Here is a 57,671-nt window from a genome sequence, read left to right on the forward strand (position 1 = left end):
GCGGTCGCTGTAGGAGACCACGCCATTGGCGTCGGTGGACTTGTAAATGGTCATGGCCACAGCCGAGGTGGAGGCCATGAAAAGACCACAGAAAAACAGCAGGCGCGCGAGCATGGGCAAGAGTCTGTCGAATAAGGCCTGGGAGGAGCCTAGCAGCTGAGATGGACCAGCGTAGTCGGCAGATGTTTCAAATGATCGTCCCCACGCGGAGCGTGGGAATGCAGCCCGGGATGCACCGCGTTCCCTACGATGCGGACGCGGAGCGTCCGGTGAGGCATTCCCACGCGGAGCGTGGGAACGATCAGAGCGGTGTGGTGAATGGGATGGCCCCTTCGCGGGCAAGCCTCGCTCCTACAAGGTTAGTGTCGTCCGCAATGAGCGCGACACCTGTAGGAGCGAGGCTTGCCCGCGAAGGCGGACTGTCAGGCTACGACGATCAGGCGCCCGGTACGAAATGCTTCTGCGCCGCGTCACGAACAAACGGGTTGAATGTGATATCCACACCCAACTGCGCCGCAGCGGACAAGTTCACCAACGCATCCAGCGAAAACTTGTCGATCTTGCCGCTCAATACATCATTAAGCCGCGGCTGGGTTATTTTCAGGCGTTTGGCCGCCTCCTTTTGGGAAAGCTCCCAGCCTCGAATGACGCTGCACAACTCCATCATCAACTTGGAGCGCAGACGCATATTCGCGGCTTCCTGAGGCGTATCTTCCAGCGCATCCCAGATACTGGCGAACCGCTGGGTCGGGTTTTGATGATCCGTCATGACGTTAATTGATTTCCTGCAATCTGGCGCGAGCCAGTTCGATATCGCGCGTCTCGGTTTTACGGGTGGTTTTGTGCAAGGCATGTAGCACATAGATGGCCTCTGGCCGGTTAACCACATAAAACACTCGAAACGCCCCTGATTCCTCGGTGATCCTGATTTCGTTTACGCCCCGCCCTACGGTTTTCATCGGCCGCCAGTCGAAGGGTTCTTCCCCCTGCTGCAAGAGATCCAACTGAAAACCGGCGGCTCTTCGCGCATCGAGCGGAAACGATTTCAAATCCTTTAACGCGCTCCCGATAAACACCACGTCCTTGTGTCTTGGCATCGACTTCTCCTGTTGTTGACAAGGAAAAGGGTAATCGACGCCATCGAGGCACGTAGGGCGGGGTTGTTTCAAGGCATGGCTGATAAGGATCGGTATGGAACAGGCTATATCGAAACCGATATAAATCAAGGCGAGAATTATGGATATCTGACGTGTGGGCTATGCGCTTTTTTTTGCGGGGATTGTTTTGGCCCCTTCGCGGGCAAGCCTCGCTCCTACAAGGTTTGTGTCATCCGCAATGAGCGCGACACCTGTAGGAGCGAGGCTTGCCCGCGAAGGCGGATTGTCAGGCGACGACGATCACGCGCCCGGTACGAAATGCTTCTGCGCCGTACCACGGGCAATCAGACGGGAGATGTAGTCGAGCTTCTGTGCGTCTTTATCGACGAAGCGGAAGGTCAGTTGCAGCCAGTCGCTGTCGGGCTTTTGCTCGTGGGCGACGATGGCGTGCAGGTAGCCGTTGAGGCGCGCGGTTTCAGCGTTGTCGCCCTGCTCCAGGTCGAGCACGGCGCTTTCGAGCACTTGCGGCAGGATGTCGGTGCGTTTCACTACCAGCAGCGCTTCCTTGAGGCTCAAGGCCTTGATCACGCAGGGCTGGGTGCCACTCGACAGGCGCAACTGGCCTTGGCCACGGCCACCCGCCGGTGCTGCCGAAGCGGCACCAGGCGCCTTGACCGGCGGGCTGTTGAGCAACCCACGGGATGGCGCAGCGGCGGGTGCCGGGGCGGCAGCGACAGGTTTGGCGAACGGGTTGACCGGGGCAGCGGCTGGCGCGGCCACGGCAGCCTTGCCGCCAGTGAGTGCGCTCAGGGAATCGTTGCCGAACGCCGAGTTCATTTTGGTCGGGGCGCTGTTCATCAAGGTGTCGAGCTTGCCGACCTTGTTCAGCGCCTGTTTGACCTTGGTCAGCAGTTGCTCGTTGGTGAACGGCTTGCTGACGTAGCCGGAAACCCCGGCCTGGATGGCCTGGACCACATTTTCCTTGTCGCCACGGCTGGTCACCATCACGAACGGCATGGTCTTGAGGTTGTCCTGCTCGCGGCACCAGGTCAGCAGTTCCAGGCCGGACATTTCCGGCATTTCCCAGTCACACAGAACCAGGTCGAACGCTTCGCGCGCCAGAATCGCCTGAGCCTTCTTGCCGTTGACCGCGTCTTCGATCCGGATACCCGGGAAGTAGTTGCGCAGGCACTTCTTCACCAGGTCACGAATGAACGACGCATCGTCCACGACCAACACACTGACCTTACTCATCCACAACCCCTTAAAAAAATCCCGGCAAGCATACCGCTTTGCTGATGGCACATTGCCTTAAATCTTCAGTCACGCCGGGACTTTTCGTTCGCGGGTGCTGCTTCCACATTCAAAAACCACAAACAAAAACGCCCGGCCAAAAGGCCGGGCGCTTTTCTCAGGCAATCTTACTTATCGTCAGCTTTGCCCGGAACATTAGCGGTTTCGCCACTTGTGCCTTCAACTTCTTCTTTCATGCGCTTGAGGCCAAGGTGCCGCACGTCGGTGCCGCGCACCAGGTAAATCACCAGCTCCGAGATGTTGCGCGCGTGGTCGCCGATACGCTCCAGGGAACGCAGCACCCAAATGATGCTCAAGACCCGCGAGATAGAGCGCGGGTCTTCCATCATGTAGGTCGCCAGCTCACGCAGCGCAGTCTTGTATTCGCGGTCGATGATCTTGTCGTACTGCGCCACCGACAACGCCAGGTCGGCGTCGAAACGGGCAAACGCGTCCAGTGCATCGCGAACCATGTTGCGCACTTGGTCGCCGATGTGGCGAACCTCGACGTAACCCCGTGGGGCCTCGCCTTCTTCGCACAACTGGATGGCGCGACGGGCGATCTTGGTCGCTTCGTCACCGATGCGCTCCAGGTCGATCACCGATTTGGAAATACTGATGATCAACCGCAAGTCGGACGCCGCCGGCTGACGACGGGCGAGAATGCGCAGGCATTCTTCGTCGATGTTGCGTTCCATCTGGTTGATCTGGTCGTCGATCTCACGCACTTGCTGGGCCAGGCCGGAGTCGGCCTCGATCAGCGCGGTCACCGCGTCGTTGACCTGCTTCTCCACCAGCCCGCCCATGGCCAGGAGGTGGCTGCGCACTTCCTCCAGCTCAGCGTTGAACTGTGCAGAGATGTGGTGGGTTAAGCCTTCCTTCGAAATCATCTTTTGCTCCGCGATAGCTGTGAGCTGCAAGCTACAAGCTGCAAGCTGTGTTGTGTCGTACTCGGACCGCTTTTACTTGCCGCTTGAAGCTTGCGGCTTGCAGCTATTCCTAGCCATACCGGCCGGTAATGTAATCTTCGGTCTGCTTCTTCGCCGGATTGGTGAACAAGGTGTCGGTGTCGCCGAACTCCACCAGTTTGCCCATGTACATGAACGCCGTGTAGTCGGAAACCCGCGCAGCCTGTTGCATGTTGTGGGTCACGATGACAATGGTGAACTTGGATTTCAGTTCGTAGATCAGCTCTTCGACTTTCAGCGTGGAGATCGGGTCGAGGGCCGAGCACGGTTCGTCGAGCAGCAGCACTTCCGGCTCCACGGCGATGGTGCGGGCGATCACCAGACGTTGCTGCTGACCACCGGACAGGCCGAGTGCCGACTCGTGCAGGCGATCTTTGACCTCATCCCACAGCGCCGCGCCTTTCAACGCCCACTCGACGGCTTCATCAAGAATGCGTTTCTTGTTGATGCCCTGGATGCGCAGGCCGTAAACCACGTTTTCGTAGATGGTTTTCGGGAACGGGTTCGGCTTCTGGAACACCATGCCCACACGGCGACGCAGCTCGGCCACGTCTTCGCCCTTGCGGTAGATGTTGTTGCCATAGAGGTTGATCGCGCCTTCGACGCGGCAGCCGTCCACCAGGTCGTTCATGCGGTTGAAGGTGCGCAGCAGCGTGGACTTGCCGCAGCCGGACGGGCCGATGAAGGCGGTCACGCGCTGTTTCGGGATGTTCATGCTGACATCGAACAGCGCTTGTTTGTCGCCGTAGAACAGGCTCAGGCCCGGCACTTCGATGGCCACGGTTTCCTGCGCAAGGCTCAGGCTCTGTTTGTCGCGGCCCAGAGCGGACATGTTGATGCCGTGGGTATGTGTTTCGTGCTGCATGGTCTCACTCCGTTCGTAGCTGCAAGCTTTTAGCTGCAAGCTGCAAGTTTGAGCAAAAGCGGCGTGTAGCTTGCCGCTTGTGGCTAATGGCTTTAGCTATCCAACGCTTTGTATTTTTCGCGCAGGTGGTTGCGGATGTAGACCGCCGACAGGTTCAACGTCGCGATCACCAGCACCAGCAACAGTGCCGTGGCGTACACCAGCGGTCGTGCGGCTTCGACGTTCGGGCTCTGGAAGCCGACGTCATAAATATGGAAGCCCAAGTGCATGATCTTCTGGTCAAGGTGCAAGTACGGGTAGTTGCCGTCCACCGGCAGCGACGGCGCCAGTTTCACCACACCTACCAGCATCAGCGGCGCCACTTCACCAGCGGCGCGGGCCACGGCGAGGATCATGCCGGTCATCATCGCCGGGCTGGCCATCGGCAGCACGATCTTCCACAAGGTTTCAGCCTTGGTCGCGCCGAGGGCCAACGAGCCTTCACGCACGGTGCGAGGAATCCGCGCCAGGCCCTCTTCGGTGGCCACGATCACCACCGGCACCGCCAGCAATGCCAGGGTCAGCGAAGCCCAGAGCAGGCCTGGCGTACCGAAGGTCGGTGCCGGCAAGGCTTCGGGGAAGAAGATCCGGTCCAGCGAACCGCCAAGTACGTACACGAAGAAGCCCAGGCCGAACACCCCGTAAACGATGGCCGGGACGCCCGCCAGGTTGTTCACGGCGATGCGGATAATCCGCGTCAGCGTGTTCTGCTTGGCGTATTCACGCAGGTACACCGCCGCCAGCACGCCGAACGGGGTCACGATCATCGCCATGATCAGGGTCATCATCACGGTGCCGAAGATCGCCGGGAAGATCCCGCCTTCGGTGTTCGCTTCGCGCGGGTCGTCGGACAGGAATTCCCAGACCTTGCCAAAGTAGAAGCCGATCTTGGTAAAGGTGCCCATGGCGTTCGGCTGGTAGGCGTGAACCACTTTGCCGATGCCGATTTCGAGCTCTTTGCCGTTGGCGTCGCGAGCGGTGAGGCTGTCGCGGTTGAACTGGGCGTGCAAGTCGCTCAGGCGCGCTTCGATGTCCTGGTAACGGGCGTTCAGCTCAGCCTTTTCGGCGTCCATGTCCGCTTGCGCGGTAGCGTCCAGTTTGCCGGCCAGTTCCAGCTTGCGACCGTGCAGACGGATACGTTCCAGACCGGCGTTGATCGCGCCGATGTCGGATTTCTCCAGGGTCTTGAGCTGTGCCGCAAGCTTGTTGACGCGATCGACACGGGCCTGCAACTCCGGCCACGCGGCCTCGCCCTCGGCGATCACCTTGCCGTCCTGTTTGACGTTGACCAGGTAACCGTAGAAGTTGCCCCACTCGCGACGCTCGATGGCCATCAGCTCGGGTGGCGTCTTCTGGTTGGTCAGCCACTCGCCGACGATCCAGGTGAAGTCGTTGCCGTTCAAGTCACGGTTGCCGACCTTGATCAGCTCGCGGGTCATGAACTCCGGGCCCACATCGGGCACCGGCAGGCCAGCGCTTTTCAGGCGCTCGCGGGGCACTTCTTCTTTCTGCACCACTTCGCCGATCACCAGGTGATTGGCCTGGCCCGGGACGTCGTAGCTGGCGTGGATCAGGTCCGCCGGCCAGAAGTGACCGAGGCCGCGCACGGCAATCACGGCCAGCAAGCCAATGGTCATGATGACCGCGATGGACACCGCGCCACCGCTGATCCAGACGCCGGGGGCGCCGCTCTTGAACCATCCATTCAGGGAGTTCTGTTTCACAGACTTCTACCTTTCTTAAAGCGACGAGTATTTCTTGCGCAGACGCTGACGAATCAGCTCGGCGAGGGTGTTCATGACGAAGGTGAACAACAGCAGTACCAGCGCCGAGAGGAACAGCACGCGGTAGTGGCTGCCGCCGACTTCCGACTCCGGCATTTCCACCGCAACGTTGGCCGCCAGGGTGCGCAGGCCTTCGAACAGGTTCATTTCCATGACCGGGGTGTTACCGGTGGCCATCAGCACGATCATCGTTTCACCGACCGCGCGGCCCATGCCGATCATCAGTGCCGAGAAAATGCCCGGGCTGGCGGTGAGGATCACCACGCGGGTCATGGTCTGCCACGGCGTGGCGCCGAGGGCCAGGGAACCGAGGGTCAGGCCGCGAGGCACGCTGAACACGGCGTCTTCGGCGATGGAGTAGATGTTCGGGATCACCGCGAAACCCATGGCCAGGCCGACTACCAGGGCGTTGCGCTGGTCGTAGGTGATGCCCAGGTCGTGGGAGATCCACATGCGCATGTCGCCGCCGAAGAACCAGGTTTCCATGTACGGGCTCATGTACAGCGACAACCAGCCCACAAACAGGATCACCGGGATCAGGATCGCGCTTTCCCAGCCGTCCGGCACTTTCAGGCGGATCGACTCAGGCAGGCGACTGAAGACGAAACCGGCCACCAGGATGCCAATCGGCAGGAGCATCAATAGGCTGAAGATGCCCGGCAAATGCCCTTCCACATAAGGTGCGAGGAACAGGCCGGCGAAGAAACCGAGGATCACCGTCGGCATCGCTTCCATCAGTTCGATCACTGGCTTGACCTTGCGGCGCAAGCTCGGGGCCATGAAGTAGGCGGTGTAGATCGCGGCAGCGACGGCCAGCGGTGCGGCCAGCAACATGGCGTAGAACGCGGCCTTCAAGGTACCGAAGGTCAGCGGCGACAAACTCATCTTCGGTTCGAAGTCAGTGTTGGCTGCAGTCGATTGCCAGACGTATTTAGGTTCGTCGTAGTTCTCGTACCAGACCTTGCTCCACAGGGCGCTCCAGGAAACCTCCGGGTGCGGGTTGTCGAGCAGCAGCGGTTGAATCTTGCCGCCTGCTTCGACGATCAGGCGGTTAGCCCGTGGCGACAGACCGAAGATCCCTTGGCCATCGACCACCTGATCGACCAGCAAGGTGCGGTGCGCGGTGCTGTGGAACACACCAAGCTTGCCGGAGGCGTCGAGGGCAACAAAACCTTTGCGACGTTCTTCGGCGCTGATTTCAACGATCGGCGTGGTGCCCATCTGGAAGGTGCGGATCTGCTTCAGGCGCAGTTCGCCATCCGGGTCGCGAGCCATAAACCACTGGGCCAGGCCACCCTTGGAGTCACCGAGAATCAGCGAAATACCGCCCACCAATTGGGTGCTGGCCGTGATTTGCGCTTCGCCGTCTTCAAGCAATTTGTAGCGACCGTTAAGGCTCTTGTCGCGCAGGCTGAACACATCGGCCTGGGCGCGCCCGTTAATCACGTACAACCACTGTTGGCGCGGGTCGACGAAGATGTTCTTCACCGGCTCGGTCATTTGCGGCAGATCGATACGCTTCTGCTCGTTGGTGACTTCACCGGTCATCATGTTTTCTTCGCTGGTCAGCGACAGCACATTGAGTTGCGAACCGGTGGAGCCAACCAGCATCAGCGTGGTGTCGGTGGCGTTGAGGCTGACGTGCTCCAGCGCACCGCCCGCTTCGTTCAACGCAATCGGGGTTTCGCCGTACGGGTACTCGACGGCTGGTGAGATGGTCTTCTTGCCGTCGGGGTAACTGACTTTATAGGTGTGACGGAACACCAGCACCTGACCATTGGACAGACCGACCGCCACCAGCGGATGGCCAGGCTGGTCTTCGCCAATCGAGGTCACGGTGGTACCGGCCGGGATTGGCAGATCGACGCGCCGCAGTTCGGCGCCACTGTCGATATCGAAGAAAAGAGCCTGGCCCTTGTCGGAAACCCGCATGGCGACCTGGTTCTGTTCTTCCAGAGAGATCATCAGCGGCTTGCCGGCGTCTTGCATCCAGGCAGGCGTGATGGCGTCCTTGGCCGTCAGATCAGCCCCCTGAAACAGGGGAAAGACGACGTAACCAAGGAAGAAGAAGATCAGCGTGATCGCACCGAGGACGGCGAGACCGCCAATGAGCACGTACCAGCGGGTCAGGCGATCTTTGAGCGCGCGGATGCGACGCTTGCGTTGCAGTTCAGGCGTATTGAAGTCAATTCGCTTGGGGGGATTGTTAGTCATGGTGGAATTGGCCAGATCATTCATGCGCACACCCTAGCGATCCTGTATGACAGAAAGATGACAATGCAGTGACGCAACAAATCCGCCGCCAGCGGGAACTGGCAGAGGACCGGAAATTTGGGAGCCGGTATTGACCGGCATTTGTAGGAGCGAGGCTTGCCCGCGAAGGGGTCGTTACATTCAACATCAATGTTGACTGACCCACCGCTTTCGCGAGCAAGCTTCGCTCCTACAGGTCCAGGTTTACCCCGGACCTAGGGTTTTACTTTTTTGCGACTTCAGCGCCGCCTTCCGCCAGACCCAGGTCAGCCAGTGCTTTTGCAGCAACCTTGGCCGGCAGTGGGATGTAGCCGTCTTTCACTACAACTTCCTGGCCCTGTTTGGACAGAACCAGTTTCACGAACTCGGCTTCCAGCGGGGCCAGAGGCTTGTTCGGGGCTTTGTTGACATACACGTAGAGGAAACGCGACAACGGGTATTTGCCGTTCAGGGCGTTTTCTTCGCTGTCTTCGATGAATTCAGTGCTGCCCTTCTTCGACAGAGCCACGGTTTTCACGCTAGCGGTTTTGTAGCCGATGCCCGAGTAACCGATGCCGTTCAGCGAGGAGCTGATCGACTGCACGACCGAAGCCGAACCTGGTTGTTCGTTGACGTTTGGCTTGTAGTCGCCTTTGCACAGGGCTTCTTCTTTGAAGTAGCCGTAGGTGCCGGACACCGAGTTACGACCGAACAGCTGAACCGGCTTGTTGGCCAGGTCGCCGGTCACACCCAGGTCGCCCCAGGTTTTAACGTCGGCTTTAGCGCCGCACAGACGAGTGGACGAGAAGATCGCGTCGACTTGTTCCATGGTCAGGTGCTGGATCGGGTTGTCTTTGTGTACGAAAACAGCCAGGGCGTCCACGGCAACCGGGATAGCGGTTGGCTTGTAGCCGTACTTCTGCTCGAAGGCCGCCAGTTCGGTGTCCTTCATCTTGCGGCTCATCGGGCCCAGGTTAGAGGTGCCTTCAGTCAGCGCAGGTGGCGCAGTGGCGGAGCCAGCGGCCTGAATCTGGATGTTTACGTTCGGGTATTCTTTTTTGTAGTTCTCAGCCCACAGGGTCATGAGGTTGGCCAGGGTATCGGAGCCGACGCTGGACAGGTTGCCCGATACACCAGTGGTCTTGGTGTAGCTCGGGATCGCAGGGTCAACAGCGGCGAACGCGTTGGCAGTCGCAACGCCAGCAGCGACAAAAGTCATTGCCGCCATCAAACGCTTCAGTTTCATGCCTTACTCCTAGCAGATAGGGTGTGTTAAGTCGGGGCCAAGTATCAGCAGGCCGTGTGAACACTCTATGGCTGAAATATGACAATTGGATGAAAGGCCAGCATGTCGTGACAGATCGTTCCCACGCTCTGCGTGGGAATGCATCCTGGGACGCTCTGCGTCCGCTGTGAGATGTGACGCGGAGCGTCACGGAATGCATTCCCACGCAGAGCGTGGGAACGATCGGTTGCTGGCTTAACGCCCCTCCTTCCAAAGATACGCACCCACCAAAATCCCGACCCCACAAATAATCGCCACGTAATAGGCCGGCCCCATCGGGCTCTCCTTGAGCAGCAACGTCACAACCATCGGCGTCAGTCCACCAAAAATCGCGTAGGCCAGGTTGTAGGAGAACGACAGCCCGCTGAAGCGCACCACTGCAGGGAAGGCCTTGACCATCACGTACGGCACGGCGCCGATGGTGCCGACGAGCAGGCCGGTCACGGCGTACATCGGGAACAGCCAGTCCGGGTGGTTGAACAGGCTGTGGTAGAAGGTCCACGAACTGATCAGCAACGCGGCGCTGCCGAACACGAACACCCGGCCGGCGCCGAAGCGGTCGGCCAGTGCGCCGGAGGCCACGCAACCCAGGCTCAGGAACACGATGGCCAGGCTGTTGGCCTGTAATGCGGTGGTCGGCGAGAAGTGGTAGACGGTCTGCAGCACGGTCGGGGTCATCAGGATGACGACGATGATGCCGGCGGACAGCAACCAGGTCAGCAGCATGGAAATCAGAATCGCCCCGCGATGGTCGCGCAGCACCGCGCGCAGCGGCACTTCTTCGGCCAGGGCCTTGCGCAGTTGCAGCTCGGCGAACACCGGGGTTTCGTGCAACCAGCGGCGCAGGTAGACCGAGAACAGGCCGAACACGCCGCCCAGCAGGAACGGGATCCGCCAGGCATAATCCGCGACTTCCACCGGGGTGTAAATACTGTTGATCGCCGTGGCCACCAACGAACCCAAGAGGATACCGGCCGTCAGGCCGCAGGTCAGGGTGCCGCAGGCGTAGCCGATGTGCCGCTGGGGCACGTGTTCGGAAACGAAGACCCAGGCCCCGGGCACTTCCCCGCCAATCGCCGCGCCCTGGATCACGCGCATCAGCAACAACAGGATCGGCGCCCACAGGCCGATCTGCGCATAGGTTGGCAGCAGACCCATGATCAGCGTCGGCACGGCCATCATGAAAATGCTCAGGGTGAACATTTTCTTGCGCCCCAGCAGGTCACCGAAGTGCGCCATGACGATGCCGCCCAACGGCCGTGCCAGGTAGCCGGCGGCGAAGATGCCGAAGGTCTGCATCAGGCGCAGCCACTCGGGCATGTCGGCCGGAAAGAACAGTTTGCCGACCACCGTGGCGAAGAACACGAAGATGATGAAGTCGTAAAACTCCAGCGCGCCGCCCAAGGCGGACAGCGACAAGGTCTTGTAATCATTGCGGGACAACGGACGTGCGGATTGCGTCGGCTGCGCAGTGCTCGAGGGCGCTGTGGTCATGGCAAGGGCTTCTCTTATAGTCGGATCTGCAACCCCAACAACGCTGGCGGAGGCTTGGGCAGGTCCGGCACGATAGCAAATTGTTCGAAAAAGCACATAGAGGTGCGTATTTGACGGTCGAAATGAGAACCGGACGGTCGTCTCGGAGTCTACCGACCGATATACTCGCAACCTTGCACCTGCTTTTGTAAGGGGTTGCTGTGCGAAAACGCCTGCCAGGCTTCACAGGCGATTTCGCAGAGTTTCCCTTTAGGCGCCTTATGAAAAACGTGACGAACGTAGTATGTTCGGGGCTGAATCGTTTTTTCTGAGACGGCTATTCACCTTGAAGTACTAATGAAGAGTCACGGGTCAGAGGCACCCCCGGCATGATAGAGCTCGAACAAGAAGATCCGATCCCGCAAGGCGACCTGGCCCTGCAAATCACCGCGCTCCCGCGCGAAACCAACGGCTTTGGCGATATTTTCGGCGGCTGGCTGGTGGCGCAGATGGATTTGGCCGGCACCGCGATGGCCAGCAAGGTCGCCGGCGGCCGCGTGGCGACCGTTGCCATCGACCGCATGGCGTTCCTGGTGCCGGTGGCAGTGGGCGCGCAGCTTTCCTTCTATACCCAGGCGCTGGAAATCGGCCGCAGCTCGATCCAGATGATGGTCGAGGTCTGGAGCGACGATCCGCTGTCCAGCGAGTGGCGTAAGGTGACTGAAGCGGTGTTCGTGTTCGTCGCCATCGACGGCAGCGGTCGCACCCGTTCGGTTCCGCCCCGCGCACGTTAAACACGGCGCGGGTTTTGCGGTCCATTGCAGTCATTGATCCTGATTGAGAGTTGTCCCCATGAGCACGCCCAACGTTGAAGCCGTCAAACTGGATGAACTGAACTGCTGGCGCATCCGCCACGGTCAGGCCGAATTGCTGGTGGCCCAGCAAGGCGCGCACATCCTCAGTTACCAATTGGCCGGCCAACCGCCGCTGATCTGGCTCAACGACGAGGCCGTGTTCAAGACCGGCAAAAGCATCCGCGCCGGTGTGCCGATCTGCTGGCCGTGGTTCGGCAACTTCGATCGCAACCCGCCGAGCGTCAAGGCCATGCGCGTCAGCAACGAGCCGGCGGGCGCCCATGGTTTTGTCCGGGCGACGGATTGGGAGCTGGGTGGCATCGAAACCGAGGGCGAAAGCCTGAACGTGGAGTTCCTCCTGCCGTACCCCGAAGGTGGTTTCCCGGGCTGGCCGCATCAGGTGGACTTGACGTTGAGCATTCGTCTGGACGAGCAACTGCACATCAGCCTGACCAGCCACAACCGCGGTGCTGAGACCGTGTCGATCAGCCAGGCGCTGCACAGCTATTTCGCCGTCAGCGATGTGCGCAACGTGCAGGTTGAAGGGCTGGATGGCTTGAGTTACATCGATACGACGAAGGACTGGAGCACGGTCACTCAGGCCGGGGATCTGGCCTTTACGGGCGAGACAGACCGTATCTACCTGAATACCCCGTCGAAGCTGAGCCTTGTCGACGCGGCCTGGGAACGGCGCATCGAGCTGACCAGCAGCGGTTCGCGCACGGCGGTGATCTGGAACCCGTGGATCGATCGCGCGGCGGCGTTCAGCGACATGGCCGACGATGGCTGGCAGCGCATGTTGTGCATCGAGACCGCGAATGTGATGGATGACGTGGTGAACTTGGCGGCGGGTGCCAGTCATACCCTGGGTGTGAGCATCGGTAGCAAACCGCTTTAAAAGCTTCGCGGGCAAGCCTCGCTCCTACAGGGGATTGGTGCCGCCACAATTTTCGTGGTCGGACCTCGCCCCTGTAGGAGCGAGGCTTGCCCGCGAATCGATCTACCAAACGCTACAAATCTGATTCTTTCACCACCCGCACCTTCGCCGCATCCAGCGCATACGCCGCGTCAGCCAGGTCGTTGTTGACCTTCTCGATCTTGAGCGTGCCCGTCACCCACAGCGGTGTGTAGATATCGTCCAGCTTCAAGCCTTTCGGATAACGCACCAGCACCAACTGGTTAGGCGGCGGTGGCGGTACGTGGATGCAGGCGCCCGGGTACGGCACCAGGAAAAACAGCGTGCTGCGACCCTTGGCGTCGGACTCCAGCGGCACCGGGTAACCACCGATGCGGATGTTCTTGTCGTTCATCGACGGCACGGTTTTGGTCGAGTACATCACCGCCGGCAGGCCCTTGCTCTGCTTCATGCCACCCTTTGAGGTAAAGGTGCCATCGCCTTCGGGGGTGTTGTGGTCGATTTCGGGCATGGCCTCGAGGGCTTTCTGGTCCGACTTGGGCATCAGCTCCAGCCAGTCGGTTTCCGGCAGCTCGCCGGCATGGGCAAGGCCCGAGCCCAATAAAAGGATAGTCAGCAGAAGACGGCGCATGGAGGTGCTCGACATAAGAAAGGACGGTATGAATGGCGAGCATTCTAGCCCTCTCTGCCTGCGCAGCAGAGAGGGCTTTGTCGCATCAATCAGTTCTTTTTGATCAAGCCGTAGAGCACCAGCAACACCACGGCGCCAACCAGCGCACCGAGGAAGCCTGCGCCCTGGCCAGCCTGGTAGATGCCCAGAGCCTGGCCGCCATAAGTGGCCGCCAGCGAACCGCCGATACCGAGCAGGATGGTCATGATCCAACCCATGCTATCATCGCCCGGTTTCAGGAACCGAGCCAGCAGGCCGACGATCAAGCCGATAAAGATGGTTCCGATAATTCCCATGGCATTTCCCTCTGATTGGTTGGTTATGCCAAAGCCTAGACAGACTTTGGCATCCTGCCATCAGAGAACGGCGGACTCTGAAGGTTCCGCCGCTGCCACATGAAACTATTCGGCGATCAGCGCTTCGACCTTGAGGATCTGCGCCGCGAGGGTCTCGCGATCGGCGCAACGCAGGTTGGCGTGACCAACCTTGCGCCCGGCCTTGAACGCCTTGCCGTAGTGGTGCAAATGGCAGTCGTCGATGGCGATCACTTTCTCGACCGGCGGAACAACGCCGATGAAATTGAGCATCGCGCTCTCGCCAATCTTGGCTGTCGAACCCAACGGCAGACCGGCAACGGCCCGCAGGTGGTTTTCGAACTGGCTGCACTCGGCGCCTTCGGTGGTCCAGTGCCCGGAGTTGTGCACGCGCGGGGCGATTTCGTTGGCTTTGAGGCCACCGTCGACTTCAAAGAACTCGAACGCCATCACGCCGACGTAATTCAGCTGCTTGAGCACACGGCTGGAATAGTCTTGCGCCAGGGCTTGCAGCGGGTGATCGGTGCTGGCCACGGACAGCTTGAGGATGCCGCTGTCGTGGGTGTTGTGAACCAGCGGATAGAAGCGGGTTTCGCCATCGCGAGCACGCACGGCGATCAGCGAGACTTCGCCGGTGAACGGCACGAAGCCTTCCAGCAGGCAAGCGACGCTGCCCAGTTCGGCGAAGGTGCCGACCACGTCTTCCGGTTTGCGCAGGACTTTCTGGCCCTTGCCGTCGTAACCCAGCGTGCGGGTTTTCAACACGGCCGGCAGACCGATGGAAGCCACGGCAGCGTCCAGATCAGCTTGCGACTGGATGTCGGCGAACGCCGGGGTGGGAATCCCCAGGTCCTTGAACATGCTCTTCTCGAACCAGCGATCACGGGCGATGCGCAGGGCTTCGGCGCTCGGGTAGACCGGGACGAATTGCGAGAGGAAGGCCACGGTTTCGGCCGGGACGCTTTCGAACTCGAAGGTCACCAGATCGACTTCATCGGCCAGTTGGCGCAGGTGATCCTGATCGCCGTAATCGGCCCGCAGGTGTTCGCCCAACGCAGCCGCGCAAGCGTCCGGCGCCGGGTCGAGGAAAGCGAAGTTCATGCCCAGCGGAGTGCCCGCCAGCGCCAACATGCGGCCCAACTGGCCGCCACCGATTACACCGATTTTCATCGTCAACAACCTCAGGCGATGCGTGGGTCTGGATTGTCCAGGACGCTGTCTGTCTGCTCAGCACGGAAGGTTTTCAGCACCGCGTGGAACTGCGGGTGCTTGGCGCCGAGGATACTCGCCGACAGCAGGGCTGCGTTGATCGCGCCAGCCTTGCCGATGGCCAGGGTGGCGACCGGAATGCCCGCGGGCATCTGCACGATCGACAGCAGCGAGTCGACGCCGGACAGCATCGACGACTGCACCGGAACGCCCAGCACCGGCAGGTGGGTCTTGGCCGCACACATGCCTGGCAGGTGGGCCGCGCCACCGGCACCGGCGATGATCACCTCGATGCCACGCGCCTCGGCCTCTTCGGCGTACTGGAACAGCAGGTCCGGGGTGCGGTGGGCAGAGACCACTTTCACCTCGTAAGGGATGCCGAGCTTTTCCAGCATATCGGCGGTGTGGCTAAGGGTGGACCAATCGGACTTGGAGCCCATGATCACGCCAACCAGTGCACTCATCGTCGTGCCTCTTCTCTCTGGGCGCCCGCAGGCGCGTCAAAAACAACAAGCCACGCAGAAATGCGTGGCTTGATTGTACGAAAAATGGCCGGACGAACCGGCCGAAGGCCGCGCAGTATACCTCAATGAAGCAGATAAACAGCCCCCGGGACGACCATCTGTCATCCGGCGCAAAGTGCCGGTTTTATTGACTCGAAGGTCAGCGAAAAACAGCGTAAATCGATCGTTCCCACGCTCTGCGGGGCAACGCCTCCTGTGACGCTCTGCGTCACGCTTTTTGGGACGCGGAGCGTCCCAGGCTGCATTCCCACGCAGAGCGTGGGAACGATCATTGCCCGGTCGTGCCTTGCGCGGCGCCGCCTTCAAGCTTGCGCCACAACAACCGCACATTCGCCTTGCGCACCAGCGCGCAGCGGTACAAACGAATCTCCAGCGGCACATGCCATTGCGGGCCGCCGCACACCACCAGTTCACCGCGCGCCAGTTCGGCGCGCACGCTCAGTTGCGGCACCCAGGCAATGCCCAGGCCTTCCAGCGCCATGCTTTTCAGGCTGTCAGCCATGGCGGTCTCATAAATGGTGGTGAAACGTAGCGCCCGCTGGCGCAGCAACATGTTCACCGAACGACCAAGAAACGCGCCGGCGCTGTAGGCCAGCAGCGGCACACTGCCTTCGCCTTCCAGATCGAATAACGGTTTGCCCTCGGCATCAGCGGCGCACACCGGCAGCATCTCGGTATGGCCCAGGTGCAACGACGGGAAAATCTCCGGGTCCATCTGCATGGCCGCGTCCGGGTCGTAGAACGCCAGCATCAAGTCACAACCGCCCTCCCGAAGCGCATGCACCGCGTCGCCGACGTTGGTGGCCACCAGCCGCGTGGCAATGTTCAGGCCTTCATTACGCAACTGCGCAATCCAGCGCGGAAAGAACCCCAGCGCCAGCGAGTGAGCGGCCGCCACCTGCATCACCTCGCCCTGCCCGCCTTCCAGGTGATGCAGATGGCGCAGCACTTCGCCCAACTGCTCGACCACCGTCCGTGCGGTCACCAGGAACAATTGCCCCGCCGCCGTCAGCTCGACCGGCGTGCGCGAGCGGTTGACCAATTGCAGCCCCAACGCGGCTTCCAGGCTGCGGATCCGTCGGCTAAACGCAGGCTGGGTCACAAAACGGCGTTCCGCAGCCTGGGAAAAGCTGCGGGTGGCGGCCAGGGCACTAAAGTCCTCCAGCCATTTGCTTTCCAGATTCATCAGATCCTCCCGGACACGCACCAATTTAGGTCACACGCTCGCCGCACACGCGACGTCACACGGGCATTATGCCGAATGTGCATAGGCCAGCGCTTAACAGCATTGGCCCAAAAATCTCCACAAGCCTAGCATTCGCAGCGTTCCGGCACAGTCCGGGTCCATATTGAGATGATTTCTATCATGTCCTCCGCTGCATCTTTCCGCACAGAAAAAGACCTGCTTGGCGTACTCGAAGTACCTGCTCAAGCGTATTACGGCATCCAGACCCTGCGAGCGGTGAACAACTTCCGTCTCTCCGGCGTTCCGATTTCGCATTACCCGAAACTGGTGGTCGGCCTGGCGATGGTTAAACAAGCCGCCGCTGATGCCAACCGCGAGCTGGGTCACCTGAGCGAAGCCAAGCACGCTGCCATCAGCGAAGCCTGTGCACGACTGATCCGCGGCGATTTCCACGAAGAGTTCGTGGTGGACATGATTCAAGGCGGCGCTGGCACTTCGACCAACATGAATGCCAACGAAGTCATCGCCAACATCGCGCTGGAGGCCATGGGTCACCAGAAGGGCGAATACCAATACCTGCACCCGAACAACGACGTGAACATGGCGCAGTCGACCAACGACGCCTATCCGACCGCGATCCGCCTGGGTCTGCTGTTGGGTCACGACGCGCTGCTGGCCAGCCTCGACAGCCTGATCCAGGCGTTCGCTGCCAAAGGTGTTGAGTTCAGCCACGTATTGAAGATGGGCCGTACCCAACTGCAAGACGCCGTGCCGATGACCCTCGGCCAGGAATTCCGCGCGTTCGCCACCACGCTGGGCGAAGACCTGGCCCGTCTGAAGACGCTGGCCCCGGAACTGCTGACTGAAGTGAACCTGGGCGGCACCGCCATCGGCACCGGCATCAACGCTGACCCGCGTTACCAGCACCTGGCCGTGCAGCGCCTGGCCCTGATCAGCGGTCAACCGCTGGTGCCGGCCGCCGACCTGATCGAAGCCACTTCCGACATGGGCGCCTTCGTGCTGTTCTCCGGCATGCTCAAGCGCACCGCGGTCAAGCTGTCGAAGATCTGCAACGACCTGCGCCTGCTGTCCAGCGGCCCACGCACCGGCATCAACGAAATCAACCTGCCGGCACGTCAGCCAGGCAGCTCGATCATGCCTGGCAAGGTCAACCCGGTGATTCCGGAAGCGGTTAACCAGGTGGCGTTCCAGATCATCGGCAACGACCTGGCCCTGACCATCGCGGCCGAAGGCGGCCAGTTGCAACTGAACGTGATGGAGCCGCTGATCGCGTTCAAGATCTTCGACTCGATCCGCCTGCTGCAACGCGCCATGGACATGCTGCGCGAGCACTGCATCGTCGGCATCACCGCCAACGAAGAGCGCTGCCGCGAACTGGTCGAGCACTCGATTGGCCTGGTCACCGCGCTGAACCCGTACATCGGCTATGAAAACGCCACCCGCATCGCCCGTATCGCCCTCGAAAGCGGGCGCGGCGTGCTGGAACTGGTGCGCGAAGAAGGCTTGCTCGACGACGAAATGCTCGCCGACATCCTGCGCCCGGAAAACATGATTGCTCCGCGTCTGGTCCCGCTCAAGGCTTGATCAAACGCTGCACACGCTCACCAGGTCGAGGGACTAGACACCTCTCACCTTTTGAGGGCTTGGGGATTTGTTCCCCGAGCCCTTTTTTTTAACTGTTTACAGGCCCGACCGTACAGATCGTGCCTGGATCGACTTCTGTAGGAGCAAGGCTTGCCCGCGATGGCGCCCGCAAAATCGCCATCGCGGGCAAGCATGCTCCTGCAAGAGAAAGGACCTCGTTTCATCGCTTGCACCACAACCGTGCAGACGGGCGTCGCACTGATAGGTATAGTGCCGCCCCTCTTCGCGTGAGCGGTCGTCGGTAACGAGGCCCAAACCCATGCGAAACCCGAACTAATAACAACCCGCGATATGGAACCGGGACGAACCCTCGCCTCACCTGTCATGCCTTGCGCACGTCGGTGTAACGCGATGTTTCTGCCTCTCCAGCATTTGCTTAAACAAAAAACAGCGAGGAATAATCCATGCTCGAAGTCATCAACGACTTCCTCTCAGGGAAAGTACTGATCGTGCTCATTGTCGGGCTCGGTAGCTACTTCACGATCCGCTCGCGTTTCGTTCAATTGCGCCACTTCTTCCACATGTTTGCGGTATTCCGTGACAGCCTCAAAAGCAGCGCCGGGCAACTCAGTTCATTCCAGGCCCTGATGCTCAGCCTCGCCGGCCGCGTCGGTGCGGGCAACATCGCCGGTGTCGGCATCGCCGTGACCCTCGGCGGGCCAGGTGCGGTGTTCTGGATGTGGGTGACCGCGCTGGTCGGCATGTCCAGCAGCTTCTTCGAATGCTCCCTCGGCCAGCTCTATAAGCGCTGCGACTCCGACGGCACTTACCGTGGCGGCCCGTCCTATTACATCCAGCATGGCCTGCAGAAACGCTGGTTGGGGATGATCATGGCGTTCCTGCTGCTGATCACCTTCGGTTTCGCGTTCAACGGCCTGCAATCCCACGCCGTGACCCACTCGCTGAACAACGCGTTCGGCCTCGACACCACCTACACCGGCCTCGCGCTGGCGGTGCTGCTGGGCCTGGTGTTCATCGGAGGCATCAAGCGCATCGCCAAGGTTGCTGACCTGCTGGTGCCGGTGAAAACCCTGGTGTACATCGGCGTGACCCTTTACGTGATCGTGCTGCAATTCGACCACGTTCCAGCGATGCTCATGACCATCGTCAAAAGCGCCTTCGGTCTGGACCAGGCCTTCGGCGGCCTGATCGGCAGCGCCATCGTCATGGGCGTGAAGCGTGGCGTGTTCGCCAACGAAGCGGGCCTGGGCAGTGCGCCAAACGTGGCGGCGGTCGCTTCGGTCGAGCACCCGGTGGCACAAGGCGTGGTTCAGGCGTTCAGCGTGTTCCTCGACACCTTCGTGATCTGCACCTGCACCGCGTTGCTGATCCTGCTCTCGGGCTTCTACACCCCTGGCTTCGAAGGCGACGGCATTGCCCTGACCCAGAACTCCCTGGCGGCCGTGGTCGGAGACTGGGGCCGCAGCTTCATCTCCGTGGCCCTGTCGTTGTTCGTGTTCACCTCGATCCTCTACAACTACTACCTGGGCGAGAGCAACCTGCGCTTCATGATCGGTGAAAACCGCTGGGCGCTGATCGGCTACCGTGCCCTGGTATTGGTGTTGATCTTCTGGGGTGCCATCGAAAACCTCGGCACGGTGTTCGCCTTCGCCGACATCACCATGACCATGCTCGCGTTCGTGAACCTGATCGCGCTGTTCCTGCTGTTCAAGGTCGGCATGCGCATCCTGCGTGACTACGATGACCAGCGTGCCGCCGGCATCAAGACCCCGGTGTTCGATTCGAGCAAGTTCCCGGATCTGGACCTGGACCTGCAAGCCTGGCCAGCCAACCCGCCAGCCGCTGCGCCAAAAGCAGCCGTTGAGCCGCAAGGCGTACCCGCAGCGCAACGCTGATCGGTAAAAAACCGGGCGCCTCCCCTGCGCCCGACGTGACACAACGTACGGCCGGCGTCATGCTCGGTCGTATGTTGTTTTCGCTTTCGGAGAACCTCCATGAATGCCTCGACCTACCCTGCCGCCCAGCACGTCATGGTGCTCTACACCGGCGGCACCATCGGCATGCAAGCCAGCGCCCACGGCCTGGCCCCGGCATCCGGTTTCGAAGTGCGGATGCGCGACTACCTGCACAGCCAACCAGAGCTGGTGGTGCCACAGTGGCGCTTTCGCGAGATGAGCCCGCTGATCGACAGCGCCAACATGACCCCGGCCTATTGGCAGCAACTGCGCGAAGCGGTGGTCGATGCCGTGGATGTCCAGGGCTGCGACAGTGTGCTGATCCTGCACGGCACCGACACCCTCGCCTACAGCGCCGCCGCCATGAGCTTCCAGTTGCTCGACCTGCATGCCCGCGTGTGTTTCACCGGCTCGATGCTGCCGGCCGGCGTGACTGACAGCGATGCCTGGGAAAACCTCAGTGGCGCGCTGGTTGCCTTGGGCCATGGTCTGGCGCCGGGCGTGCACCTGTACTTCCACGGCGAACTGCTGGACCCGACCCGTTGCGCGAAGGTGCGCAGTTTCGGTCGTCATCCGTTCAAGCGGCTTGAGCGTCAGGGTGGCGGCGTGAAGGCGGCTTCTCTGCCGGCAGCGCTGACCTACAACCAACCCAAGCAATTGGCGAACGTCGCGGTACTGCCGCTGTTCCCCGGCATTGGTGCCGACGTGCTGAATGGCCTGCTCGACAGCGGCATTCAAGGCTTGGTGTTGGAGTGCTACGGCAGCGGTACCGGGCCAAGTGATAACCCTGAGTTTCTCGCCGCGCTGGAACGGGCGCGGGACAACGGCGTGGTGGTGGTGGCGGTGACGCAGTGCCATGAAGGCGGGGTCGAGCTGGATGTGTATGAGGCGGGCAGTCGCCTGCGCGGTGTCGGCGTGTTGTCGGGCGGCGGCATGACCCGAGAAGCGGCGTTCGGCAAGCTCCATGCGCTGCTCGGCGCCGACCTGGATAACGCCGACGTGCGACGCCTGGTCGAACTGGATCTGTGTGGCGAGTTGAGCTGATCCATCGCGATTTGTCGGCGCCTGCGAGGTGGCAGGCGCCGGCTAGCCGCGCGGCTTACTTCTTGACCTGATAATCCTGGCCCCACACACGCACCGTGGTGGACGTCTCGATCGGCCCTTCAAAGGTGAATTTCTGGCGTACCGCCGCTTTGGGCGGAACGGTGACCTCATCCGGGTTATCCAGGCTGGCGGTCAGCCCGTTGGCGTAACCGTCCTGATCGATCGCCAGCAAGGCGCCGGTCTGCTTGAGATTGATCAAGCGCAGTTGGCTGTCGCTGCTGTTCTTGAAGCCCAGGGTGACAATAAACGTGTCGCCGACGGCCTCGGTCTTCAGCACTTGAACATTGATGCGGTCCTTCATTTGTTCGCGAGAGGAAACGATCGCAGCGCCATCAACGCCTTGTGCCGATTGACGCCCATCGAGCACCCCTTCACTGACCCCGCCCAACAGGTTCTTGCCGGCCGAAATCGCCGACGAGACCGCCGCCTTGGCCGAATCCTTGATGCTGCTGCCGTCGGCCGGCTCGCCTTCGGCAAAGCACAGCGAGCTGAGCAACAGGCTGGAGGCCAGGAGGATGGAGCGCGATGGAGTGAATGTCATACCTAGTCCTTTATGGTTGTTTGCCACGCCACCCGAGGGTGAATGGCAGGCAGGTTGCACCAATCGGCTATCGGCGGCAAGCAGGCGCCCACCGGGGCGGCATGCAACTTGCTCCCTTCCGGCAGACCTCATGGACGGAAGCGAACATGCTGCACTCCCACCTCACCACGCTCAACGCGGTCTCCCTGGTGCTCAACGCCTTCAAGGCCCAAGGCCTGTCCAGCGAAGCGCTGCTCGCGGGCAGCGGCATCAGCGCGGCGGACCTGAGCCGGGCGGACACGCGCATCACCACCAACCAGGAGATGCAGGTTTGCGCCAACGCGGTCGCGCTCAAGCGCGACATTGGCCTGGAACTGGGCCGGCGGATGCACGTTTCGTCGTACGGCATGCTCGGTTATGCGCTGCTCACCAGTGCCACCTTCGGTGACGCTTTGCGCCTGGCGATCCGTTATCCGGCGCTGTTGGGAACACTTTTCGAGCTGAGCCTGGAAGACGATGGCGAGCGCATCTGGTTCGTCGCTGCCGATTACCGGGAAAGCCCGGCACTGGCGGTGTTCAATGCCGAGTTCTGCCTGGTGTCGCTGAAAGTCATTTGCGACGACCTGCTCGGCCATCCGCTGCCACTCTTGGCTGCACGCTTCGAACACGTGGCGCCGGACTATCAGGCGACTTACGCCGAACACTTCGACTGCCCACTGAGTTTCGAGGCGCGGGACAACGCGTTTGCCTTCGAGCGCAAGTGGCTCGACCAACCCCTGCCGCTGGCGGACGTCATCACCCATCAGGCCATGGCCGATCGCTGCCGCAAGCAGAACACCGAGTTCACCGGGCGCCAGGCGTGGCTGGGGCGGATTCGCCAGTTGCTGCGTGCGCAGTTGAATGCGGCGCCGGGGCTTGAAGGGTTGGCGGTGCAGATGAATTGCTCGGCGCGGACGTTGCGCCGGCACCTCAAGGATCTGGGCTGCAGTTATCAGGAACTGCTTGATGAGCTGCGGTTTGAACAGGCCAAGCAAATGCTTTGCGAGGACCAGTTGCCGATCTATCGGATTGCCGAAGCGTTGGGGTTCAGCGAAACCGCGAGTTTTCGCCATGCGTTTGTGCGCTGGAGTGGTGTGGCGCCCAGTCAGTTCCGGCCTTAGCACTGATCGCGCTGATCGTGCTGATCGTTCCCACGCTCCTGCGTGGGAACGCCTCTTGGGACGCTCCGCGTCCCGGTGACGCGGAGCGTCACGGGCTGCATTCCCACGCGGAGCGTGGGAACGATCAAGGGGTGCGCGCCCAACCCTGGGGCATTGTCGCGCCAATAAGGGGCGAATTTCGGTCAGATCTTTTGGCCATATCAATCCCCTTTTGGCCTTTCCTGCCGTTCTCCCAAACGCCGCGCGCCGCAAGACTGTGTTCAACCGAATCAGCCTGCGGAGAACAAGAAAATGCTGACGATCTACTCGGACGATCACCACCTGCACCACGGCCGTTGTGAATTGATGGACGGGCAGCTAATGCCCTGCTTCGAAATGCCGTCCCGTGCCGATCATGTTCTACAGCGCGTGCAAGACCGCGACCTCGGCCCAGTGGAAGCGCCGCAGGATTTCGGCCTGGTGCCGATCCAACGCATCCACGACCGCGACTACCTCGATTTCTTCAAAGGCGCCTGGGCACGCTGGACCGAGTTCAACACCGACGGCGACTTGCTGCCCTACACCTGGCCGGCCCGCACCCTGCGCCGGATCAAACCCGCCAGCCTGCACGGCCAGCTCGGTTATTACAGCTTCGACGGCGGCGCCCCGATCACCGCCGGCACCTGGCAAGCGGCATACAGCGCAGCCCAAGTGGTGTTGACCGCCCAAGCCGCCATTCAATCCGGCGCCCGCAGTGCTTTCGCGTTGTGCCGTCCACCGGGACACCACGCCGCCAGCGACTTGATGGGCGGTTATTGCTACCTCAACAACGCCGCCATCGCCGCCCAGGCCTTTATCGATCAGGGCCACCAGAAGGTCGCGATCCTCGACGTCGACTACCACCACGGCAACGGCACGCAATCGATTTTCTACGAGCGCAGCGACGTGCTGTTCACCTCGATCCACGGCCACCCGGAAGCTGAATTCCCGTTCTTCCTCGGCTACGAAGATGAGCTCGGCGAAGGCCCCGGCGAAGGTTTCAACTTTAACTACCCGTTGCCCGCCGGCTCCGGCTGGGACACCTGGAGCGCCGCGCTGGAGCAAGCCTGTAAGGAGATCGAGAAGTACGGCGCCGACATCGTCGTCGTGTCCCTGGGCGTGGACACCTTCAAGGACGACCCGATCTCCCAATTCAAGCTCGACAGCCCGGATTACCTGGCCATGGGTGAGCGCATCGCGAAGCTCGGCAAGCCGACGCTGTTCGTGATGGAAGGCGGCTACGCGGTAGAAGAAATCGGCATCAACGCCGTAAACGTTCTCGAAGGTTTTGAAAGCGCCCAATGAGGAATTAGAACAATGAACAGACTCAAGCGTTTTATCGCTCCAGCGCTGTGCGCGACGCTGCTCAGTGGCGCCGTGCACGCCGAAGAGCGAACGTTGCGCGTCTACAACTGGTTCGACTACATCACCCCCAAAGCCCTGGACGATTTCAAGGCGCAGAACCCCCAGACCAAACTGGTCTACGACATCTTCGACACCAACGAAGCGCTGGAGGCCAAGCTGCTGACCGGCAACTCCGGGTATGACGTGGTGGTGCCGTCCAACGTGTTCCTGGCCAAGCAGATCGAAGCCGGGGTGTTCCAGCCGCTGGACCGCAGCAAGCTGCCGAACTGGAACCACCTCGATCCCAAGCTGATGAAGCTGATCGAAGCCAACGACCCCGGCAACAAATTCGCCGTGCCCTACATGTACGGCACCATCCTGATCGGCTTCAACCCGGACAAGGTCAAAGCCGCGCTGGGTGCCGACGCGCCGGTGGACAGCTGGGACCTGATCTTCAAGGAAGAGAACATCAGCAAGCTCAAGCAGTGCGGCGTCGCCCTGCTCGACTCGCCGTCGGAGATTCTGCCGCTGGCCCTGCAACACCTCGGCCTGGACCCCAACAGCAAAAAGCCTGCGGACTACGACAAGGCTGAAGCGCTGCTGATGAAGATCCGGCCGTACGTCACCTACTTCCATTCCTCCAAGTACATGGCCGACATCGCCAACGGTGACATCTGCGTCGCAGTCGGTTATTCCGGCAGCTTCTCCCAGGCTGCCAACCGTGCCAAGGAAGCCAAGAATGGTGTGGTCGTCGATATGCGCCTGCCGAAAGAAGGCGCGCCGATCTGGTTCGACATGCTCGCGATCCCTAAAGGCGCGAAAAATACGGAAGACGCCTACACCTTCATCAACTACCTGCTGCAGCCGCAAGTGATTGCGCCGGTCAGCGATTTCGTCGGCTACCCGAACCCGAACAAGGACGCCACGGAGCTGGTCGACCCGGCCATCCGCAACAACCCGAACCTGTACCCGACCGAATCGGCGATGAGCACGCTCTACACCCTGCAACCGCTGCCGCGCGATGCCGAGCGCGCACGGACCCGGGCCTGGACCAAGATCAAGTCCGGGACCTGATAGTCGCCACATAAGACCCGCCCTCGCGCGGGTCTTTTTTGCCTGCGATAAATAATTACCACCTCAACCCGCGCCCCGTTCCCTACCGTCGTCGTTCCCGCTCCGGTCACAAGGAAACGACCATGACGCCGACGTCCACGCCCGACCGCCAAAACGCCGAAATACTGCTCCAGGAAAAAAATGCGCTGATCTCCCAGACCAATCAGGGGCCCGGCCTTCAAGAGGTCGGCGCCAAGCTGTTGCGCCATGCCTTGAACGAGCAGTACCCGGAACTGGCGATTGATCCGGACCGCACCTTGATCGTCACGCCGCAATGGCAAACCACCACCGACACGCAGACGCGTCTGGCGCCACACACCGAGACACTGACCGCCGCGTTACTGCGCCAGAGCCAGTCCTCGCAGGTCGCCAATTTCATCGAAGGCGAGCACTTCCTCACCCCCGCGCCATTGACCGAACCGGTGATGCAACTGGCCGTCAGCATCGAAGACATTGCCCTCGTGCTGAACAACTATGCGCCGCTGCTGTACATCGAATTCCAGCAGCAGCAACTCGACTACTGGAACACTTCGGTTAAGCACAAACCTCGCTGGCATGAACTGAGCGACACCCTGAGGAAGGCCTTGAACCTCCAGCACGTCAACGGCTGGACGGCTGAGCAGTGCGAGGTCGCCCGTGCCGTTTCCGCCCACCCGGACAAGGCTGAGCGTTCCCGAGCCAATACAGCGATCCCGGGCATTCAGGCCTGCCTCATCGATATCGACTACAACGAACCGGACAACCACCGCCACCTGCTGCTGGGCGGTGCGATCGTCTTGAAAGCCGTGCATAACCAGCTCGACATCCTGTTGCTGTACACCATCGAAGGTGGCTACGAAACGTTCGAATCCATGGCCGCACTGGGCGCGTCCCTGCCCGCGCGCATCGCCATGGAAACCGCCGGAAAGTCACTGCAATGGCGCTTGTTCGAGCCGGACGGCAACGTGTTCGACCACATGGCCTGGGCACTGATCGCCGCTCAACTGGAGGCCATCGCGACGCTGATATCAGCCCCCGACGCGCAAAGTGCTTTCTTTGCGTCGAGCGCCCATGGGGTCGGGCGCTTCAACGAAGAGGAAAAAAAATACCTCGACCAACTTGAAGCCGCCATTCCCGACTGGCTGTCGAAAGCGTCGGCCACCGAGCTGCAAGACTACGGCCATTACCTGTCGACTCAGGGCCGGCTGCGCAACACCTACGGTCTGAATGACATCAAGTTGATCCGGGATTACGCCCAGGAGCAGATGCGCAACGCGATCGTTGCGAACCGGCGCGAGCATCACGCCAATGACGCCGCCCAACTGGCGCTTGATGAACTGCGGATCAGCATTACCAACAGCTTCACCGTCGGCGCCTTCACCCTGCCCAACCCCCACGATACCCAGGTCGAAACCCTCGGCGAATTTGCCCTGCAGAACACCCCGCCCTACCAGGCCGACATCACGTTCAACAACAACCAGCCTTGCCCGCCATGGCTCACCGTGGACTACCTCGGGACCATGGCCCGCCAGGTCAACGTCGGCAAACACTACCCGGCGTTGCTCAAGACCCGGCTGATGGATGACGCCCACCAGGCACGACTCCAGCAGCAACGTTACGTCAGCCTGTTGCCCGACCTGCTCAGGCTCAAGGCCCTGGAATGCAAACTGCAAAACGAGGGCGGCGTCGACGAGACGGGCTATCGCTATGTCTGCGAGTTGATGGACATCGCCCAGGGCCATGCTCGCAAGCATCCGATCGACATCACTCTCCGCCCGCTGAGCTTTATTCCCCGCTATCGCGCCCTGTCGACGGCCGACACCGTGGCCAATATGTTTATCATCGGCCCACGCCATCCCCACGAGGGGCCGTGCCTGCTGTATCGCCCGGCACTGGAACAGCCATTGCTGCAATTCGCGTCGTTACAGAACCTGATTTACGCCATCCACCAACCCGGTGAATTGCGTGACTCGGTGCTGGCCTGGCTGCCCACGCCCGCCCTCAGTTTTGAATACGCTCAGTACGTATTTCCCGTCGGCCTGCCTTCGCCCTGGCTGGCGACAGAAACGGGCGTCGAACTGCTGCTGAATCTGGACCTGAGCGGCCCGATCAGCCTGGGTTCCGAGGTGATCACCGCTAACCTGCTCGCCACGCTCTTCACCAGCAACGCCCACACGCTGGTCGAACAGGCTGACCGCCAATCCCTGTCCAATGGCGAACGCCGCTGGGCGCTGCTGCGGGACAGTGGCTGGGCGATTTTCAACGTGGCGTCGACGTTCCTGACCGGCCCGGTGGGGACTGCGGTCTGGGTCTGGCAAGGCATCGAGCAATTGCAGCAGGGGCTGGCGGCCCATGAGCGGGGCGACAGCCTGGTGGAGTGGACGTCTCTGGGGGATGTGCTGATGACCGTGGGCATGCTGCTGATCCATCAGGCCAACCTGCGCCGCACCCGCGATGAAGTCGAGCATTGGCGCGACAAACGCAAAGACTCGGCGCCACGCCACCTGGCGTTGCGCCCCACGCCCCTGCCCGCGCTGACCACTATGACCCTGGAACCCACCGCGCTGGCCGGCGAGCTCCCCGCCGAACACGCCACAGCGCTGGAAGCCGGCGAATCGGTGCCGCGCCGCACCCCGTCGGCCCTGGGGGTTTATCTGGACAGCGTCAAAGTCAGCGCGCCGGACCTGACCCACAAAGACGTGGCCATCCTCAACCAGGCGCCGCCGTATCTGTACCAACTCAACGACAAACACTACGCCCGGGTCGTCAATCGCTGGTTCCAGGTGCTGATCAATGACGATGAACAGGTGCAGATCTTCAATCCGAAAAACCCGTCACGCAGCGGCCCGCTGTTGACCCACGACCTGCACGGCAACTGGTACGTCGATACGCGGTTGCGCCTGCGCGGTGGCGGGATGAGGAGTCGGCTCAAGGCCATCAAACTGGACAAGGCCCAGCGCAAGGAGGCCCTGCAGGAAAAGATCCAGGCCTTCAAAAACCGCGAAAGTGCCATACAAGCCGAAATCAATGCGCTTCAGCAGGGGATGTCTGAAGCCAGCGACCAGCAATTCGATGCCCACGCCCTGCGCCTGGTCGACAGGCTCGACGTGTTGATCGACGAACACCGGGAAGCCCTTGAGCACCTGAAGCAGTGGCGCGAACTGGGCGGCACGGTCGGCTACACCTATGACCTGCTGCGCCTGACGACCTTGCTCGAGAAACACCTGTCCCTGTGGTTTACGCTCAAGAGCAGCCAGTACTCCATCACCATCGCACCGATGACCGGCGAAGGCTCGATCAACCCCGAGCTGGCCGTGGGCGCCAGCGTTCCGGCCGCGCAAAAGGCCATCCAGTTGAGCCAGGCGATCATTGAACGCACCGAGCAGGCCTACCAAGCCGTGGCCGGTCTCAAGGTCCTGGGGCGCACGGCACGGGAGACGTCCCAGACGATCCGTCAGTTGCTGCCGCGACACTCACCCCTGGACTACAAGGCCAACGAAATCGGCCTGGCCTACGATCTCTGCGTGCAAGAACAGGCCAGCGCGCAAATGCCTCAAGCCCGGGCCGCCGTGGCGAACATCGTTATCGAAGCCTCCGAGGCCAGCCAAACACTCACGGACTTGGTGAGCGCACCGCCCGTCGAGCAATCGACCGAGCAACGCATCGCAACACTGACGCCACTGCTGGACATCTACGCCGATACGCTTCAGCGCATCGAGGACCTGCCCGGCCAATACCCGGGCATGACCCATCCCCAGGCATTGGCGCGCTTGCAGGCGCTGATCAAGGAATTCCAGGCCCTGGCGCAATCCCAGCTCTACGACCTGCTGCCCGAGGATGAGCTGCCGTTCGAGCGGGGCGCCACCGCCGCCGCGACGGCCGGCCCGTCGCACCTTCCGGGCAAGGTGCTGAAGACGCGGCCGCGGGATCCGCTGCCGGCCAGCGAGTCCAAACCCGAGGCGGCCCTGTTCAAGAAGTTCGCGCCCAAAAGTGGCGGGGCCGGTAAACCGGTGAGAACCGACAATGACGTCATCGTCGACGGGTTGGCGCTGAACCTCGGGCTGGAGGGTTTCATCACCCGCACCCGCGAGGACGCCCAACGGGCGAAGCGGATTCCGGCGGACATGCAGCACCTGTTCGATTCCCAGGCCCTCAAGTACGAGGAGGAAGCCACGGCGGTCGAGACGGCCATGGCGAACATTCGCGCGGCCAGCGGTATGCCGCCACCGGTCGGCACGTTGAGCCTGGAACTGCGCAATGGAGCTACCCGCCTGCGCAGCAGCGGGATCGAGGTGCGAGCCTCCATGTTGAAACAACGCAAACCGCGCCTGGAGTATTTCCAATGGTTGCATGACAACGCTCAGGTCCGGCTGGTGCGCAACCAACAGGGGCGGGTCAAAACCAAATCCCGGGGCGACTACTTCCAGGAGTACCGGATACTCGACATCGCGCGCAACGACCAGCCGCTGTGGCTGGCTCACTTTCACTATGCCGCCCTCGATAGTCCGGCCAACCAGCCCACCGCCGCGCACTTGAAAGTCGCGGACACGTACCTGGACACTCTGGACCCGGCGCTTCGACAGCAACTGACGTCGATCGAACCCGTGGATTACGTGTTTCGCCGGATCAGCGATCCGGCCACGCGCCGGTTATTTCTCGCCCTCGAACCACCGCCCCCCGCGTCGCCCCTGGCCTAGCAAGACCAGGCGGTACGCAGGCGCTTGAGTGCGCAGGCGATGTCGGCCTCCGGCACGGCGGCGAAGCCCAGCACCAGGCCGGCCCGCTGATCCAGTGGTCGCGTTGAATCGGGCAGCCAATAGCTGCTCAAACCGTTGATCTCGACCGCAACGGCGGCAGCTTTTTCGATGAGTTCCTGTTCACGGGCCAGGCTGTCGACCGGCACCGTCATGTGCAACCCGGCGGCGACGGTCGGCAAACTGCCCACGCCGGGAATGTCCTTCGGCCAACCGGCCAACAGCGCATTGCGCCGACTCAGGGCCGCACGGCGCATCCGGCGGATGTGGCGCTGGAAATGTCCGGCCGCGATGAACTCGGCCATGACCGCTTGGGTGCTGACTTCCGAATGCCGCACATCCACGGCGCGACGACGGGAAAACGCATCCACCAACCCCGGCGGCAACACCAGGTAGCCAAGGCGCAAGGCCGGGAACGCCACTTTGCCGAAGGTCCCGACGTAGAGCACTCGGCCCTGGCGATCCAGTGCCGCCAACGGCGCCAACGGTGCGCCGCTGTAGCGGTACTCGCCGTCGTAATCGTCCTCGACGATCCAGCCCTGGGTGCGCTCGGCCCACGCCAGCAATTCCAGGCGCCGGGCCAGGCTCATGATCACCCCGGTCGGGTACTGATGGGATGGGGTCACGTACGCCAGTCGGCAATCCTTCAAACCTTCCAGTTCGGCGCAATTGATGCCCTCACTGTCCACCGACACCCCGCGCAATCGGCCCCCGGCCACGGCGAAGGCATGACCGGCCGCGCGATACCCCGGATTCTCGATCGCCACTCCATCGCCCGGCTCGACCAGCAGCTGTGCACAAAGGCTAATCCCCTGCTGTGCGCCACTGGTGATCACAATTTGCTCAGCCGTGCACTGCATGCCCCGCGAACTGCGCAAATACGCGGCAATCATCCCGCGCAGGCGCGCATCGCCCGCCGGGTCGCCGTAGCACAACTGCTGCAGATCCGGTTTGCGCCAGAAAGCCGCGTTCAGCTTGGCCCAGACCTCGAACGGAAACAGATCGAAGGCCGGCACGCCCACGCGAAAAGCCTTCGGCGGACCACTCGGTGGCAGGGCCAAATGGTTGTTTTCGACCCGCTGCAAAGCACCGCTGTGGATAACTTTACTGGATGGAATCACAGGTAAATCCAGCCAATTTGTGGATAAGGCTGGGGGTAACCCTGTTGACAACCCTGTGGATACTTTTGTGGATAGTTTTTTTGCCGGCAGCACGGTTTGCGGCAACTGCGCGACGTAAGTGCCGTCGCCGACCCGCCCTTCGATAAAGCCCTCGGCGTAGAGCTGATCGTAGGCGCGGACCACGCTGTTACGGGAAATCGACAACGCCGCCGCCAGGTCGCGACTGGCTGGCAAACGCGTGCCACTGGCCAGGCGCCCGTCGAGCACGCGCACGCGCAAGGCCTGGTAGAGCTGACGGCTGAGCCCTTGGCGGGGATCGAGTTCGATACCGGCGGGGTTGAAGGACAAGGACAGCGGCGCATCGGTCATGGCCTGAACCTATCAAGAATGGACCTATGAAATTGGCCAGTAATGGCTCTTACAACAGACCAATAGCCTGCCTAGGATGGAGCCATTCGCCAAGGGATATTTCCATGTACAACCCCAGCTCGTTTGCCATCCAAGATTTGCCGGACTTGCAGCAGCAGATACTCGCCACCCGCCTCGCCATCCTGGTGACCCACGGCGAGCAAGGTTTGCAAGCCAGTCATATCCCGGTGCTGCTGGACGCCGAACAGGGTCCGAATGGCACCCTCTACGGGCACTTCGCCAAGGCCAATCCGCAGTGGAAAGACTTGCAGAACGGTGCCGAGGCCATGGTGATTTTTGCCGGTGCCGACGCCTACGTCAGCCCGGGGTTTTACCCGAGCAAAGCCGAGCACGGCAAAGTCGTGCCGACCTGGAATTACGTGGCCGTGCACGCTTACGGTGTGGCTGAAGTGTTCACCGACGCCCATCGTCTGCTCAATTTGGTCAGCGCCCTCACCGATCGCCACGAAGCGGGTCGCGCCCAGCCCTGGCAAGTTGCTGACGCCCCCGCCGACTACATCGACGGTATGCTCAAGGCCATCGTCGGTTTCGCCTTGCCGATCCAGCGCCTGGAAGGCAAACGCAAACTGAGCCAGAACCGCAACGCCGCAGACATCGCCGGTGTGCGCGAAGGGTTGGCTGCCAGCCCCGACGCGCAGGACCAGGCCCTCGCCCACTTGATGCGTTAAGGAATGAACATGAGTCAGATCGAGATTCGCCAGGTCACTGCCGACGACCACGCCGCGTGGTTGCCGTTGTGGCAGGCCTACCTGCGCTTCTACAACACCGAATTGCCGGAAGTCGTGAGCCAAAGCACCTGGCAGCGCATGCTCGACCCGAACGAGCCGACCCACTCCGCCCTCGCCTGGGCCGATGGCAAAGCGGTGGGCATGGTGAACTTCATCTACCATCGCTCGAACTGGAGCATCGAAAACTCCTGTTACCTGCAAGACTTGATCGTAGAGCCCGAAACCCGTGGCACCGGCGTCGGTCGCAAACTGATCGAGTTCGTCTACGCCACCGCCAAAGCGGACGGTTGCTGCAAGGTTCACTGGCTGACCCACGAGTCCAACGCCACTGCGATCCAGCTCTACGAGCGCATCGCCGAACGCCCGGGCCTCCTCCAGTTTCGCAAAGCCCTTTAAGGTTCAAGGAGAACAACAATGACCACTTCACTCGCAGACTGGAAAGGCGTCCCGGCCCCCACGGTTCAACTACTGGAAGGGCGCTTCATCCGCCTGGAAAAACTTGACCCGGCGCGCCACGCCGACGGCTTGTTCAAAGCCCTGCAAGGCCCTGGCGCCGACCCGAAACTCTGGGACTATTTGCCTTACGGCCCCTTCCCGGAGCGCAGCGTATTCAACGACTGGCTGAACAACCACGCGGCCAACAGCGACCCGTATTTTTTCACCGTGATCGACCGTGCCAGCGGCGACGTGCAAGGCATCCTCAGCCTGATGTCCATCGTCCCGGTCCAGGGCCGCATCGAAATCGGCCACGTGACTTTCGGTGCGTCGATGCAGCGTTCACCGAAAAGTACCGAGGCGGTTTACCTGCTGGCCAAGGAGTCGTTTGCCCTGGGCTACCGGCGTCTGGAGTGGAAATGCAACAACGGCAACGCCCGCTCCAAATACGCGGCCGAGCGTTTGGGGTTCAGTTTTGAAGGGGTGTTCAGACAGCACATGGTGGTGAAGGGACAGAATCGCGATACGGCTTGGTATTCGATTCTGGATTCGGAATGGCCGGTGGTTGGGGCGGGGTTTGAGCGATGGCTTTCAGATGAAAACCAGACGGATTCAGGGCAACTGAAAACCTTGGCCGAGTGCCGCGCCTAGTGATCGTTCCCACGCTCTGCGTGGGAATGCAGCCCGGGACGCTCTGCGTCCCATCGAACGCAGAGCGTCCGTAGAGGCGTTCCCACGCAAAGCGTGGGAACGATCTTTTCAGACGAGTTTCTGGGCCAGCACGGCGATATGCTCCGGCCCAATCCCGCAGCACCCGCCTAAATGGCTCGCCCCACGCTTCTGCCAATCGGCCGCCCAGTGCAGGTAACCTGGCGGATCGAGATCGTCGCGCAACGGGTCCAACCCGTCGTTGGCCGTGGCCTCTTTCGGTTGCGGCGGGAAGGCGTTGGCGTATGCGCCGATGTGAATATTCACACCCAACCGCTCGAACGTTTTCCGCGCTGCATCAATCGCCGCGCCGATGACTTCCGGCTGGCTGCAGTTGAACAGTAACGTCTCGACACCCAGCTCAGCGGCCACGGCGGCTGCTTCGGCCACCGGCTCGCCGGAACGCAAGCGCGGCACGTCGTCGGTGTCTTCATCCTTCAAAGTAAACGACAGCCAGAACGGTTTGCCATCGTTCGGCAGCCCGGCGTGGATCGCCCGCGCCTCAACGATCGAGCTCTGGGTTTCCGCCAGCCACAAGTCAACGTGGGGCGCGAGGCCCTTCACCAGCGGCGTCAGCAATTCCGTGACCCGCGCAGCGTCGAACAGGTCCGGGCGGTAGGAACCAAACAACGGCGGCAACGAACCGGCCACGCGTACCGGTTTACCCGCCGCCTCCACCGCACGCCGGGCCAACTCGCCAGCCAACGCCGCGAGCGCCTGGCCTTCAGCGGCAAAGCGCTCTTCGCCGATATGGAACGGCACCACCGCATAGCTGTTGCTGGTGATGACGTTTGCACCGCTTTCGATATAGGCCGCGTGCACCGCCTCGACGGCTTGCGGCGCTTCGCTCAAGGCCAGCGCCGACCACTCGGGTTGCCTGAATGGTGCCCCACGGCGCTGTAGCTCACGACCCATGCCGCCATCCAGAATCACTGTGCTTCCTGCGCCCATATGCTTTTCACTCATAAGCTTATGAAAATAACTCACTACCAGAGTCGTTCTTATAACTATTTAATACGTAACATCTGGTTAATAACAACCTCTTTTTTCAGGGATCGACTGTGAAATTTCAACCGCTATTGGCCTTGGGCCTGACGATTCTGGCTGCCTCCACTCAAGCCTTTGGCGGCGCCACGCTGGATCGCGTCGAGCAAAAGAAAGAACTGGTGGGCGTGTTGATGGAAAGTTATCCACCGTTCTCGTTCCTCAACGACCAGAACCAGCTCGACGGTTTCGACGTCGATGTGGCCAAAGCCGTGGCCGAGAAACTCGGCGTGAAACTGCGCCTCGAAACCCCGTCCTGGGACGTGATTGCCGCCGGCCGCTGGAGCGGTCGCTACGACATCTGCATCTGCTCCATGACCCCGAGCAAGGCACGCGCCGAAGTCTTCGATTTCCCGGTCGAGTACTACGCATCCCCGGCGGTGATCGTGGTCAACGCCAAGGATGACCGCATCCATAACGCCAAGGACCTGAGTGGCAAGAAAGTCGGCCTCACCAGCGCCTCCAGCTACGAAAGCTACCTGAACAAAAACCTGGTGATCGAAGGCGCCGAAGACACGCAGTTGCAGTACCCGTTCGAGGACGTGCAGATCGCTCCGTATGACACCGACAACGTGGCCTTCCAGGATTTGGGCCTGGGCGCCGGTGTTCGACTGGACGCGATCCTCACCAACCTGGTGACCGCGCAACCGCGCCTGAACGAAGACAAACGCTTCAAACTGGCAGGCGAGGCGCTGTACTCCGAGCCGAACTCGGTGGCCATCGAAAAGGGTGACGCGCAGTGGGACGGCAAAGTGCGTGAAGTCTTCGCGCAGCTGAAACAGGACGGCACGTTGAGCAAGCTCTCGCAAAAATGGATCGGCGCTGATATCAGCAAATGACTTCTTTCCCGACACCTCCCCAGCCGCCGCAACCCGTCGCTGAGTCACGGCTGCAACGGATCTTCGGATTTCGCACGCGGCTGTACCTGACCTGGGCGGCGATGCTCGGCTTGTTCGCCAGTTTTTTCCTGAGCTTCGACCTGAAGTTCTCGATCATCCTCGACAAACTGCCCAACCTCGTCGGCCTGCACCTGGCGCCCAACGGCTTCCTGCAAGGCGCGGCGCTGACGTTGTTTCTCTGCGCCTGCTCGATCGTCGCCTCATCGCTGCTGGGCTTCATCACGGCCTTGGGGCGGCTGTCGAAAAGCGCCGTGGCGTTCGGCATTGCGAGTTTCTACGCGTCGTTCTTTCGCGGCACGCCGCTGCTGATCCAGATCCTGCTGATCTACCTCGGCCTGCCGCAACTGGGCATCGTGCCCGGCGCCATCGCCGCCGGAATCATCGCCCTGTCGCTGAACTACGGCGCTTACCTGAGCGAAATCTTCCGCGCCGGCATCCTCGGCGTCCCCCACGGCCAACGGGAAGCCTCCCTGGCCCTGGGCATGCGCGAAACCGTGATCTTCTGGCGCGTCACCCTGCCCCAAGCCATGCGCACCATCATCCCGCCGACCACTAACCAATTCATCTCCATGCTCAAGGACTCGTCGTTGATCTCGGTGATGGGGGTGTGGGAAGTGATGTTTCTGGCGCAGTCGTATGGGCGCTCGAGTTATCGGTATATCGAGATGCTGACAACCGCGGCGGTGATTTACTGGGTGATGTCGATAGGGTTGGAGCTGATACAGGCGCGGATGGAGCGGCATTACGGCAAAGCCTATGTGAGCCGTAGCTAGGTCGAAACACGACACTCCCGAAGGCTGCGATCTTTTGATCTATAACGCATGCAGCCTTCGGTAACGACTTGTTGTCGACTTAGCTGAAATCCCGTCGAACCCGCACCACGCCCATCTTCAAGCCAAACGGTTTGAACACAGAATTGAGCGACTTCAGCGTCTGATTCCCTTCTCCATGCTCGATATGCACCAGCGTGCGCACAGAAATTTTGCACATCTTCGCGAACTGGGTTTGGTGCAGGCCGGTGACCTCAACCCGTAATCGACGGACTGCTTCGCCTATTTCTAGAGTGCCTTGGGCGAGCCCCTCTTGAATGCCTTCGATCAACAGAGCGCGGGCATCAATGGTAATGGTCATCTCAGCCCCCATGTCTTCAAGCGTTGCTCAAGATTTCTCAACGCAACCCCAGGGTGATTCATAGTGGCCTCAGGAAGACCGCTGGCGGTGAGAATGTCCGGCAAAGCCAACAAGCGATCAGCATCCGCTCGCAGATTTTCAAAGAGCGATTCAGGATCTCCGATATCCGCCAATGCATTGCATACCTCGCGCCATTTCACCTCGCCCGCCACCTCCAGGTCTTTGGGCCATTTAGTGGTGCGCGTGACTCCCTCGTCGTCCATCACCATTGGAGCCAAATCGTAGATCGGAGCAAGGCGGAAGGATTCTGTGCCGCGGATAATCGAAGTATTGCGGCCATGGTTATCGGAGTTACCCAGAATTTTATTAAGCAAATCACGACGTAGATAATCGGACACCAGCGCAGGAACCTGATCGACCTGCCCGACTTGTTTCCACAGCCGAGCGAGGAGCTGGATCACCTCAAGGTGGTTCATGTAACTGCCGGGGACTGTCACACCTGCCAGCGAGTAGATCGATTCAACCGCTAATCGCTCAACACCTTGATCTGTTACCTCCCGATCAAAGCGCTTCATCCAAAGACTGGGTTTTGTTGCTTCCTCCAGCGCGAGCCCATCTGCCGCTATCGTCTCGATCCCCAGAACGTGCAATGCCTTGTAATAGTGAAATTCGCTTTTGAGAATTATCTGATCAGTCTGGGCAGCTCTGTTACGAGCAAATTTAACAAACCAATGCTGCGCCACTTGATCGTCGCTCAGTACAGCATCCGGATATAGCAGGCCGTCCCGCCCTTGAGACATCAAAAGCTTGGGGGCTTCACCACCTGCCCCCGTGGCACCGCCTATCGCTGCGCCCTGCTCATAGGCGTACTCCAAAAAAGTATTATCGCGAGCGACTACTTCTTCTCGACGAAAACCTATGGCGGGCCTGTCGTCTGCCTCTTGAGCCGACTCCTTGATACGCATGTGGCCGATAGGGGCGGGGGTGCTCCGTCCCAGCAAAAATAAATCAGCGCTGATGCCTTCAGGTTTGTCCTGGCCAACGCGCGCCATAAGAAAGCGTCTTGCAGCGCCGGCAGGAGCGATGTCGAGCAAAAAGGCCGGCGCCTTTTTCAGCGACGTGTTATCCCAATCCAATGGCAACCTGGCGCTGACCGCTTTGGAAAAAGGCGATTCGATGCACTCAAGGTTGTTAGTCACATAGTCTTTTTTATAACCAAATCGACACGGCCCTTCGAAACCTTTTTCCGGCTCGGTAAAAACCAGAGTCATCGCATCAAGCCAATGACCAGATGTGTAGACCTGCAGCGTCAATGTGTACATAACTCACCTGCAATTTGATGCGTACCATCGTAAGAAAACGACCTGCTCATGCAATATAGTGCAGCCATGGGTAAACCATTGACCTAATTTACGCATTAAAATGCATTTATCAAACAAGCCGGATTAGATTTACGCATTAAAATGCAGAAACCTGTCATCACCCAGACATCATTCTGTAAAAACCCTCCGCTATACAACACAGCCCGCTTATAACAAAAAGGCTGTCCACCCCATGCCCTTCTCGCCCCAGCGTCTCGCCCTGACCATCGCCCTTCTCATCAGCGCCACCGCCGCCCACGCCAAAAACGTGCAGATCGACACCGCCACCACCGCCGCGCAAACCCTCGGCGGTAATGACACGCTGACAATTTCCGCGCCCGGCAGCATCACCAACAGCGGCAAGGCCGTGAGCTTGAAGGACAGCACCAGTGGTGTCGGCGTGGTGGTCGATAACGCGGGCAAGATCGTGTCCACCGGTGGCCGGGCGATCGACAGCAGCGGCGACCTGACCCAGGCGCGCAACTACAGCATTTATAACCGCAGTGGCGGGCAGATCCTCGGGTTCAACGATGCGTTGCGCATCGACAGCAACTTCGCCAGCGGCAGTCTGTTGATCGATAACAGCGGCATCATTCGCTCCACCACTGGCCAGGGGCTGGACCTGGATGCGCTACGTAGCAACAACGTGAAAACCACAATCATCAACCGCGCGGGCGGGCTGATACGCGGGGATGCCAGCGACGGCATGAAGACCGGGGCCAACGCGACGATCACCAACTATGGCGAGATCTCTACGGGTGATTCGCACAACGCCGACGAGAAGTTCGACGGCATTGATATCGACACGGCAACCGGCGTGACGGTGACCAACTACGGCACCATTTCCGCCGGACGCCACGGCATCACCACCGACCTCGGCGCCACGCTGGTCAACTACGGGCAGATCACCGGGCGCAACGGTTCGGGATTCGGCTCCGATGGCGACGGCACCGTCATCAACCACGGCACGATCACCGGCGCGTATTCGGGGCTGCAACCCAACGGTGACGGCGATGGCGTGGACATCGACAAGATCGCCCACATCGAAAACTACGGCACCATTCAAGGCGTCGGCGCGGGCGGTGTGGACAAGGGTGGTTTCGCTAACGGCAGCGAAGGCATCGCGTTGGGTGGCGGCTATGTATTGAACGCCAAAGAGGCGCTGATCAGCGGCGCCAACAGCGCGATCCTGGTGGACGACGGCAGCGGCGGTTCGGGGGCGGCGGCGACCACCCTGGAAAACTTCGGCACCATCCAGGGCCTCGACGGTTTCGGGGTGAAGTTCGTCGGCGAGTTTGCCGACAGCGTAACCAACGGCGGCACCATCAGCGGCAGCAACGGCTTGGCCCTGGACCTGGGCGGCGGCAACGACAGCCTGACCCTGCGCAACGGCAGCCGCTTCGTCGGTGTGGTCGATGGCGGCAGCGGTTATGACCGAGTGGTGATGGACGATGTGGCGGGCGGCAGTTTCGGTGCCAGTCGCAACTTCGAATGGCTGGAGGTCAAGCAAGGGGCCTGGACCCTGACCGGCAGCGGTGATTTCAGCGACGGCGGCGCGGTGCGCAATGGCGCGACGCTGCTCAACCAGGGCGGCATTGCCGGCACGCTGACGGTGGATCAGGGCGGCGTGTATGCCGGCGGCGGCTCGGTAGGCAATCTGCTGGTCAACGGTACGTTGCAGACCAATACGCAACTCGGCACTGCAACCATCACTCACGATTTGACCTTCGGCAGCGACGGCACCCTGGCCTATGGCGTGAATGCCGACGGCACCAGCGCCCCGGTGAAGATCGGCGGCACCGCCAATCTGAACGGCGCGACCCTGGCGGTAAACCCCGGCAGCGGCACTTACCCGTGGCAAAGCCATTACACCGTGCTTCAAGCCGCGAGCGTCAACGGCACCTTCGGCAAGGTCACCAGCGACTACGCGTTCCTCACGCCAACCCTCGCGTACACCCCGACTCAGGTCGATCTGACCTACACCCGCAACGACATCGCCTTCAATGAATTCGCCGCCACCGGCAACGGCAGCAACGCCGCCAATAGCCTGGCCTCGATGGGCAAAAACAACGCGCTCTACAACGCGCTGCTCAACACCACCAACGCCACGGCCGGCGCGGCGATTGAGCAACTGGCCGGCGCGAGCAACGCCAACCTGACCAGCGCCACCCTCGGCGCCAGCAGCCAGATTGGCGGCAGCATGCTCTCGGCGATGCAGCAAATGGGCGGCGGATCAGGCTTGCTGGTGGGCCTCGATCAACGGGACACACCAGTCCTCGCGTCCACCGGCGTGCCATCTGAAGCACGCAATCTCAACGACCCGAATGCCCAGGGCCGACTCTGGCTGCAAGCCATCGGCGGCTACGGCAAGCTCGACGGCGAACACGGCAACAGCGGTCTGGAACAACGCACCAAAGGCAGCGTGCTGGGCGCCGATTGGGCGCTCAATCCGCAATGGCGCCTGGGCGTGTTGGGCGGTTATTCGAAAACCGATCTGGATGCCACCGGCGTCGACGGCAATGTCGAGAGCTGGCACGCCGGGGTCTACGCCCTGCGCCAAAGTGGCCCGTTCGCGTTGCGCCTCGGCGCGGCCTACAGCGGCCATCAAGGCGAAAGCAAACGCACCGTCGCGTTCAACGGTTTCAACGACCGGCCAAAAGGCGATTACGACGCCGACAGCCAACAAGCCTTCGCTGAACTGGGTTACGCCATGGGCAACGGCCGCCTCAGCGTCGAACCCTTCGCCAACCTCGGCTACCAGCGCTATCACCGCGACAGCTACAAAGAGAAAGGGGGCGCCGCCGCGCTGCAAGTCGACGAGCAAACCCAAGACAACTTCAGCAGCACCTTCGGCGTTCGCCTGGCACACCTGAGCACCCTGGACAACGGCATGAGCCTGACCCCGCGCATGACCGCTGGCTGGAAGCACACGTATGGCGATGTCAGCAGCTCGACGCGCCAGGCCTTCGTGGTCGGCGGCACGGCGTTCAGTGTCGATGGCAGTTCGCTGGATCGCGACAGCCTGGTGCTGGAGGCGGGGCTGGATCTGGGGATTTCGGCGCGGCATACCCTCGGCGTTGGCTACAGCGGCGAGATTGGCAGCAACAGCCGCAATCATGGGTTGATTGGGCAGTGGCAGATGAGTTTCTGAGATTTCGCCAATCGAAGATTCCGGGAATGTTGTAGGCAAAGACGCCAATCACAGCAGGTAAAACCGGCCGTTCCTCAACGGCCGGTTTTTTTCTACAGAACAATCTGACACAACCTGCAAATCTGAGGGAAGCGCCTGACATCGCTCCCCACAACCTCCCCCTTAGAGTTTGGCCTTCATTCAAACGAGGTCGAACTCAATGCCCGATCAACACAAATTCCGACCACAACACCTCGCGTTGGCCATTGCACTGGCGCTGGGATGTGCTGAATTTTCAATGGCTCAAGAGCTGACTGGCAGAGCCGAACCGCCGGTCGACGCCAAGATAATAGAGCGGCATGAGTCCGAGCCGAGAATCGATCTGGAGGCTCTTCTTCCAACTTTCACTAAGGTTCACGACGCCGTTCCTAATGTGATCGATTCACCCGAGACGGTTGTACAAGGAACAGACGCCAACGACCTCATTACCCTGAAGAACGGCGGTAGCATCAAAGGCCCGGCGGATGGAGGAGGAGGCATCAACGTCATACACCTTGAGGCCTCTGACGGTGGTGTTCTGGGAGAAACAAAAAATACCACCGGCCTGGTCAGTCATCTGGGTTCATGGACGCTGAACAGCAAGAGCGATTTCCATGACGGCGTGGTGGTGTTGAATGACGGCATCCTGACCAATAACGGGAAGATCCTCGGCCGTGCGATTGCGGTCGGGCAGCTCTTCAATAAAGGCACCATAGATGGCCACGTCGATGTCAGGGAACGCGGCACTTTCGCGGGTTCCGGGACCGTCGGAAGCTTGCAAGTACACGGTCGCGTCGACGTCAATAAAATGCATGGCGCCCCACGGGTCAGAGGGGACTTGAACCTGTCAAAGACAGGTGTATTGGCCTACGAGGTCAATCCCGAAGGCAAAGGTCAAACGATCAGAGTCGGTGGCACTGCCAGGCTGGGCGGCTCCACTCTGAAAATCGTTGCGATGCCGGGCGAATATCTGCAAAGCAACCGCTACACCGTTATCGAGGCGAAGGATAAAGTCGAAGGTGAATTCGGCGAAGTCCTCAATGACTTGGCATTTATGGCACCGACCCTCAGGTACAACAATAAAAGCGTTGGCCTGACCTATGCTCGTAACGAAGTACCTTTCGAGAGTCTCGCCACTTCCGAAAACGGACGGGAGTTCGCCAAAAATATCTCCGAGCCGGAACACGTTCCCGATGCTCAATTACCCTCTGACATCGTAAATACCAGCGTCGCGGACGTGACGCCATCCGCCGACGTTCCCGCACCAGCTCCACAGCCAATCGCCGTCACCGATACTTCTGACACAGAGCCACATCCATCTGCCGTCGCCGACACTGCTAGCACGGCGCCACAACCAGCCACCGTCGCCGACACTGCTAGCACGGCGCCACAACCAGCCACCGTCGCCGACACTGCTAGCACGGCGCCACAACCAGCCACCGTCGCCGACACTGCTAGCACGGCGCCACAACCAGCCACCGTGACGAATGCAGCCGTCACCGCCCTGCTAGCCACCAACACTGAGACAGCCTCCTACGCCCTCGAACAACTGGCCGGCTCCAGCAACGCCAACCTCGCCAAAGCCACCTTGAGCAGTGTTGACCCGGTCAACGGCAGCCTGCTCTCTGCCATGCGCCAGTTGGGTACCAACAACTTGAGTTCACGAAACAATGCACCGCGTTTGGCGGCCGGCAGCGAAGACAACGGCCGTGTCTGGCTGCAAGCACTCGGTCATGGCGGCAAACTGGATCGCGACGTTGAACCGCTGCAACACTCGACCAAGGGCCTGCTACTGGGCGCGGATTGGAGCCTCGATGATGAATGGCGCCTGGGGTTGATGGGCGGGACATCACGGACTCGACTGGACAGCAAGGAACTCGACGGCAATCTCGATAGCTGGCACCTGGGCGCCTATGCGTTGAGGCAGAACGGTCCGATGTCGCTTCGTTTAGGCGCAACTTACAGCAACCACGACGGAAGCACTGCACGCCGAATTGCCTTCGCCGGTTTCAGCGATCGCCCCAAAGGCAGCTACGACGCCAGTACCCAGCAAGCCTTCGCCGAAGTGGGGTACAACCTGGGCCGCGCCAACGTCAGCATCGAACCCTTCGCCAGCCTTGGCTATCAACGCTACCAGCGCGACGGCTACACCGAGAAAGGTGGGGCTGCGGCGCTGAAGGTTCACCAGCAATCCCAAAGCAATATGAACAGCACGTTTGGCCTGAGGGTGGCGAAGGTCGAGACGCTGGATAACGGCATGCGTCTGACGCCGCGATTCAGTGCTGGCTGGAAGCACACCTATGGCGATACCTACACGGCAACGCGCCAGCGGCTGGTCACTGGCGGCAGCAACTACACCGTTTATGGTGCGGAGCTGGATCGCAATAGTTTGCTGGTGGATGCGGGGCTGGATCTTGGGGTTTCGGCAAACCACAGCGTGGGCGTAGGCCTGACTGGTGAGGTCGGCAGCGACAGCCGCAACCACGGCGTCATGGGCCAGCGGCGCATGGCGTTCTAACTAACACCGCTCGCTCCTACACGGGTCAAATACCGGGCAAAAAAAAGGGGAGCACATGCCCCCCCGAGGTTTAAAGCGGTGTGATCCGGGCTGTTAAATCAGCCTTCGATCTCGATCAGGATTTCGCCCGGGTTCACCCGGTCGCCCTTGGCCACGTGGATGGCGGTGACTTTGCCGGCGATGGCGGCTTGCACTTCGGTTTCCATCTTCATCGCTTCGGTGATCAGCACGGACTGGCCAGCTTTCACGGTGTCGCCTTCCTTGACCAGCACATCGACGATGTTGCCCGGCATGGTGGTGCTGACGTGGCCCGGCGCTGTGGCTTGCTTGCGTTTGCTGCTGCCGCCGCTGACGAATTCGTTGAGCGGTTCGAACACCACTTCTTCCGGCATGCCGTCGATGGACAGGTAGAAGTGGCGCTTGCCTTCAGCCTTGACGCCGACACCGGTGATGTCGACGCGGTAGGTTTCGCCGTGGACGTCGATGACGAACTCGGTCGGCACGCCTTCGCCACTGGCCGAGGTCACGCCGCCGGCTTCAGGAATGGGCAGCAACACTTCAGGTGTCAGGGTGCCGGCGTTGCGCTCCTCGAGGAACTTGCGGCCGATGTCCGGGAACATGGCGTAGGTCAGCACGTCTTCTTCGGACTTGGCCACGGCACCGATTTCGGCACGCAGCTTGGTCATTTCCGGCTTGAGCAGGTCGGCCGGACGAACGTCGATCACCTCTTCGCTGCCGATGGCCTGGCGACGCAGTTTCTCGTTCACGGTGCCCGGCGCCTTGCCGTAGCCGCCTTGCAGGTAGAGCTTCACTTCGTTGGTGATGGTTTTGTAGCGCTCGCCGGCCAGCACGTTGAAGAACGCCTGGGTACCGACGATTTGCGAGGTCGGCGTCACCAGCGGCGGGAAGCCGAGGTCTTCGCGAACCCGCGGGATTTCGGCCAGCACTTCGCCCATGCGATTGAGTGCGCCCTGCTCTTTCAGCTGGTTGGCCAGGTTGGAAATCATCCCGCCCGGCACCTGATTGACCTGCACGCGGGTGTCGACGGCGGTGAATTCGCTTTCGAACTGGTGGTACTTCTTGCGCACGGCGTAGAAGTACAGGCCGATCTCTTGCAGCAGCTCCAGATTCAGGCCGGTGTCGAACTCGCTGCCTTTAAGGGCGGCGACCATCGATTCGGTGCCCGGGTGGCTGGTGCCCGAGGCGAAGCTGGAGATCGCGGTGTCGATGTGATCGGCACCGTTTTCGATGGCCTTGAGTTGGCACATGGTGGCCATGCCCGAGGTGTCGTGGGAGTGAATGAACACCGGCAGCGACTGCTCGGATTTCAGCGCCTTGACCAGTTCGCCGGTAGCGTACGGGGTCAGCAGGCCGGCCATGTCCTTGATCGCCACCGAGTCGCAACCCATGGCTTCCATTTGCCGGGCTTGGGCCACGAACGCGTCGATGGTGTGCACCGGGCTGGTGGTGTAGGCGATGGTGCCCTGGGCATGTTTGCCGGCCGCTTTTACGGCTTCGATGGCCACGCGCAGGTTACGCACGTCGTTCATGGCATCGAAGATGCGGAACACGTCGATGCCGTTGACCGCGGCCTTGGCGACGAAGGCTTTGACCACGTCGTCGCTGTAATGGCGGTAGCCCAGCAGGTTCTGGCCACGCAGGAGCATTTGCAGACGCGTGTTAGGCAGTGCGGCGCGCAGTTGGCGCAGGCGCTCCCATGGGTCTTCCTTCAGGAAGCGTACGCAGGCGTCGAACGTCGCACCGCCCCAGCATTCCAGCGACCAGTAGCCGACTTTGTCGAGCTTGTCGCAGATCGGCAGCATGTCTTCGGTGCGCATGCGGGTGGCGAGCAGCGATTGGTGGGCGTCGCGCAGGATGGTGTCGGTGACGAAGATTTTCTTAGTCATTGGTATCTCCTCAGAGCTTCAAGCTCCAAGCTACAAGCCGCAAGAAAAAGCCAATCTGCTCTTACTTGCCGCTTGCAGCTAAAAGCTTGCCGCTGTTTATTCATAAACCCGCGTGTGCGGCGATGGCGGCAGCGATGGCCAGGGCCAGCTCTTCGGGTTTGCGCTTGATCGAGTAGTTGGTCAGTTCAGGGTGGGCTTCAACGAAGCTGGTATTGAACTGGCCGCTACGGAATTCCGGGTTGCGCAGGATTTCCTGGTAGTACGCGGCGGTGGTCTTGACCCCTTGCAGACGCATGTCGTCGAGGGCGCGCAAGCCACGGTCCATCGCCTCTTCCCAGGTCAACGCCCACACCACCAGTTTCAGGCACATGGAGTCATAGAACGGCGGAATGGTGTAGCCGGTGTAGATCGCCGTGTCGGTACGTACGCCGGGGCCGCCGGGTGCGTAATAACGGGTGATCTTGCCGAAGCTCGGCAGGAAGTTGTTTTTCGGGTCTTCGGCGTTGATCCGGAACTGCAACGCAAAGCCACGGTGCTGGATGTCTTCCTGCTTCACCGAAAGCGGCAGGCCCGACGCAATGCGGATCTGCTCACGCACAATGTCGATGCCGGTGATTTCTTCGGTGATGGTGTGTTCCACCTGCACCCGGGTGTTCATCTCCATGAAGTACACCTCGCCCTCGGCGAGCAGGAACTCCACGGTGCCGGCGTTTTCGTAACCCACGGCCTTGGCCGCACGCACCGACAGGTCGCCAATGTAGGCGCGCTGTTCCGGGGTCAGCTGCGGGCTCGGGGCGATTTCGATCAGCTTCTGGTTACGACGCTGAATCGAGCAGTCGCGCTCGAACAGGTGCACCACATTGCCAAAGCTGTCGCCCAGGATCTGCGCTTCAATGTGTTTCGGGTTGACGATGCATTTTTCCAGGAACACTTCCGCCGAACCAAAGGCCTTGGTCGCTTCGGAAATCACCCTGGGGAAGGCTTGTTCGAGTTCATCGCGGCTGTTGCAGCGACGAATGCCGCGGCCGCCACCACCGGAGGTGGCTTTGAGCATCACCGGGTAACCGATGCGGTCGCCTTCGACCAGCGCCTCGGCGATGTCCGCCACGTTGCCCTCGGTGCCGGGAGTGACCGGGACGCCAGCCTTGATCATGCTGCGGCGGGCTTCGGTCTTGTCGCCCATGCGGCGAATGACTTCAGCCGATGGACCAATGAATTTGATGCCGCGTTCGGCGCAAATGTCTGCCAGTTCGGCGTTTTCCGAAAGGAAACCGTAGCCGGGGTGCAATGCATCGCAACCGGTTTCCACGGCCAGGTTCACCAGCTTGCGCGGGTTCAGGTAACCGGCCAGCGGGTCGGCACCGATGCTGTGGGCTTCGTCCGCACGTTTGACGTGCAAGGCGTGCCGGTCGGCGTCGGAGTAGACCGCGACCGAGCGAATGCCCATCTCGGCGCAGGCACGCACGATTCGTACGGCAATCTCACCACGGTTGGCGATCAGGATCTTTGTTATCACTTGGAGGTTCCCTTGAGCCGGTGGTACCCACGACCTGCTAGACCAGGTCGACGCGTGACTAAATGTTTCGATTTAGTCGCAGCCCCACACTAGCCCCCATGAGGGATTAACAAAAATGATTAATAATTGGGTTAGCCATAAGTAAAGACTTATAGTTGAGGCATCAGCCTGTGGCCGGAGCCTTCGAATAATGCGTAAGTCATTGATGCGTATGACATTGCGTCAATTGCAGATTTTCAATGAAGTCTGTGATCTGAGGTCCTACAGCCGCGCGGCTGAGGAAATGTCTCTCACACAACCTGCCGTGAGCCTACAGATTCGTCAACTTGAGGAGCTGATCGGTCAGCCGTTGTTCGATTACGTCGGCAAAAAACTCTACATGACCGAAGCGGCGGAAGCGCTTCAGCGCGCCAGCCGGGACATTTTCGGACGCCTGGAAAACCTCGACATGCAGTTGTCGGACATGCAGGGCTCGTTGCAGGGTCAGCTGAAACTGGCAGTGGAATCCAGCGCCAAGTACTTCGTGCCGCACCTGTTCGCCGCCTTCAAGCGCCAGCACCCGGAAGTGAACCTGCACCTGACGGTCGTTAACCGTGGCCAGGTGATCCGGCGCCTGTCGGATAACCGCGATGATCTGGTGATCATGTCGATGGTGCCCCAGGACATGGGCCTGGAATTCCTGCCGTTCCTCAATAACCCGATCGTGGCCGTAGCGCCGCCGGATCATCCGCTGTGCCACATGGGACCGCTGCGTTTGCAGGATCTGGAGCCGTACACGCTGCTGATGCGTGAGCCGGGTTCCGGTACGCGGATGGCGTGCGAAGAGTATTTCAAAGAGAAGCGCGTGCACTTCACCCAGACCCAGGAGGTCGCGTCGGCGGAAGCCCAGCGTGAGTGTGTGTTGGCGGGTCTGGGCCTGGCCTTGTTGACGCGCCACGCCCTGAACCTGGAGTTGGCGACCGGCGCGCTCATTGAGTTGCCGGTCGAGGAGCTGCCGCTGTATCGCAGTTGGTGCCTGGTGCAGGCCAAAGCCAAACGCCTGTCACCGGTGGCGCACGCCTTCCTGGCGTTTATCCGCAGCGAACGGGTGCAAATCAGCGCGTTGGTTGAGCGTTTCGACGGGAAGTTGCCGGTGCTGCCTGCCAGTAATTGAGTTCCAGGTCGTCCGGGAAATCGCCGATTTCGGCCAGAAGCTGACGGCGTTCGCAGCGATCTTCGATAGCGCGGCGAAATTCCATGCGGCGCTGGTCTTCTTGCTGGCGACGGGTTTTGAGGGCGCTGTTGCGTTCTTCGTAGGGCTGGGCCATTGCAGGTCTCCCAAGTCGAGTACGGGAGTTACACGATGAACGCGGGGGATGACGGTTTGGCGGCGGGTGGGTTACAGGGAGATGAAAGTTTGTGCTTTGGCACATTGCATTGTGGCGAGGGGGCTTGCCCCCGTTGGGTCGCGGAGCGGACCCAGAGATTTTGCGACTGCTGCGCAGCCGAACGGGGGCAAGCCCCCTCGCCACAAGAGCCGCGCAGTGATCAATCGTCCAGCGCTTTCACCGATTTGGGCGACAACCGCAAGCTGCGAAGGCTGCGCTTGACGCTCTTGAGGTGGTTGACCAGGCTCGGCCCGCGCGCCATGGCCACGCCCATCGCCAACACGTCGATCACCACCAGGTGGGCGATGCGCGAAGTCAGCGGCGTATAGATTTCGGTGTCTTCGTGCACATCGATCGCCAAGTTGACGGTCGACAGCTCGGCCAATGGCGTCTGGCTCGGGCACAAGGTAATCAGCGAAGCGCCGCTTTCGCGGACCAGATTCGCCGTGATCAACAAATCCTTGGAACGCCCGGACTGGGAAATACAGATTGCTACGTCGGTAGGCTTCAGGGTCACCGCCGACATCGCCTGCATGTGCGGGTCGGAATACGCAGCGGCCGTCAGCAGCAAACGGAAGAACTTGTGCTGGGCATCCGCCGCCACTGCACCCGACGCGCCAAAGCCATAGAACTCAACACGCTGCGCCTGGGACATCAGCGACACCGCCCGCTGCAATTCCACCGGATCGAGCTTCTCGCGAACCTCCATCAACGTGTGCAGGGTGGTGTCGAAGATTTTCAGGCTGTAGTCAGCGACCGAATCGTCTTCATGAATCGCGAACTGCCCGAAACTCGCACCGGCTGCCAGGCTCTGCGCCAGCTTCAGTTTCAAATCCTGGAAACCGGAGCAACCGATAGCACGACAAAAGCGCACGATGGTCGGCTCGCTGATCCCCACGCTGTGGGCCAGGTCGGCCATGGAGCTGTGCATCACCGCCGCAGGGTCAAGCAGCACATGGTCGGCGACCTTGAGCTCCGACTTGCGTAACAGGTGACGGGACTGGGCGATGTGTTGCAGCAGATTCAAAGGGGTGGACTCTTTGTTATTGGCAGTTGCCGGGGATGTAGCACGCTTGTAGTTATACTACATGAATCGGCTTTTTGCCTGCTCAATGCGTAACTCAATGCCCCCATTCCACGCGTCGCGCGCTCCATGTAGCACTTACAGGGGTTTTGCGTCCGCGCGCAGCAGCTCAGCCAGATCAGCGGCTTCCACTGGACGACTGATCAAATAGCCCTGCACTTCATCGCAGCGCTCGGCTTGCAGAAACTCCAGTTGCTCGACGCGCTCCACGCCTTCGGCCACGACTTTGAGCGACAAGCCATGGGCCATGGCGATGATCGCCCGGGTAATCGCCGCATCCTCGCCGCCCTCCCCCAAGCCACGAATAAACGCCTGATCGATCTTCACGTAATCCACCGGGATGCGCTTGAGATAACTCAGGGACGAATAACCGGTGCCAAAATCGTCGATTGCCAGTTTCACCCCCAGATCGCGCAGTTGCTGGAAGGTCGCGATGATGTGTTCGACGCTGTCCAGCAATTGGCTTTCGGTCAGTTCCAGTTCCAGGTAATGCGGCGCCAGGCCGGTTTCTTCCAGCACCTGACGCACCAGGCTGACCAGTTTGCCCTGACGCAATTGATGCACCGACAAATTGACCGACACCCGGATCGGTTCAAGCCCCTGGCGCTGCCATTCGCAGGCTTGCCAGCAGGCCTGGCGCAGCACGAACTCGCCGATCGGACCAATGAGCCCGGTTTCCTCGGCCAAGCCGATGAAATCGTTGGGCGGCACCCGGCCCATGGTCGGATGGTCCCAGCGCACCAGCGCCTCGGCAGCGTTCAAGCGGCCGGTGGCGAGGCACAGTTTCGGCTGGTAGAACACCTTCAACTGCTTTTCTTCGATGGCTTTGCGCAGTTGATTCTCGAGTTGCAAACGCTCAAGCGTGCTGGCTTGCAGGCTGTCGGTGTAGAACTGGAAATTGTTGCCGCCCAGGTGTTTGGCGTGTTGCATGGCCATGTTCGACTGGCTCACCAACGCGGAAATCTCCCGCGCATTGTCCGGCAACATGCTGATGCCCATGGACGCGCTGACCACCAGTTCATGCCCCTCCACCGTCACCGGCAAACGCAGCTTGGACGACAATCGCGTCGCCACCCGGGCCAGGCTCGACAAGTTGCCATAGGCATCAAACAACACCGCGAACTCATCCCCGGAGAGCCGCGCGATGGTGTCCGCTTCCGGCAGCGCATTCACCAGCCGCCGGGCCATTTTCTGCAATAACTGGTCGGCGATTTCATGGCCGAGGCTGTCATTGAGCAGCTTGAAACGATCGAGATTGATGTGCAGCAACGCCAAACTGCGTCGCCCGCCCTGTCGCACCCGTTGATGGGCCTCGTGCAGCCGTTCGCGGAACAGCGAACGGTTGGCCAGGCCGGTGAGTTCGTCGTAATGGGTCAGGTAGCGCATGCGCTCTTCGGATTCGCGCCGCGCGGACAGATCGGCGAAGAAGCCGACAATATGACTGACCTTTCCGCGACTATCGCGCACCGCGTTCAATTGCAGCCACTGCGGATACAGCTCGCCGTTCTTGCGGGTTTCCACCAGTTCGCCTTGCCAACTGCCGTGCTGCTCCAAGGCTTGATGAATCGCGCTGTAGTGCCGACGGGCATCACGACTGCAAGGCAACTCGACGACGTTGCGCCCCAGCATGTCCTCGATGTCGTAACCGGTGACACGGCTGAAGGCCTGGTTGACTGCGATCAGCGCGTAATTCGGATCGAAGATCACGATGCCCTCGCTGGCCGCTTCGAACACCGTCGCCGCCAGTTGTCGCTGTTCCTCCTGGCCTTTGCTGGCGCTGATGTCGCGGCGGGTGCCGACCATGCGCACGACCCGGCCATTTTCGCTGCGCTCCACGGCCCGGCCCCGGTCTTCGATCCAGACCCAATGGCCATCGCCATGGCGCACGCGGTATTCGATCTGGTAATCCTCGCTACGGCCCTTCAAATGCTCGACCAGCGCGCGCTTGAGGGGCGGCACGTCATCGGGGTGCAGCCGCGGCCGGAGGTGGCTGAGCATGGCGGTCACGTATTCCGGCGCCAGGCCGAACAACTCCTGGATTTGCGTGTGATGGACTTCATCGGTTTGCAGGTTCCAGTCCCACAGTCCCAATTCGCTGGCCTTCAACGCCAGCGCCAGGCGCGCTTCGCTTTTGCTCAGGGCTTGGGTGGCGGTGTTCAGTTCCTGGCTACGCTCGGCCACGCGGTTTTCCAGTTCGACCTGGGCTTCGCGCAGCTCTTCTTCGGCGCTGCGGCGCTGATCGATTTCCTTGGCCAGTTCGTGATTAAGTTGCTCGCCCTGGGTTTGAGCAAGCTGCAAATGCTCGATCAACGCCTGATTCTGAAAGCGCCGAAGCAAGCCGCGATCAATCAGCCGATTGACCTGCCAGGCCACGACACTCAAAGCGCCCAGCAGAATCAGCCCGAACCATCCCCAGCCCTGCTGCTGGACGTCGCCACCCCAGAACATATAGCCGATGGCCGGCAACAGGCAGGGCAAGGTAAAGGAGAGAAACGCAGGAAGGCTGACGGCGTAGGCCACGCTGGCCGAGAGCGCGGCGGCACCGATCAGGCCGAAGACCCAGGCTTGCTGGATGAAGGTGTCGGCAGGGACCAGGGCGATGCCGGCGCCGGCGAGGGTCAGGCCGGTCATGGCCGAGCCGAGCAAAAACATGCGGATCCAGATCGGATGGGCCTGGCGGTTGGGAATCGCCGAATCGAAGGCCGCCACCTGGATCACCCGCAGCGCCACCAGTGACAACAACCAGACCAGCCAGACGCTGACCAGGAAGTAGCGCTGCGGGCTCCAGAGCAAACCGGCGCAGACCAGGCCATTGATCAGCATGAACAGCGTCGGCAACAGCGAGCCCTGGTACAGCAGGCGCGTGCGCTCGACCGCCATTTCCATGGCGTACTGTTTACGGATAACCCGGGGCTCCACGGAGGGGCCCGACAGGTCGGAGCTGAGGGTCATAGGCAATTTTCTTGTTCTTATATGGAGCGTGGTGAGCCCGAATTCTGCACGGAGCATACACAAGCAATGGCGATGACCAAACTGCTCCAGATCACAAAGTAGACCAAAGTCTCGACCGACGGTGTCGCTGAAAAAGTGCCCGAGCGAGCCCCGCCGCCGCCTGCAGCCAGTGACCGACCGGTCGTCCTCCCTCGATCTTTCATCGGCTAAATCAAAGCGATGTTTGCCCGGTGTGGCGCCGCCCCCTAGAATGCCCCGATGCGCGATGATCTCTCCCTTCTGCTGAACTCCCTCAACGATGCCCAACGCCAGGCCGTAGCTGCCTCCGTGGGTCGTCAGTTGGTCCTGGCCGGTGCTGGCTCCGGTAAAACCCGAGTGCTGGTGCACCGTATCGCCTGGTTGATCCAGGTCGAAAACGCCTCGCCCCACTCCATCCTGTCGGTGACCTTCACCAATAAGGCCGCTGCCGAGATGCGTCATCGCATCGAGCAGTTGATGGGGCTGAACCCGGCCGGCATGTGGGTTGGCACCTTCCACGGCCTGGCGCACCGCTTGCTGCGGGCGCACTGGCAGGAAGCCAAGCTGAGCCAGACCTTCCAGATTCTCGACAGCGACGATCAGCAACGACTGGTCAAGCGGGTGATCCGCGAGCTGGGCCTGGATGAGCAACGCTGGCCGGCCCGTCAGGCCCAGTGGTTTATCAACGGGCAGAAAGACGAAGGTCTGCGCCCGCAACACATTCAAGCCAGTGGCGACCTGTTCCTGGCGACCATGCGCAGCATTTATGAAGCCTACGAGGCTGCGTGCGTGCGTGCCGGCGTCATCGACTTCTCCGAACTGCTGCTGCGCGCCCTCGATCTGTGGCGCGACAATCCCGGTCTGCTGGCGCATTACCAGAAGCGCTTCCGGCACATCCTGGTGGACGAGTTCCAGGACACCAACGCCGTGCAGTACGCGTGGTTGCGTCTGCTGGCCAAGGGCGGCGACAGCCTGATGGTGGTCGGCGACGACGACCAGTCGATCTACGGCTGGCGCGGGGCGAAAATCGAGAACATCTATCAGTATTCCGACGACTTCCCCGATGCGGAAACCATTCGCCTGGAGCAAAACTATCGCTCCACCGCCGGCATCCTCAAGGCTGCCAACGCCCTGATCGCCAACAACACCGGGCGCATGGGCAAAGAGCTGTGGACCGATGGAGGTGAAGGCGAAGCGATCAACCTGTACGCCGCGTTCAACGAGCACGATGAAGCACGCTATGTGGTGGAAACCATCGAAAGCGCGCTGAAAACCGGCTTGGCCCGCAGCGATATCGCGATTTTGTACCGCTCCAACGCCCAATCCCGCGTTTTGGAAGAAGCCTTGCTGCGCGAGCGCATTCCGTATCGCATCTATGGCGGTCAGCGCTTCTTCGAGCGGGCGGAAATCAAGAACGCCATGGCTTATATGCGGTTGCTGGAAGGCCGTGGCAACGATGCGGCGCTGGAACGGGTAATCAACGTGCCGGCTCGCGGTATTGGCGAGAAAACCGTCGAAGCGATCCGCGACCACGCCCGTCACAGCGATGTGTCGATGTGGGAAGCGATGCGTCTGCTGGTCGCCAATAAAGGCCTGACCGGTCGTGCCGCCGGCGCACTCGGGGCGTTTATCGAGCTGATCGAGAACCTCGCCGCCAAGTGCCTGGACATGCCGCTGCACCTGATGACCCAGACCGTCATCGAGCAGTCCGGGCTGATTGCCTACCACGAAGCGGAAAAAGGCGAGAAAGGCCAGGCTCGGGTGGAAAACCTTGAGGAACTGGTCAGCGCCGCGCGCAACTTCGAGAACACCGAAGAAGACGAAGACCTGACGCCACTGTCAGCGTTCCTCGGTCATGCGTCGCTGGAAGCTGGCGACACCCAGGCCGACGAGCATGAAGACAGTATTCAGCTGATGACCCTGCACAGCGCCAAAGGCCTGGAATTCCCTTACGTGTTCCTGGTGGGCATGGAAGAAGGCTTGTTCCCGCACAAGATGAGCCTGGAAGAACCCGGTCGTCTTGAAGAAGAACGGCGCCTGGCCTACGTCGGCATCACCCGGGCCATGCAAAACCTGGTGATGACCTATGCTGAAACCCGACGCCTGTACGGCAGCGAGACCTACAACAAGGTGTCGCGTTTCGTACGGGAAGTGCCGAAAGGCCTGATCCAGGAAGTGCGGTTGTCCAACAGCGTCAGCCGTCCGTTCGGCGGTGGCCAGCAGCAGAGTTCCAGCAGTCTGTTCGGCGGCAGCGAGATTCCGGACACCGGTTTCAGCCTGGGCCAGGCCGTGCGGCATTCGGTGTTTGGCGATGGCGTGATCCTGAACTTCGAAGGCGCCGGGGCCCAGGCTCGGGTGCAGGTGAACTTTGGTGAAGGCAGCAAGTGGTTGATGCTGGGTTACGCGAAGCTGGAAGCGATCTAGTACAGCCAGATCATTCCCACGCTCGGCGTGGGAATGATCAATGGAGGAACGTTCATGGGCTCAGGCTTCTTTTCCTCCTGGACATTCTGGGCCCTGTTGTCGGCGGTATTCGCCGCCATGACCGCCATCTTTGCGAAGATCGGCATCGAAAACGTCAATTCCGACTTCGCCACCCTCCTGCGCACGATGGTGGTACTCGTCAGCCTGGCCTTGATTTTGTACGCCACGGGCCAATATCAGTCATTAGGATCAATCTCTGCCAGAAGCTATCTGTTCCTGCTGCTGTCAGGGCTGGCGACCGGTGCGTCATGGATCTGCTACTTCCGTGCGCTGAAACTCGGCCCGGCCTCGTTGGTCGCTCCCGTCGACAAACTCAGCGTGGTGCTGGTGGCGGTGCTCGGGGTGATCCTGCTGGGCGAAAGACTGGACCTGCGCCAATGGGGCGGGATCGGTTTGATCACGGCCGGTGTGGTCCTGCTGGCGCTGCGACGCTAGGTTTCCTTCCTACAACACTTATCCACTTGTCCTACGGACGAAAGGTAAAAGGCCCTATTGCGCTGACTGAAGCTGAACGCAACCTGTCAGGCAAAAGCCCGAAACACTCTGCCGCTAGCCAGTGACACTTCAGCTGTGCAACATGGCCGGCGTGCAATCCACAAATGGGAATTCCCCTTATGAAACGTTTTCTTAGCATCGCCATGGCGCTGTGTATCGGCCTGACGATGAGCCTCGACGCCAATGCCAAACGCTTTGGCGGCGGCAAAAGCGCCGGCGCTGCGCCGACCCACCAGACCAGCCAGATGGCGCCTTCTTCGGCTGCGGGCGGCGCTGCTGCAACCGCAGGTGCTGCCGGTGCCGCAGGCGCTGCGGCCAAAGCCGGCGGTGCTTCGCGCTGGCTCGGCCCTCTGGCCGGTCTCGCGGCCGGTGGCCTGCTGGCCTCCATGTTCATGGGCGGCGGCTTCCAGGGCATGCAGATCTTCGACATCCTGATCATGGCCGTCATCGCCTTCCTGATCTTCCGTTTCATCGCCGCACGTCGCCGCAAGCAACAGGAGCACCTGGCTCCGGCTGGCGCGCCGATGCATCGCGAAACGTTCGAGAACAAGCCGGCCAGCGGTTCGATCTTCGGTGGCTCGGCAGCACCTGCCGCTCGTCCGGTGATCAACGCTCCCGCCTGGTTCAATGAACAGAACTTCATCGAAGCGGCCCGCAGTCACTTCCAGTCGCTGCAGCAGCACTGGGACGCCAACGAAATGGACAAGATCGCCGAGTTCGTGACCCCGCAAATGCTGGAGTTCCTCAAGCGCGAACGTGCCGACCTGGGCGACGGCTTCCAGTCGACCTACATCGATAACCTCAATGTCCAACTGGACGGCGTGGATGATCGTGCGGACAAGACCATCGCCACCCTGACCTTCAGCGGTTTGTCGAAGACCTCGCGTTTCGACCAGGGCGAAGTGTTCAGCGAAAGCTGGAACATGGAACGCGCACAGGGTGAGAACCAGCCTTGGCTGGTCGCCGGTATCCGCCAGAACGGCTGAACCGACGCGCGTTAAGCCTGTCGCAATGTTATCCCTATAAAAAGCCCCGGCCTCGGCCGGGGTTTTCTATTTCGCGGTTGCATCTATAGCGAGCTACTGTATAAACCGCCCCAACTAAACCGCGCCATCAAGCAAGAGGATCCCGGACGTGGAAGAAATCATCGAACAACTGCGTGAAGCCAACGAACCGGTACCGGTCCCCTTGGAGTTGCCGGACGAAGATCAGATCGTGGAAATCGAAGAACAGCTGTTCATCGACATCCCGTTCGTCTTCAGAGAATTTTTGCTGACCGTCAGCGATGTGGTCTACGGCAGCCTGGAGCCGGTCACCGTGACCGACCCACAATCCCACACCTACCTGCCGGACGTTGCCGCCAACGCCTGGGACGCTGGCGTGGACCGCAGCATGATCCCGATCTGCCAGGACGGTGACGACTACTACCTGGTCGAAGAAGACGGCACCGTGGTGCTGTGGCAAGCCGAAGAAGAACTGATTGCCGAAGAAACCTGGGAATCGGTCTGGCACTGGGCGCGGGACGTCTGGCTGGAAAGCTGATTCGCCCGGCGCCCCCGGGTGGTCAATGCCCTGACGATTCCTTGTGGTTGTCCAGGGTTTCCAGCAAGGCCACCTGCATGCGCGTGTGCACGCGGATGAACCAGCGCCAGAGCAGCGCCGCTACGGCGGCCGTGACCACGGCGATCAGCACCAGCAACTTGTTGGTCGGCAGAATACTGGCCGACAAGGCTGCCAGCAGCAGGAAAATCACCAGCAGCGAGAGGATCGGGATCACTTCGGCGATCACCCGGCGCACTCGCTGCGTGTGACGGCCCGCCATCTCCGGCTTCACGCCCATCTCCGCCAGCAGCATCGACAGCGCCTTGAGCTTGCGATAGGCGGCGATCAGGAAGGGCAGCGACAACAGCAACGCCCCACCCCAGATCAACGCTTTTTGCCAGCTCGGCTCGCTGATCCAGGCTTGCAGGTACTCCGACATGCGCTCGGCGAAAAACGCGCCCGAAAAGAAGATCGCGATCAC

Annotated in this window: 47 protein-coding genes (2 of these 47 only partly in view); 21 read left to right on the forward strand and 26 right to left on the reverse strand. The window is 60.9% G+C overall.

What is annotated here, in order from left to right; all coding sequences use genetic code 11:
* The 10 genes from ACY4LX_RS00560 to ACY4LX_RS00605 all read right to left on the reverse strand — a co-directional run.
* Positions 1 to 114, reverse strand: the 5' end (the start) of a protein-coding gene (locus tag ACY4LX_RS00560; RefSeq protein WP_463258899.1) for a peptidoglycan DD-metalloendopeptidase family protein. The gene continues 783 nt to the left of window position 1, outside the view; 114 of the gene's 897 nt are visible here — the first part of the coding sequence; the start codon lies at positions 112 to 114; the stop codon falls past the left edge of the window.
* Positions 115 to 436: 322 nt separating this feature from the next.
* Positions 437 to 769, reverse strand: a complete 333-nt coding sequence (locus ACY4LX_RS00565; protein ID WP_463258900.1) for a helix-turn-helix domain-containing protein — start codon at positions 767 to 769, stop codon at positions 437 to 439.
* 4 nt (positions 770 to 773) lie between these two features.
* A complete protein-coding gene (locus ACY4LX_RS00570) occupies positions 774 to 1,097 on the reverse strand; it encodes a type II toxin-antitoxin system RelE/ParE family toxin (RefSeq protein ID WP_123408643.1) in 324 nt (107 codons plus the stop codon).
* Between the two features lie 300 nt (positions 1,098 to 1,397).
* Positions 1,398 to 2,351: a response regulator gene (locus ACY4LX_RS00575; RefSeq protein WP_149659428.1), complete on the reverse strand. Its 954-nt coding sequence runs from the start codon at positions 2,349 to 2,351 to the stop codon at positions 1,398 to 1,400.
* A 167-nt stretch (positions 2,352 to 2,518) separates the two neighbouring features.
* Complete coding sequence (phoU, locus tag ACY4LX_RS00580) at positions 2,519 to 3,280, reverse strand: phosphate signaling complex protein PhoU (protein WP_008150055.1); 762 nt, start codon at positions 3,278 to 3,280, stop codon at positions 2,519 to 2,521.
* 109 nt (positions 3,281 to 3,389) lie between these two features.
* Positions 3,390 to 4,223, reverse strand: coding sequence for a phosphate ABC transporter ATP-binding protein PstB (pstB, locus tag ACY4LX_RS00585; protein WP_149659426.1), 834 nt, complete (start codon positions 4,221 to 4,223; stop codon positions 3,390 to 3,392).
* A gap of 92 nt (positions 4,224 to 4,315) precedes the next feature.
* Complete coding sequence (pstA, locus tag ACY4LX_RS00590) at positions 4,316 to 5,986, reverse strand: phosphate ABC transporter permease PstA (RefSeq protein WP_463258901.1); 1,671 nt, start codon at positions 5,984 to 5,986, stop codon at positions 4,316 to 4,318.
* 15 nt (positions 5,987 to 6,001) lie between these two features.
* Entirely contained in the window at positions 6,002 to 8,035 is a 2,034-nt protein-coding gene (locus ACY4LX_RS00595; protein ID WP_463260667.1) for an ABC transporter permease subunit, read from the reverse strand.
* Between the two features lie 487 nt (positions 8,036 to 8,522).
* On the reverse strand, positions 8,523 to 9,524 hold the full coding sequence (locus tag ACY4LX_RS00600; protein WP_149659423.1) for a phosphate ABC transporter substrate-binding protein PstS: 1,002 nt from the start codon (positions 9,522 to 9,524) through the stop codon (positions 8,523 to 8,525).
* Positions 9,525 to 9,758: 234 nt separating this feature from the next.
* Positions 9,759 to 11,057, reverse strand: a complete 1,299-nt coding sequence (locus tag ACY4LX_RS00605) for an MFS transporter (protein ID WP_149659422.1) — start codon at positions 11,055 to 11,057, stop codon at positions 9,759 to 9,761.
* A 368-nt stretch (positions 11,058 to 11,425) separates the two neighbouring features.
* Between ACY4LX_RS00605 and ACY4LX_RS00610 the strand changes: the two genes are divergently transcribed.
* Positions 11,426 to 11,830: an acyl-CoA thioesterase gene (locus tag ACY4LX_RS00610; protein ID WP_007896491.1), complete on the forward strand. Its 405-nt coding sequence runs from the start codon at positions 11,426 to 11,428 to the stop codon at positions 11,828 to 11,830.
* A gap of 58 nt (positions 11,831 to 11,888) precedes the next feature.
* Complete coding sequence (locus ACY4LX_RS00615; protein ID WP_463258902.1) at positions 11,889 to 12,788, forward strand: D-hexose-6-phosphate mutarotase; 900 nt, start codon at positions 11,889 to 11,891, stop codon at positions 12,786 to 12,788.
* Positions 12,789 to 12,900: 112 nt separating this feature from the next.
* Here ACY4LX_RS00615 and ACY4LX_RS00620 read toward each other — a convergent pair whose 3' ends face one another.
* From ACY4LX_RS00620 to ACY4LX_RS00640, 5 genes are all read right to left on the reverse strand, one after another.
* Entirely contained in the window at positions 12,901 to 13,437 is a 537-nt protein-coding gene (locus ACY4LX_RS00620) for a DUF3299 domain-containing protein (RefSeq protein WP_149659420.1), read from the reverse strand.
* 89 nt (positions 13,438 to 13,526) lie between these two features.
* Positions 13,527 to 13,772, reverse strand: a complete 246-nt coding sequence (locus tag ACY4LX_RS00625) for a GlsB/YeaQ/YmgE family stress response membrane protein (protein WP_149659419.1) — start codon at positions 13,770 to 13,772, stop codon at positions 13,527 to 13,529.
* Between the two features lie 105 nt (positions 13,773 to 13,877).
* On the reverse strand, positions 13,878 to 14,960 hold the full coding sequence (locus tag ACY4LX_RS00630) for a 5-(carboxyamino)imidazole ribonucleotide synthase (RefSeq protein ID WP_149659418.1): 1,083 nt from the start codon (positions 14,958 to 14,960) through the stop codon (positions 13,878 to 13,880).
* An 11-nt stretch (positions 14,961 to 14,971) separates the two neighbouring features.
* Positions 14,972 to 15,463: a 5-(carboxyamino)imidazole ribonucleotide mutase gene (gene purE, locus ACY4LX_RS00635; RefSeq protein ID WP_019694319.1), complete on the reverse strand. Its 492-nt coding sequence runs from the start codon at positions 15,461 to 15,463 to the stop codon at positions 14,972 to 14,974.
* Positions 15,464 to 15,791: 328 nt separating this feature from the next.
* The gene (locus tag ACY4LX_RS00640) at positions 15,792 to 16,709 is read right to left on the reverse strand and encodes a LysR substrate-binding domain-containing protein (protein WP_463258903.1); all 918 of its coding nucleotides are present in this window, start codon (positions 16,707 to 16,709) and stop codon (positions 15,792 to 15,794) included.
* Between the two features lie 180 nt (positions 16,710 to 16,889).
* Here ACY4LX_RS00640 and aspA point away from each other — a divergent pair, with 180 nt between their 5' ends.
* The 3 genes from aspA (at position 16,890) to ACY4LX_RS00655 (ending at position 21,334) form a co-directional block, all read left to right on the forward strand.
* Positions 16,890 to 18,314: an aspartate ammonia-lyase gene (aspA, locus tag ACY4LX_RS00645; protein ID WP_133835321.1), complete on the forward strand. Its 1,425-nt coding sequence runs from the start codon at positions 16,890 to 16,892 to the stop codon at positions 18,312 to 18,314.
* A 464-nt stretch (positions 18,315 to 18,778) separates the two neighbouring features.
* The gene (locus tag ACY4LX_RS00650; protein ID WP_463258904.1) at positions 18,779 to 20,230 is read left to right on the forward strand and encodes an alanine/glycine:cation symporter family protein; all 1,452 of its coding nucleotides are present in this window, start codon (positions 18,779 to 18,781) and stop codon (positions 20,228 to 20,230) included.
* Between the two features lie 99 nt (positions 20,231 to 20,329).
* Positions 20,330 to 21,334, forward strand: a complete 1,005-nt coding sequence (locus tag ACY4LX_RS00655) for an asparaginase (protein ID WP_463258905.1) — start codon at positions 20,330 to 20,332, stop codon at positions 21,332 to 21,334.
* 55 nt (positions 21,335 to 21,389) lie between these two features.
* Here the strand turns inward: ACY4LX_RS00655 and ACY4LX_RS00660 are convergent, their stop codons facing one another.
* Positions 21,390 to 21,935, reverse strand: coding sequence for a hypothetical protein (locus ACY4LX_RS00660; RefSeq protein ID WP_463258906.1), 546 nt, complete (start codon positions 21,933 to 21,935; stop codon positions 21,390 to 21,392).
* A gap of 146 nt (positions 21,936 to 22,081) precedes the next feature.
* On the opposite strand from ACY4LX_RS00660, the gene ACY4LX_RS00665 reads away from it, so the two are divergent.
* The 4 genes from ACY4LX_RS00665 to ACY4LX_RS00680 all read left to right on the forward strand — a co-directional run bounded on the left by ACY4LX_RS00665 (position 22,082) and on the right by ACY4LX_RS00680 (position 30,225).
* Positions 22,082 to 23,074 carry an AraC family transcriptional regulator gene (locus ACY4LX_RS00665; protein ID WP_149659414.1) on the forward strand — a complete coding sequence of 331 codons (993 nt, stop codon included), beginning with the start codon at positions 22,082 to 22,084 and terminating at the stop codon, positions 23,072 to 23,074.
* Between the two features lie 291 nt (positions 23,075 to 23,365).
* The gene (locus ACY4LX_RS00670; protein WP_463258907.1) at positions 23,366 to 24,397 is read left to right on the forward strand and encodes a histone deacetylase family protein; all 1,032 of its coding nucleotides are present in this window, start codon (positions 23,366 to 23,368) and stop codon (positions 24,395 to 24,397) included.
* A 12-nt stretch (positions 24,398 to 24,409) separates the two neighbouring features.
* Positions 24,410 to 25,510 (forward strand): polyamine ABC transporter substrate-binding protein, encoded by a 1,101-nt coding sequence (locus tag ACY4LX_RS00675; RefSeq protein WP_463258908.1) that lies wholly within the window; start codon positions 24,410 to 24,412, stop codon positions 25,508 to 25,510.
* A gap of 122 nt (positions 25,511 to 25,632) precedes the next feature.
* On the forward strand, positions 25,633 to 30,225 hold the full coding sequence (locus ACY4LX_RS00680; RefSeq protein WP_463258909.1) for a dermonecrotic toxin domain-containing protein: 4,593 nt from the start codon (positions 25,633 to 25,635) through the stop codon (positions 30,223 to 30,225).
* Here the strand turns inward: ACY4LX_RS00680 and pdxR are convergent.
* Entirely contained in the window at positions 30,222 to 31,772 is a 1,551-nt protein-coding gene (pdxR, locus tag ACY4LX_RS00685; RefSeq protein WP_463258910.1) for a MocR-like pyridoxine biosynthesis transcription factor PdxR, read from the reverse strand. The genes ACY4LX_RS00680 and pdxR overlap by 4 nt on opposite strands.
* 104 nt (positions 31,773 to 31,876) lie before the next feature.
* Here pdxR and ACY4LX_RS00690 point away from each other — a divergent pair, with 104 nt between their 5' ends.
* The 3 genes from ACY4LX_RS00690 to ACY4LX_RS00700 are packed head-to-tail and all read left to right on the forward strand — an operon-like array spanning position 31,877 to position 33,646.
* The gene (locus ACY4LX_RS00690; protein WP_463258911.1) at positions 31,877 to 32,500 is read left to right on the forward strand and encodes an FMN-binding negative transcriptional regulator; all 624 of its coding nucleotides are present in this window, start codon (positions 31,877 to 31,879) and stop codon (positions 32,498 to 32,500) included.
* 9 nt (positions 32,501 to 32,509) lie between these two features.
* Positions 32,510 to 32,956 carry a GNAT family N-acetyltransferase gene (locus ACY4LX_RS00695; RefSeq protein WP_149659407.1) on the forward strand — a complete coding sequence of 149 codons (447 nt, stop codon included), beginning with the start codon at positions 32,510 to 32,512 and terminating at the stop codon, positions 32,954 to 32,956.
* 18 nt (positions 32,957 to 32,974) lie between these two features.
* A complete protein-coding gene (locus tag ACY4LX_RS00700; protein ID WP_463258912.1) occupies positions 32,975 to 33,646 on the forward strand; it encodes a GNAT family N-acetyltransferase in 672 nt (223 codons plus the stop codon).
* Between the two features lie 108 nt (positions 33,647 to 33,754).
* On the opposite strand, the gene ACY4LX_RS00705 is transcribed toward ACY4LX_RS00700, so the two are convergent.
* The gene (locus tag ACY4LX_RS00705; RefSeq protein WP_463258913.1) at positions 33,755 to 34,654 is read right to left on the reverse strand and encodes a homocysteine S-methyltransferase family protein; all 900 of its coding nucleotides are present in this window, start codon (positions 34,652 to 34,654) and stop codon (positions 33,755 to 33,757) included.
* A 110-nt stretch (positions 34,655 to 34,764) separates the two neighbouring features.
* Here ACY4LX_RS00705 and ACY4LX_RS00710 point away from each other — a divergent pair, with 110 nt between their 5' ends.
* Both ACY4LX_RS00710 and ACY4LX_RS00715 read left to right on the forward strand, forming a co-directional pair.
* Positions 34,765 to 35,586, forward strand: a complete 822-nt coding sequence (locus tag ACY4LX_RS00710) for an ABC transporter substrate-binding protein (protein WP_133835307.1) — start codon at positions 34,765 to 34,767, stop codon at positions 35,584 to 35,586.
* Entirely contained in the window at positions 35,583 to 36,419 is an 837-nt protein-coding gene (locus ACY4LX_RS00715; RefSeq protein ID WP_463258914.1) for an amino acid ABC transporter permease, read from the forward strand. Before ACY4LX_RS00710 ends, ACY4LX_RS00715 begins: the two co-directional genes overlap by 4 nt.
* Positions 36,420 to 36,498: 79 nt before the next feature.
* On the opposite strand, the gene ACY4LX_RS00720 is transcribed toward ACY4LX_RS00715, so the two are convergent.
* Together ACY4LX_RS00720 and ACY4LX_RS00725 are read right to left on the reverse strand one after the other, a co-directional pair.
* Entirely contained in the window at positions 36,499 to 36,777 is a 279-nt protein-coding gene (locus ACY4LX_RS00720; RefSeq protein ID WP_463258915.1) for a helix-turn-helix domain-containing protein, read from the reverse strand.
* Complete coding sequence (locus tag ACY4LX_RS00725; RefSeq protein WP_463258916.1) at positions 36,774 to 38,099, reverse strand: HipA domain-containing protein; 1,326 nt, start codon at positions 38,097 to 38,099, stop codon at positions 36,774 to 36,776. Before ACY4LX_RS00725 ends, ACY4LX_RS00720 begins: the two co-directional genes overlap by 4 nt.
* 232 nt (positions 38,100 to 38,331) lie before the next feature.
* Between ACY4LX_RS00725 and ACY4LX_RS00730 the strand changes: the two genes are divergently transcribed.
* Together ACY4LX_RS00730 and ACY4LX_RS00735 are read left to right on the forward strand one after the other, a co-directional pair.
* The gene (locus ACY4LX_RS00730) at positions 38,332 to 41,289 is read left to right on the forward strand and encodes an autotransporter outer membrane beta-barrel domain-containing protein (RefSeq protein ID WP_463258917.1); all 2,958 of its coding nucleotides are present in this window, start codon (positions 38,332 to 38,334) and stop codon (positions 41,287 to 41,289) included.
* Between the two features lie 199 nt (positions 41,290 to 41,488).
* Positions 41,489 to 43,825 (forward strand): autotransporter outer membrane beta-barrel domain-containing protein, encoded by a 2,337-nt coding sequence (locus ACY4LX_RS00735; protein WP_463258918.1) that lies wholly within the window; start codon positions 41,489 to 41,491, stop codon positions 43,823 to 43,825.
* Between the two features lie 98 nt (positions 43,826 to 43,923).
* Here ACY4LX_RS00735 and oadA read toward each other — a convergent pair whose 3' ends face one another.
* Together oadA and ACY4LX_RS00745 are read right to left on the reverse strand one after the other, a co-directional pair.
* A complete protein-coding gene (gene oadA, locus ACY4LX_RS00740) occupies positions 43,924 to 45,732 on the reverse strand; it encodes a sodium-extruding oxaloacetate decarboxylase subunit alpha (RefSeq protein WP_149659401.1) in 1,809 nt (602 codons plus the stop codon).
* Between the two features lie 100 nt (positions 45,733 to 45,832).
* On the reverse strand, positions 45,833 to 47,248 hold the full coding sequence (locus ACY4LX_RS00745) for an acetyl-CoA carboxylase biotin carboxylase subunit (protein WP_123408613.1): 1,416 nt from the start codon (positions 47,246 to 47,248) through the stop codon (positions 45,833 to 45,835).
* Positions 47,249 to 47,453: 205 nt separating this feature from the next.
* Here ACY4LX_RS00745 and ACY4LX_RS00750 point away from each other — a divergent pair, with 205 nt between their 5' ends.
* Positions 47,454 to 48,401 (forward strand): LysR family transcriptional regulator, encoded by a 948-nt coding sequence (locus tag ACY4LX_RS00750; protein WP_166655962.1) that lies wholly within the window; start codon positions 47,454 to 47,456, stop codon positions 48,399 to 48,401.
* Here ACY4LX_RS00750 and ACY4LX_RS00755 read toward each other — a convergent pair.
* The 3 genes from ACY4LX_RS00755 to ACY4LX_RS00765 form a co-directional block, all read right to left on the reverse strand.
* On the reverse strand, positions 48,343 to 48,555 hold the full coding sequence (locus tag ACY4LX_RS00755; RefSeq protein WP_149659400.1) for a PA3496 family putative envelope integrity protein: 213 nt from the start codon (positions 48,553 to 48,555) through the stop codon (positions 48,343 to 48,345). The two genes, ACY4LX_RS00750 and ACY4LX_RS00755, sit on opposite strands and share 59 nt — an antisense overlap.
* Before the next feature lie 220 nt (positions 48,556 to 48,775).
* A complete protein-coding gene (hexR, locus tag ACY4LX_RS00760) occupies positions 48,776 to 49,642 on the reverse strand; it encodes a transcriptional regulator HexR (protein ID WP_008027445.1) in 867 nt (288 codons plus the stop codon).
* A 135-nt stretch (positions 49,643 to 49,777) separates the two neighbouring features.
* Complete coding sequence (locus ACY4LX_RS00765) at positions 49,778 to 52,651, reverse strand: EAL domain-containing protein (protein ID WP_149659398.1); 2,874 nt, start codon at positions 52,649 to 52,651, stop codon at positions 49,778 to 49,780.
* Positions 52,652 to 52,909: 258 nt separating this feature from the next.
* On the opposite strand from ACY4LX_RS00765, the gene uvrD reads away from it, so the two are divergent.
* The 4 genes from uvrD to ACY4LX_RS00785 all read left to right on the forward strand — a co-directional run bounded on the left by uvrD (position 52,910) and on the right by ACY4LX_RS00785 (position 57,190).
* Positions 52,910 to 55,093: a DNA helicase II gene (gene uvrD, locus ACY4LX_RS00770; RefSeq protein WP_149659397.1), complete on the forward strand. Its 2,184-nt coding sequence runs from the start codon at positions 52,910 to 52,912 to the stop codon at positions 55,091 to 55,093.
* A gap of 54 nt (positions 55,094 to 55,147) precedes the next feature.
* Positions 55,148 to 55,588 (forward strand): EamA family transporter, encoded by a 441-nt coding sequence (locus tag ACY4LX_RS00775; RefSeq protein WP_133835297.1) that lies wholly within the window; start codon positions 55,148 to 55,150, stop codon positions 55,586 to 55,588.
* A 179-nt stretch (positions 55,589 to 55,767) separates the two neighbouring features.
* Positions 55,768 to 56,634 (forward strand): Tim44 domain-containing protein, encoded by an 867-nt coding sequence (locus ACY4LX_RS00780; protein WP_463258919.1) that lies wholly within the window; start codon positions 55,768 to 55,770, stop codon positions 56,632 to 56,634.
* A 148-nt stretch (positions 56,635 to 56,782) separates the two neighbouring features.
* Positions 56,783 to 57,190 (forward strand): SMI1/KNR4 family protein, encoded by a 408-nt coding sequence (locus tag ACY4LX_RS00785; protein ID WP_007943369.1) that lies wholly within the window; start codon positions 56,783 to 56,785, stop codon positions 57,188 to 57,190.
* Positions 57,191 to 57,212: 22 nt separating this feature from the next.
* Here ACY4LX_RS00785 and ACY4LX_RS00790 read toward each other — a convergent pair whose 3' ends face one another.
* Positions 57,213 to 57,671, reverse strand: the 3' portion of a protein-coding gene (locus tag ACY4LX_RS00790; RefSeq protein WP_463258920.1) for a cation:proton antiporter. 1,305 nt of this gene lie beyond the right edge of the window; only the last 459 of its 1,764 coding nucleotides appear in the window; the start codon falls outside the window, past its right edge — the gene reads right to left on this strand; its stop codon occupies positions 57,213 to 57,215.

This window comes from Pseudomonas sp. Emmai (assembly GCF_055179735.1).

What these genes read in the sequence shown, in the direction of transcription:
- aspA (WP_133835321.1), top strand. Translation starts at nt 16,890, where the DNA reads ATGTCCTCCGCTGCATCTTTCCGCACAGAAAAAGACCTGCTTGGCGTA.
- phoU (WP_008150055.1), bottom strand. Translation starts at nt 3,280, where the DNA reads ATGATTTCGAAGGAAGGCTTAACCCACCACATCTCTGCACAGTTCAAC.
- ACY4LX_RS00765 (WP_149659398.1), bottom strand. Translation starts at nt 52,651, where the DNA reads ATGACCCTCAGCTCCGACCTGTCGGGCCCCTCCGTGGAGCCCCGGGTT.
- ACY4LX_RS00730 (WP_463258917.1), top strand. Translation starts at nt 38,332, where the DNA reads ATGCCCTTCTCGCCCCAGCGTCTCGCCCTGACCATCGCCCTTCTCATC.
- ACY4LX_RS00575 (WP_149659428.1), bottom strand. Translation starts at nt 2,351, where the DNA reads ATGAGTAAGGTCAGTGTGTTGGTCGTGGACGATGCGTCGTTCATTCGT.
- ACY4LX_RS00630 (WP_149659418.1), bottom strand. Translation starts at nt 14,960, where the DNA reads ATGAAAATCGGTGTAATCGGTGGCGGCCAGTTGGGCCGCATGTTGGCG.
- ACY4LX_RS00650 (WP_463258904.1), top strand. Translation starts at nt 18,779, where the DNA reads ATGCTCGAAGTCATCAACGACTTCCTCTCAGGGAAAGTACTGATCGTG.
- ACY4LX_RS00735 (WP_463258918.1), top strand. Translation starts at nt 41,489, where the DNA reads ATGCCCGATCAACACAAATTCCGACCACAACACCTCGCGTTGGCCATT.
- ACY4LX_RS00640 (WP_463258903.1), bottom strand. Translation starts at nt 16,709, where the DNA reads ATGAATCTGGAAAGCAAATGGCTGGAGGACTTTAGTGCCCTGGCCGCC.
- ACY4LX_RS00610 (WP_007896491.1), top strand. Translation starts at nt 11,426, where the DNA reads ATGATAGAGCTCGAACAAGAAGATCCGATCCCGCAAGGCGACCTGGCC.
- ACY4LX_RS00570 (WP_123408643.1), bottom strand. Translation starts at nt 1,097, where the DNA reads ATGCCAAGACACAAGGACGTGGTGTTTATCGGGAGCGCGTTAAAGGAT.
- ACY4LX_RS00690 (WP_463258911.1), top strand. Translation starts at nt 31,877, where the DNA reads ATGTACAACCCCAGCTCGTTTGCCATCCAAGATTTGCCGGACTTGCAG.
- ACY4LX_RS00775 (WP_133835297.1), top strand. Translation starts at nt 55,148, where the DNA reads ATGGGCTCAGGCTTCTTTTCCTCCTGGACATTCTGGGCCCTGTTGTCG.
- uvrD (WP_149659397.1), top strand. Translation starts at nt 52,910, where the DNA reads ATGCGCGATGATCTCTCCCTTCTGCTGAACTCCCTCAACGATGCCCAA.
- ACY4LX_RS00595 (WP_463260667.1), bottom strand. Translation starts at nt 8,035, where the DNA reads ATGCAAGACGCCGGCAAGCCGCTGATGATCTCTCTGGAAGAACAGAAC.
- ACY4LX_RS00700 (WP_463258912.1), top strand. Translation starts at nt 32,975, where the DNA reads ATGACCACTTCACTCGCAGACTGGAAAGGCGTCCCGGCCCCCACGGTT.
- ACY4LX_RS00680 (WP_463258909.1), top strand. Translation starts at nt 25,633, where the DNA reads ATGACGCCGACGTCCACGCCCGACCGCCAAAACGCCGAAATACTGCTC.
- ACY4LX_RS00660 (WP_463258906.1), bottom strand. Translation starts at nt 21,935, where the DNA reads ATGACATTCACTCCATCGCGCTCCATCCTCCTGGCCTCCAGCCTGTTG.
- ACY4LX_RS00675 (WP_463258908.1), top strand. Translation starts at nt 24,410, where the DNA reads ATGAACAGACTCAAGCGTTTTATCGCTCCAGCGCTGTGCGCGACGCTG.
- pstB (WP_149659426.1), bottom strand. Translation starts at nt 4,223, where the DNA reads ATGCAGCACGAAACACATACCCACGGCATCAACATGTCCGCTCTGGGC.
- ACY4LX_RS00715 (WP_463258914.1), top strand. Translation starts at nt 35,583, where the DNA reads ATGACTTCTTTCCCGACACCTCCCCAGCCGCCGCAACCCGTCGCTGAG.
- ACY4LX_RS00705 (WP_463258913.1), bottom strand. Translation starts at nt 34,654, where the DNA reads ATGGGCGCAGGAAGCACAGTGATTCTGGATGGCGGCATGGGTCGTGAG.
- ACY4LX_RS00605 (WP_149659422.1), bottom strand. Translation starts at nt 11,057, where the DNA reads ATGACCACAGCGCCCTCGAGCACTGCGCAGCCGACGCAATCCGCACGT.
- ACY4LX_RS00600 (WP_149659423.1), bottom strand. Translation starts at nt 9,524, where the DNA reads ATGAAACTGAAGCGTTTGATGGCGGCAATGACTTTTGTCGCTGCTGGC.
- ACY4LX_RS00750 (WP_166655962.1), top strand. Translation starts at nt 47,454, where the DNA reads ATGCGTATGACATTGCGTCAATTGCAGATTTTCAATGAAGTCTGTGAT.
- ACY4LX_RS00725 (WP_463258916.1), bottom strand. Translation starts at nt 38,099, where the DNA reads ATGTACACATTGACGCTGCAGGTCTACACATCTGGTCATTGGCTTGAT.
- pdxR (WP_463258910.1), bottom strand. Translation starts at nt 31,772, where the DNA reads ATGACCGATGCGCCGCTGTCCTTGTCCTTCAACCCCGCCGGTATCGAA.
- ACY4LX_RS00695 (WP_149659407.1), top strand. Translation starts at nt 32,510, where the DNA reads ATGAGTCAGATCGAGATTCGCCAGGTCACTGCCGACGACCACGCCGCG.
- ACY4LX_RS00755 (WP_149659400.1), bottom strand. Translation starts at nt 48,555, where the DNA reads ATGGCCCAGCCCTACGAAGAACGCAACAGCGCCCTCAAAACCCGTCGC.
- ACY4LX_RS00720 (WP_463258915.1), bottom strand. Translation starts at nt 36,777, where the DNA reads ATGACCATTACCATTGATGCCCGCGCTCTGTTGATCGAAGGCATTCAA.
- ACY4LX_RS00615 (WP_463258902.1), top strand. Translation starts at nt 11,889, where the DNA reads ATGAGCACGCCCAACGTTGAAGCCGTCAAACTGGATGAACTGAACTGC.
- ACY4LX_RS00565 (WP_463258900.1), bottom strand. Translation starts at nt 769, where the DNA reads ATGACGGATCATCAAAACCCGACCCAGCGGTTCGCCAGTATCTGGGAT.
- ACY4LX_RS00780 (WP_463258919.1), top strand. Translation starts at nt 55,768, where the DNA reads ATGAAACGTTTTCTTAGCATCGCCATGGCGCTGTGTATCGGCCTGACG.
- ACY4LX_RS00620 (WP_149659420.1), bottom strand. Translation starts at nt 13,437, where the DNA reads ATGCGCCGTCTTCTGCTGACTATCCTTTTATTGGGCTCGGGCCTTGCC.
- ACY4LX_RS00655 (WP_463258905.1), top strand. Translation starts at nt 20,330, where the DNA reads ATGAATGCCTCGACCTACCCTGCCGCCCAGCACGTCATGGTGCTCTAC.
- ACY4LX_RS00670 (WP_463258907.1), top strand. Translation starts at nt 23,366, where the DNA reads ATGCTGACGATCTACTCGGACGATCACCACCTGCACCACGGCCGTTGT.
- oadA (WP_149659401.1), bottom strand. Translation starts at nt 45,732, where the DNA reads ATGACTAAGAAAATCTTCGTCACCGACACCATCCTGCGCGACGCCCAC.
- ACY4LX_RS00625 (WP_149659419.1), bottom strand. Translation starts at nt 13,772, where the DNA reads ATGGGAATTATCGGAACCATCTTTATCGGCTTGATCGTCGGCCTGCTG.
- purE (WP_019694319.1), bottom strand. Translation starts at nt 15,463, where the DNA reads ATGAGTGCACTGGTTGGCGTGATCATGGGCTCCAAGTCCGATTGGTCC.
- ACY4LX_RS00665 (WP_149659414.1), top strand. Translation starts at nt 22,082, where the DNA reads ATGCTGCACTCCCACCTCACCACGCTCAACGCGGTCTCCCTGGTGCTC.